Origin of the sequence: Pseudomonas sp. HS-18 (assembly GCF_020401845.1) — a bacterium.
Lineage (GTDB): Bacteria > Pseudomonadota > Gammaproteobacteria > Pseudomonadales > Pseudomonadaceae > Pseudomonas > Pseudomonas nitroreducens.
In genome coordinates this window covers 5,084,609-5,142,104 of sequence record NZ_CP084413.1, presented here as the reverse complement: position 1 = coordinate 5,142,104, position 57,496 = coordinate 5,084,609, and the positions used below count along the sequence as shown (strand labels likewise).

Here is a 57,496-nt window from a genome sequence, read left to right as displayed (position 1 = left end):
CCATAGCCGCGACGAGCTGCTGGGCTTCGCCCGCGACGACCTCGAAGCCCTCGACGGCATGCTTGGCGACCTGCCTTACTTCGGCGGCGCCCAGCCCTGCAGCGCCGATGCCGCCACCTACGGGGTGCTGGCCAACCTGATCCTTAGCACCCTGGAAACGCCGCTCAACGACATGGCGCGCAGCTATGAACGCCTGGTCGGCTACTGCGACCGCATGCAGGCGCGGGTCTGGGCGTCGTGACCGCGGCCGAACCCAAACCCTGGTTCGTCTACCTGGTGCGCGCCGAGAATGGCGCGCTTTACTGTGGCATCAGCGACGACGCCCAGCGCCGATTCGAAACCCATCGCACCGGCAAGGGCGCGCGCTTTTTCCACTCCAGCCCGGCCCAGGCGCTGGTCTACGTCGAGGCCTGCCCCGGCAAGGGGGACGCCCTGCGCCGTGAGCGCGCGATCAAGGCGCTGACCAAGAAAGCCAAGGAGCGCCTGGTACTGGCCAATCCGTTCGTCATCAACGCCGTGGATGTCGTCCCATCCGAGGGATGAGGTAGGACTCGCGCGAAGCACGGGTTAAGCTGCCGGACCACTTTCCGGCCGCTGGAGCCCACCATGTCCGAGCTGATCCTGCACCACTACCCGACTTCGCCGTTCGCCGAAAAGGCGCGCCTGATGCTGGGCTTCAAGCAGCTGCCCTGGCGCTCGGTAACCATCCCGCCGCTGATGCCCAAGCCGGACCTGATGCCGCTCACCGGCGGCTACCGCAAGACGCCCGTGTTGCAGGTCGGCGCCGATATCTACTGCGACACTGCGCTGATCGCCCGCCGCCTGGACCAGGAAAAGGCCGTGCCCGCCCTGTTCCCGGAAGGCCACGAATTCACCGTTGCAAGCTTCTCGCTGTGGGTCGACTCGGTGGTGTTCCAGCATGCGGTCAGCCTGGTGTTCCAGCCCGAATCCATTGCCATGCGCTTCGGCAAGCTGCCGCCGGAGTTCCTCAAGGCCTTCGTCGCCGATCGCAGCCAGCTGTTCAGTGGCGGCACGGCCAGCAAACTGTCGGCCGAGCAAGCCAAGCACCAGTGGCCGACCTTCATGGCGCGGGTCGAGGAGCAACTGGCCCGCGAAGACGGCGATTTCCTGTTCGGCGAACCTTCGGTAGCCGATCTGTCCCTCGCCCACTGCCTGTGGTTCGTCAAGGCCACGCCGGTCACCTCACCGCTGGTGGACGCCTATCCGGCGGTCAGTGCCTGGCTCGCTCGTGTGCTGGGCTTTGGCCATGGTGCGCCGAGTGAAATGAGCAGCGAAGAAGCCATCGCCGTGGCGCGCGACAGCCAGCCAGTTGCACTGCCCCAGGAGGACTTCGTCGATCCCAACGGCTTCACACCCGGCCAGCGCGTGGTGATCGCCGCCACCGACTACGGCTGCGATCCGGTGGAAGGCGAGTTGGTGCACGCCGGGCTGGAAAGCCTGATCCTGCGCCGCGAGGACCCGCGCGCCGGTACGGTGCATGTGCACTTCCCTCGCGTCGGCTTCAGCATCCGCCCGGCCTGAGCCCGGCCGGGCCGGGGCACTGCCGCGTCACCGGGGTGCGCAGGCGTGGCAGGTTCTCGGCCATTTCGCGGAAGTGCTGCAGGCGCTCGTAGCAGAGCGCCATTTCCCCGCTGTTGCTGTTGTACCAGGCATCCGGCGCGCCGCAGCTGACCAGCTGGATCGTCAGCGGACGCGGCGGGCGGAACAGCCGGAACACCTCGTCCACCATGCGTTGCAGATGATCGCCGTCACGTAGCAGGGCGATCAGCGGCAGCGTGCTATCGCGGTCCACCGCCGGCGTGTCGTAGTTCAGACGCAGCGCCGCGCGGTGCTGGATCGACGGGTGCCGCCGCGCGTGGCGAATCCACTCGAACGCCTTGCTGGCCTGCAGGAACTCCTGGTCGCAGTAGACGGCACGTTCGTAGGGCAGCCCGGTCAGGGGCGGCAGCCAGTCCAGGCGCGCCATGTCGCTGCCGTAGAGCAGGCAGGCGATGTTGTAGTAGCGCTGTTCGTCCAGCGGATGGCTGTCCCAGGCCAGCACCTGGTCCGGCGGCGGCTTGGGTGTCTGCCATTCCAGGCGCCAGTAATCGGCGATGTCCAGCAGGCGCGCGTCCACCTCGTCGCGCGGCAGCTTCGCGTAGAGGCGGAACAGCAGGATGAAGCCGAGCTGGTCCGCCGCGTCCTCCTCGCGTCCGAGCACCGGAAGGTCGTACTCGGCGATCAGCATGTGCCCCATCTCGTGCATCACGCTGAATTCGGCGTTGGCCAGCACGAAGCGCGCGACGTTGGGTGTGAGCGGCTGCGGCGTCGGGGCAGCGAAAAGGAGGTTGACGCAGAGCAGCAACAGCAACGCGAGGTACGAGCAGTGCATCCGGGGATGCCCGGAGAGCGGGGACGCTACGACAGTGAAGGCGTGCAAGGCGGGCATGGCGGCCACCGCGAGCGAGAGGCGCCTGATTTGACTCTAGCAGCCGCACCGCGCGGGCTGCGGGGCGTTTTGTCGGAAGTCCGTGCCGCGCTCGCTTGAGTCCTCTGTCCTGCAGGCTCATGAGCAAGAACTGGGCGCCCCCCTCGCTCCTGCAGTTCGCCGGAATGCCCGGTGGGCTTTTTTAGAGGAGCGAGCTTGCTCGCGAACCGCCCTGCGCCCAATCGCCACGCACAAAAAAGCCCATCGCGAGATGGGCTTTCTCATGGGTGAAAAATCGTCAGTCCTTGCGGCGCTTGAGCTGGTCCTGCAACTGCGTCGGCAGACCGCGGATGATCAGCATGTCGCGCTCCTCGTCGTACTCCACCTTGCTGCCCAGCAGATGCGCTTCGAAGCTGATCGACAGCCCTTCGGCGCGACCGGTGAAGCGGCGGAACTGGTTGAGGGTGCGCTTGTCCGCCGGAATTTCCGGCGACAGGCCGTAATCCTTGTTGCGGATGTAGTCGTAGAAGGCGCGCGGTGCCTGGTCGTCCATCAGCTCGGAGAGCGCGTCGAGGGCCATCGGCTCGCCGATCTTCGCCTGGCTGGTGGCGTAGTCCACCAGCACGTCGGTCTTCTCGCGGGCCTGCTCTTCGGGCAGGTCTTCGCTTTCCACGAAGTCGCTGAAGGCCTTGAGCAGGGTGCGGGTCTCGCTCGGCCCGTCGACGCCCTCGGTGCAGCCGATGAAGTCGCGGAAGTAGTCCGAGACCTTCTTGCCGCCCTTGCCCTTGATGAACGAGATGTACTGCTTGGACGTCTTGTTGTTGCGCCATTCGGAGATATTGATCCGCGCAGCCATGTGCAACTGGCCCAGGTCCAGATGGCGCGACGGGGTGACTTCCAGCGCCTCGGTGACCGCCACGCCTTCGCTGTGGTGCAGCAGGGCGATGGACAGGTAATCGGTCATGCCCTGCTGGTAATGGCAGAACAGCACGTGGCCGCCGGTGGAGAGGTTGGACTCTTCCATCAGCGTCTTCAGGTGTTCCACCGCCTGCTTGGAGAAGGCGACGAAGTCCTTGCCGTTGTCCAGGTACTCGCCCAGCCAACCACTGAACGGGTAGGCGCCGGACTCGCCCTGGAACAGGCCCCAGGCCTTGTTCGGCTTGGCGTTGTAGCTCTCGTTGAGGTCGGCCATCAGGTTCTCGATGGCCTGGGAGTCGCCCAGCTCGGCATCGCGCGCATGCAGCGTCGCGGGGTTGCCGTCGGGCTTCTTGTCGATCAGGTGGACGATGGCGTGGCGAATCGGCATGGCGGACCCGGATGTTCAGTGCCGGCGGCGCCGCGCGCATCGAAGCGGCGGCGGGGCGGGCGGATTGGAAAACGCCAGAGTTTACCCGACAAGGCGCCGGGATGCGCGACGCCGATCAGTCCGCCGCCGGTGCCAGCCCCTCGTCGCGCTCGCGCCGATTGCGGCGCAGCTGGCGCAGGCGGCGAATCACGTAGTTCAGGTGCAGGTGCAGTTCGTACAGCTCGTTGTAGTAGGACAGCGGCACCTCGACCTTGGCCAGCTCGGCTTCCAGCTGTTCCAGGCGCTCGATTTCGGTGCTCAGCTCGGCGCTGCCGGTACGTTCGTCCAGGCGCCGGTCGATTTCGCGCAGGTAGCGGTACCAGCGGTAGATGCGCGCGCGGATGCGCCAGCGGTACAGCGGGCCGATGGACTTGAGCAGCGGAATGAGGATGGCGATGAAGGGGATCAGCAGGATGATGTAGCGATCCGCCAGCGAGGCGATGCGGAATGGCAGGAAGCGCTGCAGCAGCGGCGGGCCACTCTTGTAGTAGCGCTCGGCATCTTCCTGCAGGGCCAGGGTGCGCGGCTCGGCGCTGGGGAAGGCGCCGGCCGGGTCGAGCAGGGTGCCGCTCTTCATCACGGCTCGCGCGGCCTCCAGGATCAGCGGGGTGAGCGCCGGGTGGAAGTCGCCATTGACCACCAGGGTGGCAACCGGTGAAAGCGTAGCGAGGTCCTGGTCGGGCACGTTCTGCGCGAGGTTCAGCAGGCCCTCGCTGACATCGACGCGCTTGAGAAAGGGAATCCGCGCCTCGTACGCGTGGGCACGGCGAAAGCCGGTGAGCGTGAGCTCGGGGCTGGCCGCCAGGCGCTGCACCAGCGGGTTCTCCGCCGGGCCGACGAAGAAGGCCGCGTCCAGCTGGCCGGCCAACAGTTCGTTGGCCACCGCATTGCCGCCGCGCGCCTGCCAGCCTGCCGGCAGGGGCGCGGTGGGAATCTCATTGGCCTTGAGGATGGCCTGGGTCACCGCTTCGGTGCCGCTGCCTTCGCCGCCGATGGCGACGCGCAGAGCGAGCAGGTCGGCCAGGCGATCGATCTTCGCCTCGCGGCGCTGGAACAGCCACAGCGGCTCCTGGAACATCGCGCCGAGGGTTTGCAGGTGCTCGCGCTGCTTGGGTTCAAGCTGCTGCTCCTGGCCGCTCTGCACCAGTGCCAGGTCCACACCGCTCTTGCCGTCCAGCAGCTTGCCCAGGTTTTCCCGCGAGCCGGCGGTGCGTACCAGTTGCAGATCGAAGCCCTGCTTGGCCAGCTCCTCCTTCAGTCGCTGGCCGAATACCGCGTAACCGCCGCCCGGCGCACCGGTGGCCAGGGTCGCGCTCATCGGCGGCGGCGGGGCGACGAAGTAGAAGACGGCGGCGACCAGTGCAGCCAGCACCGGCACCAGCCAGAGGTTGGCGCGGACCAGGATGGCGAGGTCCTTGAGCATGTTCAGAAGGCGTTGCATGGGAAGTCCTTGTGACGACGTGCTGTCCTGAAAAGATAGCCAGCCTGTGCGGCGGCGGCCGGCGAATACGCCCTTGATGGAGCTTGAACCGCTATCATCCCCAGCTTCGAAATACGGCTGCGGACTTCACGGCATGCGCATTCTCCACACCTCCGACTGGCACCTGGGCCAGCATTTCATGGGCAAGAGCCGCGAGGCCGAGCACCAGGCGTTCTGCGCCTGGCTGATCGAACAGGTGCGCGAGCAGGCCGTGGATGCGGTGATCATCGCCGGGGACATTTTCGACACCGGCGCGCCGCCCAGTTATGCCCGCGAACAGTACAACCGCTTCATCGTCGAGCTGCGGGATACCGGCGCTCGCCTGGTGGTATTGGGTGGAAACCACGACTCGGTGGCGATGCTGGAAGAGTCCCGCGACCTGCTCGCCTGCCTCGATACGCAGGTGATCGCCGCGGTCGGCACCGACCTCGAGCGCCAGTTGCTGGTGCTGCCGCAACGTGACGGCCAGCCCGGCGCGATTCTCTGCGCGATCCCCTTCATTCGCCCACGCGACGTGCTCACCAGCCAGGCCGGACAGAGTGCGCAGGACAAGCAACTGGCGCTGCAGCAGGCGATCCAGGCGCACTACCGCGAGCTGTTCGAGCGCGCCGAGGCGCAGCGCGAGGCCCTCGGCCGGCACCTGCCGATCATCGCCACCGGCCATCTCACCACCGTGGGCGCGAGCGCCAGCGAGTCGGTGCGGGAAATCTACGTCGGGACCCTGGAAGCCTTTCCCACCAGCGCCTTCCCGGCGGCGGACTACATCGCCCTGGGCCACATCCACCGGCCGCAGAAGGTCGGCGGCCTGGAACACATCCGCTACTGCGGCTCGCCCATTGCGCTGAGCTTCGACGAGGCGACCCAGGGCAAGGAAGTGCTGCTGGTGGACCTGGATGACAGTGGCCTGCGCAGCGTCACCGCGCTGCCGGTGCCGCGCTTCCAGCCGCTGAAATCGGTGTCCGGCAGCCTCGCCGAACTGCCCGCCGAACTGGCCCGCGTCGCCCGCGAAAGCAGTGCGGAGCAACCCGTCTGGCTGGAAGTCATGGTGCACACCGATGACTACCTGACTGATATCCAGCTACGCGTCGAGAAGCTTTGCGAAGAACTGCCGGTGATCGTCCTGCGCACCCGCCGCGAGCGCGGCACCGCGCAGGCGGCGCTGTTCAGCGAAGCGAAGGAAACCCTCGACGAGCTGAGCCCCGAGGATGTGTTTCGCCAGCGGCTGGACGCCGAGGAACTGGACGCAGCGCTGCGCGAACGACTGACCGGACTATACCGACAGGTCGTCGCCGACCTGCAGGAGGAACGCTCGTGAGAATCCTCAGCCTGCGCCTGAAGAACCTCAATTCGCTGAAGGGCGAATGGAAGATCGATTTCACTGCCGAACCTTTCGCCGGCAACGGCCTGTTCGCCATCACCGGGCCGACCGGAGCGGGCAAGACCACCTTGCTCGATGCCATCTGCCTGGCGCTGTACCACCGTACGCCACGCATGAGCGTGCTGTCGCAGAGCGGCAATGAGCTGATGACCCGGCATACTGCCGACTGTCTCGCCGAAGTCGAGTTCGAGGTGAAGGGGCAGCCCTATCGCGCCTTCTGGAGCCAGCGTCGCGCCCGCGACAAGGCCGAAGGCGCGTTGCAGGCGCCAAAGGTGGAGCTGGTGCGTATCGACCGCGCCTCCGGCGAAGGGCAGATCCTCACCGACAAGATCAACGACAAGCTCAAGCAGACCGAGACCCTCACCGGCCTTGATTTCGAGCGTTTCACCAAATCCATGCTACTGGCCCAGGGCGGGTTCGCCGCCTTCCTCGAGGCCAACGCCAACCAGCGCGCGGAACTGCTGGAGGAGCTCACCGGCACGGAGATCTACGGCCTGATTTCCCAGCGCGTCTTCGAGCGCACCCGTGAAGTTCGCGGCGCGCTGGACCAACTGCGCGCCCGCGCCGACGGCGTTGAACTGCTCAGCGCCGAGCAGCGCGGCGAGCTGGAGCAGCAAGGGCGCGATGCTGCGGTGCAGGAAGCGGCTTTGCAGGCGCAGCAGTCGGCCCTCCAGGCGCAGCGTCGCTGGTGCGAAGACCTCAGCCGTGCTCAGCAGCAGGTCGAGCAGGCCGGCGCGAAGGAATCCGCTGCCCGCGAGGCGCTGGAGCAGGCACGACCCGATCTGCAGCGCTTGGCGGACAGCGAGCCCGCTGCTCGTCTGCAGCCCTTGCACCAGGCCTGGCGAAGCACCCGGGAGAATGTCGAACAGGGCCGCACGGCGCTGGAGGACAATCTCGCTCAGCAGACGCTCCGGCGAGAAGAGATCGCCCAGGCGCTGTGGGCGGCGAACCAATATGCTCAGCAATCGCAGGATGCATGCGAGGGCGAGCGCAAGGCCCTTGGCGAGCAGCGCCAGGAGCTGCAGGCGCGCCTGGCGCAGTACCCGCAGCGAGCGAAGCTGGGTGAGCTGCTCGGCGGCTGGCGGGCACAGTTCGCCCAGCGTTCGCGCCTGGCCCAGGCCATCGCCGACGTGCAGCGGCAGGCGCAGACGGCCGACCAGGCATTGCAGAGCGCGACGACACAACGGCAGACCCTGCAAGGCAACGTCGCTTTCATGCAACAGCAGGTCGAGTCGGCAGGCGCACAGGAAGGCCAGCATCAGCAGCAGCTCTCGGCGTTGCTGGGTGGAGCTACCGACGGTGAGCTGCGTGAGCGGCTGCAGCACGGGCAATTGCACAGCCGTGGGCTGGACCGCCTGGAGCAACTGGCCCGGGCCCGCGCCGAGGCCGCCGCGCAACTGGCGCGCTGCCAGCCGGAGCTGGATGCGCTGCACCAGCGCAAAGCCGAGCGCGACAGCGTTATCGTCGCGTTGCGCGAGCGTTATCAGACGACCAAGCAGCAGGTTGCCGACAAGGAAAAGCTCCTGCAGCAGGAGCAGCGCATCCACCAGCTGGAGCATTTGCGTGCGCAGTTGCAGCCCGGCGAGGCGTGCCCACTGTGCGGTTCTCAGGAACACCCGGCGGTAGCGGCCTACCAGGCGCTGGATGTGTCCTCGACACAGGCGGCGCTGGAGCAGGCGCGCCAGCAATTGGCCGAGCTGGAAAGCGAGGGCATTGCCCTGCGTGGCGAGCTGGCCGGGCTGGAGGCGCAATTGCAGCAGGGGCAGCGCCAGCTGGACGAAGCGCGGGCCGCGTTGGTGCAGTATCAGCAAGCTTGGCAGCAACTCTGCGCGGAACAAGGGGTAGCGCTGGACGACGACCAGCAGCTCCACGCAGAACGCGAGCGCCACGAGGCTTCGCTGACGGCATTGTTGCAGCAGCTGAAAACCCTGGAAGAGCACCGGCACCAGCTCCAGCAGGCACAACAGCAACGCCAGCGCGCCGAGCGCGATCACGCCGAGGCCGTACAGCAACTGGCGCTGTTCGACCAGCAGCAAACCCATGAACGCCAGCGCCAGGAAGAGCGCGCGCAGCAGCTCGCGGCCCAGCGCGCGGAGCTGTTACAGCAGGACCAGGCGTTGGCCGCCGCACTCGGCGAGCTGGGCTACAGCGTGCCGGAAGACGGCGAGCATTGGCTGGCCGAGCGCTCGGCAGAATGGCAGCAATGGCAGCAGGATCAGCAGCGCAGCCAGGAGCTGGCAGCCGCTGAGCGGGATGCCGAACAGGCTGCCCGCACGGCGCAACAGCTCGCCGCGCAATGGCAGCAGCGCTGGCAGGCCGCCGGCTTCGATGCGCGCCTGCCTCTGGTGATTCACGTGGCGCCGCAACAGGCACTGGTGCAGGCCGAGGAGCAACTGGCGGCCGCCCAGCGCCAGGCCGATGCCTTGCGAGGCCGTGAGCAGTCGCTGAGCGAGCGGCAGGAGCAGGAGCAGGCACGTCTCGCCGAACACCTGGCGAGCTGGCAGCAGGCGCTGGCGGCGAGCCCCTTTGTCGACGAGTCGACCTATCTTGCCGCGCTGCTGGACGATGCCCAGCGCAGCGAACTCAGCCAACTGCGCCAGCGCCTGGAAACGGCAATTACCGAAGCCGTCACCCTGCGTGCCGCTGCTGCGCAGGATGTCGAGCGCTTGCAGGCAGAACCCCACGGCGAACTGCCGCTGGAGGAACTCGACCTGCAATTGCAGGCGCTCGCTGCGCAGTTGCGCGAGCTGGGTCAGCGCCAGGGCGAAATCCGCGCCCAGTTGCAGGGCGACGACAACCGTCGCGCCAGCCAGCAGAGCCTGTTCGCGGATATCGCCAAGCAGGAGCAAGAGCACGATCTCTGGCAGCGCCTCAACAGCCTGATCGGCGCCTCCGACGGCGCGCGTTACCGGCGCTTCGCCCAGGGCCTGACCCTCGATCACCTGGTGCACCTTGCCAACCGCCAGTTGCAGCGCCTGCATGGACGCTACCAGCTGGCGCGGCGCAGCGATGGCGAGCTGGAGCTGGAGGTGGTGGATACCTGGCAGGGCGACACGGCGCGCGACTGCAAGACGCTGTCCGGGGGCGAGAGCTTCCTGGTCAGCCTCGCGCTGGCGCTGGCGCTGTCCGACCTGGTCAGCCACAAGACCAGCATCGACTCGCTGTTCCTCGACGAAGGTTTCGGCACCCTCGATGGCGAGACCCTGGAAGTCGCGCTGGATGCCCTCGACAGCCTCAACGCCACGGGCAAGACGATTGGCGTGATCAGCCACGTCGAGGCACTGAAGGAGCGCATTCCGGTGCAGCTCAAGGTGCACAAGGGCGTTGGCATGGGCTACAGCCAGCTCGACCAGCAGTTCCGATTCGACCCGGAGAAAGCCTGATGGGCCTCTCCGTGCACCGCTGCGAAGAACGGGATCTGCCCGACTGGATCGAGCTGCGTCTGCAACTCTGGCCGGGCGATCATGCAGACGCGTTCGTTGCGGAGGCGCGGGACATCCTCGCGCAGCCGCAACGCCACGGCGCCTGGCTGGCCCGCGACGAAAAGGGCAGGGCGCTGGGGCTGGCGGAGGCCTCTGTGCGCAGCGATTACGTGAACGGCACGGAAGGCTCGCCGGTGTTGTTTCTGGAGGGCATCTACGTCCGCGAAGACGCCCGCCGGCAAGGCGTGGCGCGGGCTCTGGTGGGCGTGGTGCAGGCTTGGGGCGGCGCGCTCGGCTGCCTGGATTTCGCTTCCGATGCGGCGCTCGACAATACCGACAGCCATGCTCTTCATCGTGCCCTGGGCTTCATCGAAACCGAGCGTGTCGTGTACTTCAGAAAGCCGCTGCGGGGTTGATCCACATCAGGAGGAACGCGAGCGCGGCACTGCGGTCAACTTGCAATCGACGTCAGGCGAGATAGGCTCAAGACCGCGTAAGTCAGCCGCTCCCGCCTGGGTCGGCATCCACAGGTATCGTGATCTTTCGTAGAGGTGATTGGTGATGAAGAAATCCGCATCGGCTCCGAAGAAACCCGCAGCGGCCAAACCCGCCGCGAAGCCGGCTGCGAAAGCGGCCAGCAAACCTGCCGCAAAACCGGCCGCTGCCAAGCCGGCCGCCAAGGCCGCTGCCAGCAAACCCGCTGCTGCGAAGACGGCTGCTGCCAAGGCCGTCCCACGCCGTGCACCCGCGCTGGCCACGCCGTCTGACCTGAGCAAGAACGCCACCCGCGATCTGTCTGCGGCGCTCAATCGCCTGCTGGCGGATGTCTTCGCGCTCTACCTGAAGACCAAGAACTTCCACTGGCACGTGAGCGGTCCGCACTTCCGCGACTACCACCTGCTGCTGGATGACCACGCCACCGAGATCTTCGCGATGACCGACGCGATTGCCGAGCGCAACCGCAAGATCGGCGGCAACACCATCCGCTCCATCGGCCACATCGCGCGCCTCAAGCGCATCCTCGACAACGATGCCGAGTTCGTGCAGCCGCTGGACATGCTGGCCGAGTTGCAGGAGGACAACAAATCGCTGACCTCCTACATGCGCGAGGTCCATGGCCTGTGCGACGAGTACCACGACATCGCCACTGCCAGCCTGATCGAGAACTGGATCGACGAGACCGAGCAGCGCACCTGGTTCCTCTTCGAGACCAGCCGCCGTGGTGATAACACCGGACACTGATCGGTACGACAAGAAATACCAAGGCCGCCTTCGGGCGGCCTTGGTATTTGTAGGAGCGCGCTTGCTCCTACAGTGCCGGCTGGCTCTGCCAGAAGGTGGAAAATTCCTCGAACGGATAGCGCTCGCCGTCGAAGCTGACGGTCTTGCGCACAACTCTTGAGGCGCCGACATTCTCACCCGCCGATTCGCGCTGCACCTTCGAGGTGACGATCAGGTCGGCATAGCCGTGATGGACTTCCTGGCCCATCGACAGGGTGAGTTGCGAGCGTTCGATGACCGTGCGCTGATCACTGCAAGTCTGGCCCTCCAACGTCGTCCACTGCCGCAGGTAGGTGCGGAAGACTTCCTTGAGCTTGGCGCCCTGCGGCGCGTAGAGGCTGAAGTCGTCGTAGGACCAGGCGTCCGGGCAGCTCGCGCCGCGCGCCACGCTGCCAATGACCAGGCCGAAACCGCGCACATCCGGCGCCAGGCGATAGCGGGCGGTGTCGAGCCACAGGCTGGAGCTGTCGATCTCCACCATGGCGTCCTCGCCGATGCTGTCGTCGACGCGCGTCACCAGCTTGCCGCTGGCCGTGTCGAACTGGCCGACCAGCAGGTTCAGGTTGCGCTCGCCGGGCTCGGTCTTGTCGTCCGCCGTGCTGTAGGCGACTGCGACCACCTCGAGCTTCGGATCATCCGGCCAGGCCTTGCAGGCGGCAGCGACCACCGGCGTTGCCGCAGCGGACTCCGGTGCCTGCCAGCCCTGCTGGCCGAGCAGCCCGGCCAGGGTCTGCAGGGTGGCGTCGTCGCAGGGCTGTGCGGTGCGCTCCGCTGCGCCAACGCTACCGGCAAGTACCAGCAGCGCGGCGCAGATCCATTTCCCTATGGGGTACATCAGTGGCTCCTTGTGCGAGCGGAGGATCAGCGACCGTCGCTGTCCTTCCACTTGTTCATCAGGGTGTTGGAAACCAGGCTCTCGTCGAGCAGCTTCTTCGCCGTCTCCACGCCGGCCACCGGCAGGCCGGCAGGGTCGAGCAGGCCGATCTGCACCAGCACGCTGGCCTGGTCCCAGTAGATGTGTTCGTGGCACAGCTTGTCGCCGCGGAAGCGGATCACGCCGAGCATGGGGATCTCCACGTACTTGCCGGTGGGCGGCACGCCGGGAAGCATCCAGTCGATCTCGGTGGAGTGGGTGAAGCACATGACGAATTCGTCCACCACCTGCAGCGCGCCGACGGTGCGGGAGATCGGCACCAGTTTCATGTCCGGCGGATTGCCGTGGACGAAGTGGTTGCGGTAGAAGCGCGCCAGTTCGTCCTGGCCGACGCCGCCAGTCATGGTGGGGATATGGTTGACGTAAGGCTGGGCGACCATGGTTGCCATGGTCGCGGGCACGTCGCGGGCCGCGAATTCGTGGTGGATGTGGTCTTCCCAGAGTTTCGACAGGTCGAAGTCCGGGCCGATCTCGCGCTTGAGCGCGCCGATGCTGCGCTCGTGGGCCATCAGCGCGGCGGGCTTGTCGAAGTGCATGCCGTTGGGGCGGGCGAAGGCGTGGTCGACGCCGGGGTAGCTGTAGATCTCCGCCTTCGGCAGTTTGCCCAGCACCTCGCCGATGGCTGCGCGGGCGTTGGCGTCGCAATACACGTCCTGCTCGGCGAAGTGCAGCACGAGGCGACCCCGGATATTCTGCGCCTCGTCCAGCAGGTGCTCGATGCCCATGCCGTAGTAGCCCACCGAGCAGGCCGCGTCGGTGCGCGCGGCGGTGAGGTAGGCGAGCTTGCCGCCCAGGCAGAAGCCGACGTAGCCGATGCCGCGATCTTCGACTTCCGGCAGTGCGCGCAGGGCGTCCATGGCGGCCGCGATGTCGTCCACGCCCTTGTCCACGTCGAAGCGTTGGAACAGGTCGATGGCCTGGCCGAACTCGGCCTCGCTGTAGCCCAGCTCGAGGTTGGGCTGCAGGCGCCAGAACAGGTCGGGTACCAGGGCGACGTAGCCTTCCTCGGCGTAGCTGTCGGCGATGCTGCGCATGTTGGCGTTGACGCCGAAGATCTCCTGGCCGATCACCACGCCGGGGCCACGCCCGCTGGCCGGTACCGCGAGATAACCGCTGAAGCTGCCGCTGCCGTCACGCGCGGCGATGCTGATGCTCTTGCCCATGGTCCACTCCTGTCTGGCTCGTTGTTGTTCTGTCGGACGGGATTATTCCGGTATTCACCGGCATCGGAAAGACCGGTGCTCCCGCATCAAAGGTGTCTCAAAAATACGACACTTGCCGTATGTGCCGCCGCCACCGCCCTCCCTAAGCTGATCCCACCCAAAGGACGCAGTTCGAAGGATCATGGAGAGACCCAGGGCATGGTCGAGTCGTCGTGCCCGCTGATGGCAGCCGTCGTGGCTGTCTCCCTTTCGATCTCCTGAGCGCCGTTGCCACGGCAGCCTTCTCCTCGTCCCCCAGCCCCCCGTCGTACCGGGCATCTGTCTGCTCGGCGTCTTGCGGTGGGCGTTCCCAAACCGAGGAGAGGTTCGACGATGTCCCTGCCAGGATGTGCATCCATGATCGGTAGCGCGCTGCGCACGATCGGCCGCTGTTCCCTTCTGCTGTTCGCCGCATTGTGGCCCGGCGCTGGCAATGCCGCCGGACCGGGTGCGGTAATCGAGAACGCGGTGCGCCAGGCCGACCGCCTGCAACGCGACTCGATCGAACGCCTGCAGCAGCAACAGCAACAGGACCGCAGTTCCGCAGAGCCACCCACGCACCTGCAGGTTCCGGCCGGCAAGGCGCGGGAGCTGCCCGAAGGCCCCTGCCGGGATATCCGCTCTATCGAGGTACGCGGTGCGAAGCTGATCCGCCCCTCTAGCGTCGACCTGCTGGTGCAGCCCTACCAAGGCAAGTGTCTGGGCGTGCGGGAGATCGAGCAGGTGCTGTCGGCCATTACCGCGGCGTATATCGCCAAGGGCTATGTGGCGGCGCGGGCTTACCTGCCGGCGCAGGATCTTTCCGGCGGTACGCTGACGGTGGACGTGGAGGAGGGCCGGGTCGAGACGATCCGCGTGGAGGACGGCGGCGCCGGCTCCATCTCAGTGCCCAACGTCGCGCCCGGGGTGGTCGGCAAGCCGCTGAACCTGCGCGATCTCGAACAGGCGCTGGACCAGATCAACCGTCTGCCTTCCAACGACGCGGTGATGGACATCGCGCCGGGCAGTGCGCCGGGTGACAGTGTGGTGCTGTTCAGCAACCATCCCATGCGACCGGCACGACTGAACCTCACCTACGACAACTATGGCCAGGATTCCACCGGGCAGAACCAGGCCGGCGCCAACCTGGCATTGGACAACCCGCTGGGCTTCAACGACTTCCTCAGCCTCACCCATCGGCGTGCCGTGCCCTATGACGCTGGCAGCCGCGCGTCGTACCTGAGCAACCTGAGCTACGTGGTGCCTTTCGGCTACGCCACGGTCAGTTTCAATGCCTCCGACACCCATTACGCCAGCCACATCCGTACGGCCGGCGGCACTCGGTTGCGCACCAGCGGCGATTCCAGTTTCTACTCGCTGCGGACCGACTACGTGGCCTGGCGTGGCCGGCAATCACTGTGGAACCTGTCGGCGACGCTGACCCGCAAGGACTTCAAGAACTACCTGGAAGACATCTACCTGGACGTCAGCAGTCGCAAGCTGACCGTGCTGGACCTGGATTCGTCCTTCACCACCCAGTTGCTCGGCGGCTCGTTCACCGTAAACGCTGGGGTTTCCCGTGGCCTGAAACTGTTCGATGCGCTGGATGACCCGTCCGGCCTGCCGGACTACGCGCCGCGCGCGCAGTACACCGCGTTCAAGTACGGCGCCAACTGGTACCGGCCGTTCCTGATGCTCGGTCAGTCGTGGAGCTTCACCTCGCAGTTCGCCGGGCAGAAGGCGCAGGACGTGCTCTACGGCTCCGAGCAGATGCTCGTCGGCAGCCTCTACAGCGTGCGTGGCTTCGAGGAGCAGAGCCTGTCGGGCGACAACGGCTGGTTCCTGCGCAACCAACTCAACCTGCACCGCATCTTCGCCCTGCGTCAGGGCCTGGCCGGGCAGATCCGGCCGTATGTCGCACTGGACCACGGCAAGGTGTGGAACCGCGAGCCCGGCCTGCCGCAAGGCAAGCTGACCGGCGCGGCGCTGGGCGTCAGCACCACCCTGGGGGTGTTCAACCTCGACGTCTTCCATGCCTGGCCTCTCGAGAAGCCGGACTTTCTCGAGCGCCCCAGCGATTCCACCTACTTCAGCGCCAGCCTGAGTTTCTGAGGGAACAGCCGTCATGAACCACGTCTATCGAGTGATCTGGAGTGTGTGCCGCAATGCCTTCGTCGTCGCCTCGGAACACGCCTGTTCCCAGGGCAAGCGCGGCGCTACCGGTGCGGGGAGCACAGGGGCGGGCGGGAAGATCGGAGTGTTCGTGCTGGGCAGCCTGTCCGCCGCGCTCTACGCGCAGTCGGCGCTGGCCGGCGGGGTGCAGACCGCCGATGGCAATACCCAGGCCTACCGCGCCGGCAACGGCGTGCAGGTCATCGACATCGCCGCCGGCAATGCCGCCGGTGTCTCGCACAACCGCTACATCCAGTACAACATCGACCCCAGCGGCCAGGTGCTCAACAACAACTCGGCGAAGACGGGCACGGGAGCCCTGCAGTCGCAGCTGGCAGGCCAGGTGATGCCGAACCTCAACCTGAACGATCAGGCGCGGGTCATCCTCAACGAGGTGGTGGCGAATAATCGTTCGAGCCTGCAAGGCTACGCCGAAGTGCTCGGCGGCAAGGCCGACGTGATCATTGCCAACCCATACGGCATCACCTGCGCCGGCTGTGGTTTCATCAACAGTGACCGCGCGACTCTCACCACTGGCCAGCCGGTGCTGGGCGCGGACGGTTCGGTGAGCGGCTTCCAGGTCAACCGTGGCGATATCCTGGTCACCGGCAAGGGCCTGGATAGCCAGCGCCAGGACGTGCTCGACCTGGTGGCGCGCAACGTGCTGATCGATGGCCAGGTGAACGGCAAGGATGTCGGCATCGTCGCCGGCAGCAACCGCTTCAACTATGCCGATCGCTCCGTCAACGCCCTGGCGGCGGACGGCGACAAGCCGGCCTACGCCATCGACTCCACGGCGCTGGGCGGCATGTACGCCAACCGCATCCGCCTGCTCGCGACCGAAGATGGCGTTGGCGTGCGCATGCGCGGCGAGGCGGCCAGCTCCAGTGACTTCACCCTGAGCGCTTCCGGGCGGATCGAGCTGAACGGGCGGGTTGGCGCCGTGCAGAACCTGGCGGTGAAGTACACCGGCAGCCAGGTCGATGGCGGCGCTCTGCAACTCAATGGCAGCAACGCCGAACTCAGCGCCAAGGGCGATATCGGACTCGATGCGGGCGTCGGTGGTGTCAGCCTGAACGCTGGCAAGCTGACCGCCGAGCGCGACCTTGGCGTGAGCGCTGCCAGCCTGCTGGACAGCTCCGCGGGCCAGAGTCGCTTCGCCGCCCGTAACCTGCGCCTGAGTATCAGCGGCAATGCGGCGGTGGACGGTTCCGCCTGGGGGGCTGGCGGCGCATCGACCCTGCGTTTCGGCAGCCTGCAGGTGGGGGCCAGCGGCGCGAGCCTGTATGCCGGCAGCGGTCTTGATCTGCGCGGCCGCGGTGATGTGAACCTGGGCACGGCGACACTGAGCGCCGGGACCCGTGCACAATTGGCATCGGAAACCGGCAGCCTGCGCAGCGCCGGCCAGGTGAAGGCGCAGAGTGGCCTGAGCCTGGAAGCGGCCGGGCAGTTGGAGAACGCCGGGCAACTGCTCAGCGGCGGCGATCTCGATGTACAGGGCGCCGGTTTGAGCAACAGCGGCACCGTGCAGGCGGCGGGTGCGCTGCGGTTGGGTGCTGCCGGGCGCGAGTTGAAGCTGGACAACCAGGCGAGCGGCCAACTGCTGGGCGATACCCTGGCGATCCAGGCCGGCGTACTGACCAATGCCGGCACGCTGCAGGCGACGCACGGCAGCCAGATCAACGCGCGAAGCCTGGACAATCGTGGGCAGATCCTCGGCTCAACGGTGGCTGGCAAGGACACGCAGATTCGCCTGAGTGGCGCGCTGGCCAACCAGGGGACTGTGCAGTCGGCCGGCGTGTTGCGCATCGACGCCGATGGGGTGCTCGGCAACCGCGGCAAACTGCTGGCGCTCGATAGCGCGCATGGTGGTAGCAATGGCGCGCTGGACGTGAGCGCACAGCGAATCGACAACAGCGGTGTGCTGGATGGAGGCGGTGACTTGCGAGCTACCGCTCGCTCGGCTGCGGCCGACAGCTTCGTCAACAATGGCACGCTGCAAAGCGCCGCCGACCTGCGCCTGGACGTGGGGGGTGCATTGAGCAACGGCGCCGGCGCCCAGGTCATCGCGGATGGCGCGCTGAGCGTGACCTCGGCCCTGGGCGATTTCAGCCTGGGCAACCTGGGGCTGCTGCAAGGACGCACGGGGCTGGCGCTGGGCGAGCTGAATCGCCGCGTTGCCCTGGTCAACAACGGCCAGGTGCTGACCGGCGGGCGTCTCGTGCTCGCGGGCTCAACGCTGGAGAACCGTGGCGCGATCCAGGCGGGGACCGGTACGCAAATCACGGTGGGCAGCCTGCTCAATGCGGCAGCGGGCAAGCTGCTGGCGTCCACCGTGGCGGGCAGCCAGGACAACTTCAACCTGGGCAGCTTCGACAACCAGGGCCAACTGCAATCGGCCGGCAGCCTGAGCATCACCAGCAGCGACGCGCTGAAGAACAGCGGTACGCTGTGGGCCCAGTACGCCTCGGGCAGCCTGCTGTTGCAGGGCGGTGCGCTGAACAACAGCGGCAACATCGAAGGCGCAGGCGCCACGTCATTGCTCAGCAGGGGGCTGCTGAGCAACAGCGGGCAGGTGCACAGTGCAGGCGACTTGGCGCTGAGCACTCAGGGCGATGTGAGCAATACCGGCAAGTTGTTGGGGGACCGTAACCTCAGCCTCGATACCACCACGACGGCCAACCTCACCAACACCGGGCGTATCCAGGCGACCGGCAGCCTGCGCATCGGCGACAACGCCGCACGGTTTGCCGCGCTGAACAACAGCCTTTCCGGCGTATTGCTGGCCGGCAATGCGCTGAACCTGTACGGCCGCTCGTTGGACAACCAGGGCAAGGTCAGCACGGCGGGTACGATTGCCGCGCAGCTGGACTGGTTGACCAACGGAGCGGTGAGCAACTACAACGCGGCCATCGTCGCCGGCGGCTCCACCGGCGACAGCCAGTTCACGATAGGCACCCTGCTGAACAACTACGGTGTCATTCACGCCAACGCCAACCTCAATCTGAACGCCGGCACTATCAACAACTACAACACGGGTGGGCTGTCGTCCCTGGGCGAGCTTGACGTGAGAGCTTCCAGCGGCGCGATCGACAACTACGGGGCGCTGTATGCCAGACAGTGGTTGTGGTTGAACGCCACCGAGAACGGTGTATACAACCGCGTCGGCGCGACTATCGACAGTAGTGGCGGGATGACCAGCAACAGCTACGACTTCGTCAACAACAGCTCGGTGGTGGCGCTGGGCAACATCACCATCAATACCCTCCGTAGCTTCACGAACGAAACCACGCTGGCCAGCGGGCAATCCATCAGCAAGGCGCTGGGTGGCGCAGAGGAGATTCGTAACCGCAACTCCTGGCAGATTGCCAACGAGGGCAGTCTCGACAAGGGGATAAACGCCTGGGTCTACGAAGAAGACTTCACCCGGCGTGAGTATCTGGTGGGCATCACCGAGAGCGCGCTTCGGGCATTGCCCAAGGCGGGCATCATTGCCACCGGTTCCGGATCCCGGCTGAGCGTCAACTACGGTGGTTCCGGCCTCAACAAGATCGCTGTGCTCTCGGCAAGCAACGTCTCGATTGGCGGCACGGGGACGTTCACCAACGAGGACTTGACCCTCTATTCATTCGACTACACCCGTCGCTGGATTCGGGTTGACGATGAGAAGTCGTCGGCGGATGACCACTTCGTCACCTGGGCCAGGATCAACCCCAATCGCGATGGCTGGGACGGTGACCCGGATGACGATGACAACGACATGTGGGATTGGAACCCCGGTTGGGGGTGGGCTCGCAGCGAGGAGATGTCCGGTGGCAGCTTCCCTGCGGAGCTGGAACGCTGGGCCCAGCAGGCATCCATCGCCGGGGCCGTGCGCAAAGGAACTCCGACCAACCTGGGTGGCTTCGGTGCCGGGATCTTTGCAAGCGATTTTCGCTTCACCTCGGGCACATTGAACAACGCCGGTTCTCCCTATGCTGGCGACCCTACCTGGGCTGCCCAGAGCGGTCTGATCTCTGGTTCCGTCAAGACTCGCAGCAGCGCGGGGGAGGGCAGTACAGTTGCCAGCGGTGTCAGTTCGCTGGGCGCCATCGATGCAGCCGGGCGCGTGGGTATCGTCGCCGGAGGCCCGTTGTCCTTCGCCTCCCTGGACCTGCGCCTGCCCAGCAATCCCAACGGCTACTTTGTGATCAGCCGCGAGCCAGGCGCGGGCTTCCTGATCGAAACCAACCCGCTATTCGCCGTTGGCTCCGCTTACCTGGGCTCGGATTACCTGGCGCGACTTTACGGATACGACACCGACACCCTGCAGAAACGCCTGGGCGATGCCGACTACGAGGCCTACCTGATCCGCCAGCAGCTGATCCAGCAGATCGGCAGCAACGTGATCCACGGCTACGCCAACGAAGCTGAGCAGATGAAGCAGATGATGGATCAGGCCTATGCCCAGAGCGGGGCGCTGGGTCTGGAATTCGGCAAACCGTTGACAACCGAGCAGGCCGCTTCGCTGACCCAGGACATCGTCTGGATGGAGGAAGTCCAGGTGGGTGGCCAGAAGGTGCTGGCGCCGCGTGTCTATCTTGCCGCGAACACCATCGCGTCGGTCGCCACGGGGGCCGTGATTGCCGCCAATGACATCACTATCGGTGGCTCCGGTCTGAACAACACCGGCGGCACCATTGCTGGTAGCAACCGCCTGACGGTGAATACCAGCGGCGATATCAGCAACACCAGCGGCACCCTGCGCGGCGGCGACGTAAGCCTGGCGTCCAGTCAGGGCAGCATTCGCAATCAGACTCTGGCCGAGCAGAATGGCGATAGCCATACCGCATCGACGAGCATCGGCAACACGGCAAGCATCGAGTCGACCGGCGACCTGGCGATGAATGCCGGCAAGGACCTCACCGTTATCGGCGGCAACGTGGCCGCCCAGGGCAATGCGACACTCACCGCCGGCGAGAATGTCACCTTCGACACCATCGTCAGCCATACGACCACCACCACTGGCTACGTCGCGCCGGAGCACAGCGGCGGCAACGCCTGGGGATCGCAGACCACTACCGGCGATCAACACATCGGCTCTACGCTGAGCAGCGGCGGCAACCTGGCGATCAGCAGCGGCGGGGATACCACCATTGCCGGCTCGACGGTCGGCGCGGGCGGTGATCTGGCCGTGAAGACCGGCGGTGACTTCAGCCTCGAGGCACGCCAGGATACGCGTTCCACCCAGACCAGCAGTCACGTATCCGGACTGGGTGTCGGCGGTGGGCTCGCGGGCAGCGAAACTATTACCACTGACGACTTCAAAGGCACCAACGCCGGCTCCGGCATCACCGTCGGCGGCAATGCCAGCGTGGACTCCAAGGGCAGCATGGCCCTGCAGGGTTCGTCGATGAAGGTCGCAGGTGATGCCGACATCGATGCCAGCAAGGGCATCAATGTACTCGATGGGTTGGACGAGGAGCGCCACAGCAAGACGACCGAGACTACGACCTTCCTCAAGGTTGGCGGCGCCGGCAACGCTTCGTCCAGCTCAGGCAGCGGCGCTCACGCTGGAGCCGAAGGTCGCAAGGCGTCGGCTGGTGCCGAGGCGACGGCCGACGCGCAGGCCTCCGGCAACGGCGACCTGAAGTTCTCCGAGCGCACCACCACCACCAGCAACTCCGGCTCGCGGACCAGCGTCGGTTCGACGCTGCAGGTAGGCGGCGACCTGCGTGCCAACACCGACGGTACGCTCAAGGTGCAAGGCTCGACGGTGCAGTCCGGTGGCGACATGACCCTGAATGCCGGAAACACCGAAGTGCTTGCTGGCCGTAACGAAACCTGGAGCAACACCAGCACCTCCCGCGAGTCAACCGGCATCTTCAGCGACGGCAGCGCGCAGGCGGGCGCCCAGGCCAGCGCCGAAGCCCAGGCCGGCGTACCCGCTGGCGCCAAGACCGGCGCACAGGCCGCAGCGTCGGCCAGCGCCGAGGGTACGGCAACCATCGGTGTGCGTACCGAGCACGACAGCAGTTCGGATTATTCCCTGCGCAACAGCGGCTCGACGCTCAAGGCCGGCGGCGACCTGAACCTGAGCAGCCAGGGCAACGCCACCTTCGTCGGGGCGAATGTGGCGTCCGGCGGCGATATCAACATCGCTGCGAAGAACATCGACAACCGCGCTGCACAGGACATCGACGAACATTCCAGCGACCATTCCTCGCAAACGGCTGGCGTCTACTTTGGTGGTGATGCCAGCGCCCAGGCCTCCGCTGGCGCCCATGGCAAGGTGGGTAGCACCGGCGCCGGCGCCAAGGCCGAAGCCAGCGTTGGCGGTGAAGCCAACGGCAGCGCCGGGCTGCGTTACCAGCGCGAAGACAGCAGCGAAACCAGCGGTTCGGTGAGGCAGGTGACCTCCAGCTTCAAGGCCGGCGGCACGCTCACCCGCACCGCCACGGGCACCCTTACCGACCAGGGAACCCAGCTGGAGGCCGGCGGTGACATCCACCAATCGGCGCGGGAAGTCCGTGATGTGGCGGTGAGCGACAGCCAGTACAGTAGCAACGACGGCAGCCACCACGAGGCGCGGGTTGGTGTCGGTGCGAGCGCCGGAGCAGAAGCCGCCGCCGGTGCCAATCACAAGGGCGAAACTCAAGCCGGTGCGGGTGCCAGCGCAGGGGTGGGTATACGCGCCAGCTATGACGGTGGCAGCGAAAGCGCCGAACAGCGCGATACCCAGGCGGTGACGACTCGCTACAAGGCCGGCGGCAACATCAACTCCAGCTCCAGCGGCACCACCCGACTGATTGGTGCGCAGATGCAGGCCGGGGGCGACGTCAACCTGCAGGCCGGCACGCTGGACTACCAGGCTGCCCGTGACACCAGCAGCAGCGAGAGCCATTCGCAGAGCACCAATGCCGAGCTCAAGGTGGATGTGGTGGGCAAGGCCGGCGGCGAGATGACCGCCGGGCACAGCCAGTCGCAGTCCAGCTCAAGCAGCAGCACGGCGCAGGTCGGTGGTATCAGCGCGGGAGGCAACCTAAACATCCGCACCCGGGGCGATACCACCCTGGAGGGCACCCAACTGGCGGCCGGCAACGGCGCAAGCATCGATGCCGGCGGCAACGTCAACTTCAAGGCGGCCCACGACACCGCCGAGAGCCAGTCCAGCTCCACCAGCGTCGAGGTCGGCGGCAGCACGGAGCGGGCGGGCAGTTCCTCGGTCAGCGGTGGCTTCACCCACGATGAGTCCAACGACCGGAGCGATCTGGCACGCGGCGGCAGCATCCAGGCCGGTAATGGCGGAATCAGTATCCGCAGCGGCGGCGACAGCAATTTCGAGGGCGCTCGCCTGAGCACCGGCGGGGATACCGAAATCGCTGCGGGCGGCAACGTTCGTCTGGGGGCCACCAGCGGCACCGAGACCGGCGAGGGTAAGCGCCTGGAGGTGTCCGGAGGCCTGCAAACCAACGCGGCCGGCAGCAAGAAGAAGGGCAGCCTGGGCGCCGGCGAGTCGACTACCGACCGCGCGGCGTCCAGCGGTACTCTGATCCAGTCGGGCGGCAGCACACGAGTCGCCGGCGGCACCGTGGTGGACCAGCAGGCGAGCATAGAGTCCGGCCAGGGCACGCAGATCAGCGGGACGCTGGTGAAGGTCGGTGCCGACAGCCATGACAACAGCGACGAGCGTCAGCTCAACCTGAAGATGAACCAGGACCCGAAGGACAAACCGGCCTCGGGCGCTTCGGCTCAACCCCAGGCTGCCGCGCGACTTCAGGCCCCCGGTGGCACCACCACCGCTGACGCGGCGATGCTCAAGTCGCTGGCCCAGAGCGCGCCCGCGCAGGTTGCCGGCGCTGGGACGGACGCGGCGAGGGTGACGCCGGTGGACATCAATGCGCTGCTTGAGCAAGCCCCGCCGCAATTGATTGAGGACCTCGTGAAGGCCAAGCAGCAGATCGAGGCGGAGAATGCTGCCTTCATCGCGCAGAAGCAGCAAATGACCGGTACAGGAGAGTCTGAGGCCGCTAGTCCCGCCAAGCTCGCGGCGCTGGAACAGCACATGAACGACTTGATTGGGCAGTTGGAGGGGCCTGCCAAGGGCAAGCTGGATACCGCACAGCTGAATACGCTCATCGAGCAGGCAAAGCAGAAACAGAGTGGCACGCCGGACCTGACCCAAAGTCGCCCGCTGGAGCAGCCGGGCGATGCGGGCGCGCGCGAACAGGCGCAGCAGGCGCAGCAGGCGCAGCAGGCGAAGGAGGCTGCCTTGAAAGCACAGGCCAGTGCTGCCGCTGATGCGAAGAGCGAGCAACTGAAGAAACTTCAGGCGCAGAAGGAGGCGGCGCTCAAGGCAGCACAGCAGACCGCCGGCAAGCCCGCCGAGAGTGCGGCTTCCGCATCGCCAGCTGCACCCGCCAGCGGGGCGCAGACCGGTCCGGGAACGGTGGCGGGACTGCCAGCCCGCACCAGCACTGCGGTCAGTGACGCCCAGCAGCAGTACCAGGACGCCATGAATGAGGCCAACGGCCTCGTCCAGCAGATCAAAAACGGGGCGAACCCTCAGCAGACCCAGGCTGTCGAGCAGATACAGCAGCTCATCGCTCGCTTGTCGAGCTCCGCCAGTCAGCCGGACAACGCGGCGCAATTCGCGCAGATACAGGCGCAGATTGATTCGCTGATCAAGAGCCTGGGCGCCGCTTCGGCCAACGACGGTGCGGGCGTGCGAGATGTGGGGGGCATAGGGGCGACCGCAGGGAAGACACTCTCCCCCGCTGCGCTGGATCAACTGCCACTGTTACTGCAGACATTGGGGGCTCAGCTTAATGCCGAACGTGTCGCTCGCGCACAATCGAAGCAGGAATCGACGGAGCAAACCATGCAGCAGGGCATGAGTGCGGCTACAGCCGTTCAGGAAAAAATGGCACAGCAGATGCAACGGGCCATCGGGGCTGGCGCTGCGCAGGTTGCCGCAGGCGCCGCAGCATCCGGAGCGGCCACCAAGGCGGCGGGCAGCGCGAAGCCGGCAGTACTCAAGCCTTGAGTTGACACCCGCGCGCGCCTGGTCGACAAAGGGATTTTCGAGAGGATTGCCCATGTTGATTCAGGCGCGTACGTCGACCCTGCTGATCATCGACATCCAGGAACGCCTGTTCCCGGCCATCCACGCCAACGCATCGGTGCTGGAACACAGCGCCTGGTTGCTGGCCATTGCGCGGCGGCTGGGCGTGCCGGTGCTGGCCACCGAGCAGTATCCGAAAGGGCTCGGGCCGACGCTGCCGGCGCTGCGCGACGAGCTGGACGAGGGCGAGCTGCTGGAGAAGGTCGCCTTCTCCGCCGTTAACGATCCCGGCCTGTTGCAGATGCCCGGCGGCGATCGCCGGCAGTTCGTGGTGTGCGGCACCGAGGCGCATGTCTGTGTGCTGCAGACGGTCCTCGGCCTGTTGGCCGCAGATCGCGAAGTGTTCGTGGTGGAGGAGGCGCTCGGTTCGCGTCGTCCGCAGGACAAGGCGCTGGCGCTGGAGCGCATGCGTCAGGCCGGCGCGGTGGTCGTCTCGCGGGAGATGGTCGCCTTCGAGTGGCTGGAGCGTGCTGGGACAGAGGTCTTCCGCGAGATCAGCAGGCAGTTCATCCGCTGACCTGCTTCATCGGCTGACGAACAGGCGGTCGCCAAGGAAGTCGAGGAACACCCGCAGCTTGAGCGGCATGCGCCGGCCTGCCGGCCACAGCGCGTGGAAGCTGCCCTGGTGCGCGGTGTGCTCGGCGAGCACCTGCACCAGCCTGCCGTCGTTCAGCGCACCGCGCACGGCGAAGTCGGGCAGGCAGGCGATGCCCATGCCCTGGCAGGCGACGTTGATCAGCATGTCGGCGGTATTGCAGATCAGGCCGCCCTCCAGGCGCGGCTCCGACTCACCCGGCGCAAGGTTCAGTGGCCAGCGTTGCACCAGCCCGCTGCTGGGGTAGCGGTAGTGCAGGCACAGGTGCTGGTTCAGGTCGGCCGGCCGGCGAGGCGTACCGTATTGGCGCAGATAGGCCGGCGCGGCTACCAGCAGCAGGCTGAAATCGCCCAGCTTGCGCGCCTTGAGCCGTGAGTCGCGCAGTTCGCCGCCGCGTACTACCAGGTCGAAACCTTCCTCGATGACGTCGACCAGGCGGTCGGTGAAGTCGATGTCCAGCTGGATGCGCGGATAGCAGCGCAGGAACTCCGGTAGCACCTGGGGCAGCAGGCCGGCCACCAGCGGCATGCTGATCTTCAGCCGGCCGCGGGCCTGCTGGGTGGACAGCGCCAGTTCCTGCTCTGCCGCCTCCAGCTCGTCGAGGATGCGTCGGCAGCGTTCGAGGAACAGCTGCCCCTCGTTGCTCAGGCTGAGGCTGCGCGTACTGCGATGGAACAGGCGCACGCCCAGGCGATCCTCCAGGCGCGCAATGCTCTTGCCCACTGCCGAGGCGGAGAGGCCGAGCAGTCGCGCGGCCTGGGCGAAGCTCAGGGTGTCGGCGACCTGGAGGAAGACCCGGAGCCCGTTGAGGCTGTCCATGTGAATGTATCCGTGTAGGCGGGCGGCCATTGTGCCGCTTGGCAGGGTATGAATTGCGGACAATGGTGTCCGTTATGTTCGGAATCCTAGCCTGTTTTTCCGCAATGCCGGGTTGATTAGGGTGCAGCGGGTCTTCTTCGGATCATCACGGACCCACCATGAATCCCTCCCACGACACACGACAAGACGGCAATGACGTTTCGCGCTGGTTACTGTTGCTCGCCGCCAGCCTGACGGCGGTGCTGATTCCCCTGTGCTTCACCGGCCCGGCCGTGGTGTTGCCGGCCATTGCCCATGAACTGGGCGGTTCGGCGGTGGCGCTGAACTGGATCGTCAACGGCTACGTGCTCGCCTACGGCGCGGCGATGATGGCGGCGGGCAGCCTGGCCGACGTCTATGGGCGCAAGCGCATCTGGCTGGTCGGCCTGGCGCTGTTCTGCGCGACTACCCTGGCAATTCCCCTGGCACCTTCGGTGGTGGCCATCGATGGGTTGCGCCTGCTGCAGGGCGCCGGTGGTTCGGCAGCTTTTGCCGCCGCCATGGCGGCGCTCGCGCAGGAGTTCGACGGGCCGATCCGCACGCGGGTATTCAGCCTGCTGGGGACGACCTTCGGCGTTGGCCTGGCCTTCGGCCCATTGCTGGCCGGCTGGCTCACCGATGGGCCGGGCTGGCGCTGGGTGTTTCTGGTGCCGGCAGTCTGTGCGCTGGCTTCGGTGCCGGTGGTCGTGTACTTCTGCCGCGAGACCCGCGACCCACAGGCGCGTGGCCTGGACTGGCCCGGTGCGCTGAGCTTCACCGCCGCGCTCAGCCTGTTCACCTACGGTCTGTTGCTGGCACCGGAACAGGGTTGGAGCAGCGTTGCGGTCATCGTCACGCTGGCGGCGAGTGCCGTGCTCCTGGCGGCGTTCATCGCCATCGAGCGTCGTGTCCAGCGGCCGCTGCTGGACCTCTCGCTGTTCAACCACTGGCGTTTCGTCGGCGTGCAACTGTTGGGTGCGTCGCCGGCCTTTGCCTACGTGGTGCTGATCGTGCTGTTGCCGGGACGCTTCATCGGCGTTGAGGGGCAGGGCGCGCTGCAGGCCGGCTGGACCATGCTGGCACTGTCGGCGCCGCTGTTGGTGGTGCCCTTTGTCGCAGCGCTTCTGGCAAAGCACTTCAGCGCTGGCAGCCTGTCGGCAATCGGCCTGCTGATCGTCGCGGGCGGGTTGCTCTGGCTGGCGCGCAACCTGGCGGAAGGCGTCGCGCCGGATGCGCCGCTGCTGATGATCGGCATCGGTATCGGCCTGCCCTGGGGGTTGATGGACGGGTTGGCGGTGAGTGTCGTGGAGCGCGAGCGCGCTGGCATGGCGACCGGCATCTTCAACACGGTGCGGGTGTCCGCCGATGCAGTGGCGATCGCGGTGGTCGGTGCCTTGCTGGCAACCTTGATCGCCGCGCAGTTGGAGCCGCTGGGAATGGCCCCGGCGGAGCGCCTGATGAGCGCCAACCAGTTGGCCATCGGCAACCTGACGGCGGTGGTCGAGCAGCTGCCGCAAGTGCCGGTGGAGCAACTGCGCAGCGATTACACCGCAGTGTTCAGCCGCGTGCTGGAGTTGCTCGCCGGGATCACGTTCATTGTGGCGGGGCTGGTGTTCGTGCTGCTGGGCCGCGAGCGCATACCGGCCATCGCGGCCGAGGCCTGACGGACCATGCCGTGCGCTGGCTGACGGCGGATAACGCGTGCCGCGTTATGCGCCCTACGGCGAAGTTCGACGGTGCTCCGGCTCCAGGAAGGTCCAGGCGACAAAGCGGCTCTGCTTCTGGCCCTGGGCCATGTCCACGGTGCGAATCGTGATGGCCCCGGCCTTCTTCAAGGCGCGGTGGAAGTCGTCGAGGTTGCCGGCCTTGGACACCAGGGAGCTGAACCAACGCACCTGCTGGCCGACTGTCGCGCTTTCCGTCGCCAGCTTGCGCAAAAAGGCGATTTCGCCGCCTTCGCACCACAGCTCGTTGCTCTGCCCGCCGAAGTTCAGCTTGGGCAGTTGGCGCGAGGGGTCGAGCTTGCCGAGGTTCTTCCATTTGCGCCGGCTGCCGCTGCTGGCCTCTTCCGGTGAGGAGTGGAAGGGCGGGTTGCAGAGGGTCGCGGCAAAGCGCTCATCGGCGGCCAGCAGCCCCTGGAAAATGTGCTTCGGATCGTGCTGCTGGCGCAGTTCGATGGCCTCGCCCAGGCCGGGATTGCCATTGACGATGGCGCGGGCCGAGGCCAATGCGGCCGGCTCGATGTCCGAGCCGAGGAAGCTCCAGCCGTAGTCGCGGTGGCCGATCAGCGGGTAGATGCAGTTGGCGCCGACGCCGATATCCAGCATGCGCACGTTCGGCCCGCGCGGCACATTGCCCGCGTTGTCCTCGGCGAGCAGGTCGGCGAGGTAGTGCACATAGTCCGCGCGGCCGGGAATCGGCGGGCAGAGGAAGCCGGCGGGAATATCCCACTGGCCGATGCCGTACTGCGCCTTGAGCAGCGCGCGGTTGAACATGCGCACGGCCTCGGGGTTGGCGAAGTCGATGCTCGGCTTGCCGTAGGGGTTGGTGATGACGAAACGGCCCAGTTCCGGGCAATCCTCGATCAGCGCCGGGAAGTCGTAGTGCCCCTGGTGGCGGTTGCGCGGGTGCAGCAGGTTCGGCCGCTTCGCGGCAGGGTCGCGCAGGGGCTCGGGTTTGGCGGCAGGGCGTTTCGGCGGTTTCGGCATGGCGGGCGTGGGGCTGGAAAGCGGAGGGCGATTTTCCCACAGATGCGCTTGCCGCGCCTCAGCCGATCAGCAGGCTGCCCAGGCGGTCGAACAGCAGGCAGCACAGCAGCAGCGGAATCGGCAGGCCGAGCGCCGTACCGAGCATGTAGGGCCCGAAGCCGATGCCGGAGAGGGCCAGGCTGTAGTTCAGCGTCGGCGAGGTGATGAAGGCGTGGCGCAGGAGAAACACGCTGGTCGCCGGGCGCTGGTCGAGGTGGCTGAAGATGGCGCGGGTCATCTTGTTGTTCAGCAGCCGCAGGCCATTGCCGCCCACGGCGCGCACGATGAGGAAGGTGAATCCGCAGGAAAACAGCGCGGCGGCGTAGGTAGTCAACCCGCCCCAGAGCTTGCCCATGGCCAGCACGGCGGCGGCGAGGAACAGCAGGCCGGGGATGTGCAACAGGTTGCCCAGGGCGAACAGGCCGACGAACAGCAACAGGCCGCGCAGGCGGTTGTCAGCCAGTTCGTCGCGCAGGTAATCGAGGCTGAATTCCTCGTGCAGGCCGCTGGCGCGGTAGAGCAGGACCAGCACCACGGCGAAGGCCAGCAGCAGGATCAGTCGGCGAAAGCGCCAGAGGGCGGGCGGGACGGCAAGCATGATGGCGGCTCAGGGGTACTGCAGGATGTCCTTGATCTTCGGCAGGTGCGCGGCAATCCAGCGCGGATCGATGGCGCCCCAGTCGCGGATGCGGTAGTGGCCGGCATTGTTGCGCTCGCCGTCGTGCTGCTCGAAGGCGCAGTCGATGTCCAGGTCGGCCAGCGCGGCCAGGGTGTCCTGGGCGGTGCGCCGGGGCATGCCGGTGGCTTCCATCAGCGCCGGGACGCTGGTGGCGGTGCCGCTGTCGATCAGCCAGGCGACGTACAGGCGGCGGTAGAAACTGCTCTTGGTCTTGCTCACTTCCATCGTGACGTTTCCTTGGTGATCTTGTGACGATCTTGCAGTGGCCGGCTACAGCGGCAGCAGCCAGGGTACCAGCACAACGCTGACGATCATCACCAGAATCGTGAAGGGTACGCCAACCTTGACGAAATCTCCGAAGCGATAGCGGCCTGGGCCGAGCACCAGCGTATTGACCGGCGAAGAGATCGGCGTCATGAAGGCGGCTGAAGCGGCCAGCGCGACGATCATCGCGAATGACTCGGGCGAGGCGCCCAGCGCCTTGGCCGTGGCGATGGCGACCGGGGCCATGAGCACGGCGGTGGCGGTGTTGGAGATGAACAGGCCGATCATCGCGGTAAGCGCGAACAGGCTGGCGAGGATCGCGTAGGGGCCTGCGCCGCCCAGCGCACCCACCAGCCCATTGACCGCGAGGGTGATGCCGCCGGTCTTCTGCAGCGCCAGGGCGAAGGGCAGCATGCCGACGATCAGCAGCAGGCTCTGCCAGTGAATGGCGCGGTAGGCGCTGTCCATGTCGATGCAGCGGAAGGCGCCCATCAGCAGGCAGGCGATCAGCGCGGCCATGACGTTGGGCACCAGGCCGCTGACCATCAGGATCACCATCACCGCCAGGCTGAACAGCGCGTGGGGCGCCTGGCTGGCGGCGGGGGCCGCCTCGTCGACTTCGGCCGGCAGGCTGAGCACCAGGAAGTCGCGGCTGCGCGCCTGCAGCTGGCGGATTTCCTTCCAGTCGCCGATCACCAGCAGGGTGTCGCCGACCTTCAGCTTGGCCTCCAGCAGTCCCTCCACCAGCGCCTCGCGGTTGCGCCGCAGGCCGACCACGTTGAGGCCGAACTGGCTGCGGAACTCCAGGTCGCGCACGCTCCTGCCCAGCAACCCGGACTCCGGCGGCAGGGTGACTTCGGCCATACCCACCTCGTGGGCACGCTCGGTGAAATAGTCGCCCTGCAGGCTCAGCGGCTCCAGGCCGTATTCGTGGTACATGCCGAGCAGGTCATTGCGTTCGCCGGAGATATCCACCAGCAACACGTCACCGGCGTGCAGCACGATGTTGGCGCTGGGCGTCAGGATCTTCAGGCGGAAGTGCACCATGCGCTCGATGGCTACCACGTTGGTCCCCGCGCGGGCGCGCAGCTCCACGTCGGCCAGGCTCATGCCCACCAGTTGCGAGTCGGCGCGGATGCGCAGGCGGCGTTCGCGGCCGGCCAACTGGTAGTCGCGGATCAGGTCGCTGAGGGTGCGGCGCCTGACGCTCTGCTTGTCGTCGCCGGCGTCATCGCCCAGCCAGCGCCGCGCCACCAGCATGTAGCCGACGCCGAGCACCAGCACGACCAGGCCGAACGGGGTAAAGCTGAAGAAGCTGAAACCTTTCGAGCCTTCACGCACCAGTTCGCTGTGCACCACGACGTTGGGTGCGGTGGCGACCAGCGTGAGCATGCCGCTGATCAGCCCGGCGAAGCTCAACGGCATCATCAGCCGGCGCGGCGACACGTGCAGGCGCGCGGCGATGCTCAGCACCACGGGAATGAAGATGGCGACCACGCCGGTCGAACTCATCACCGAACCGAGGCCGGCAACGGCGAGCATCAGCAGTACCAGCAGGCGCGTCTCGCTGGAGCCGGCGCGGCGGGTCAGCCATTCGCCGATGCGGTAGGCCACGCCGGTGCGCACCAGGCCCTCGCCGATGACGAACAGCGCGGCGATCAGGATGACATTGGGATCGGCGAAGCCGGCCAGCGACTCCTGTACGCTGAGCACACCGGACAACGGCAGGGCGACCATCACCAGCAGGGCGACCACGTCCATCCGCGGGCGGTTGGCGACGAACAGCCCGACCGCGGTGGCGAGGAGGGCGAGGACCCAGATCAGTTGCAGACTCATGCGCTTCCCTAGCTTTATTTCGGCGCGCCATTGTGCCCGTTGTGGCAGGCACGTTGCGTTGATCCGATGCAGCTTAGCGAAGCGTGACGCCCCGCGCGCGGGGCGTTCGCCGGGTCATGGCAGGCGCGAAACCGGGGTGATCTGCTGCGGATCGGTGCGCAACTCGATCAGCGCCGGCTTGCCGCTGGCCTGGGCACGCTCGAAGGCGGCGGCGAAGTCCTCGGTACGTTCGACCAGCTCACCGTGGGCGCCGAAAGCGCGGGCGAGGGCGACGAAGTCCGGGTTGCGCAGCTGCGTGGCACTGATGCGGCCGGGGTATTCGCGTTCCTGGTGCATGCGGATGGTGCCAAGCATGCCGTTGTTGACCACGATGACGGTCAGCGCCGCGCCGTACTGCACGGCGGTGGCCAGCTCCTGCGGGTACATCATGAAACAGCCGTCACCGGCGAAGCACACCACGCTGCGCTGCGGGTCGCGCAGCTTGGCAGCGATGGCGGCGGGGAAGCCGTAGCCCATGGCGCCGTTGGTGGGGGCGAGCTGGCTGCGTGGCGTGCGATAGCGGTAGAAACGATGCACCCAGACGGCGTAATTGCCGGCGCCGTTGCTGATCACCGCATCGTCCGGGAGCGCTTCGTTGAGGTAATTGATGACTTGCGTGAGGTCCACGCCTTGCGGTGGTTCGGCGTGCTTGGGTGGGGTGACGTAGCTGAGATAGTCGGCGCGGGCCGCGGCGGTCCACTCCGCCCAGGATGTTTCGCTCAGGGGAGCGAGCCCGGCCAGGGCAGTGGCGATCTCCGGCATGCCGGCCTCGACCATCTGGTCGACCTGGTAGACGCGGCCCAGCTCGCTGGCATCGGCGTACACGTGGATCATGCTCTGCTGAGGGCGCGGGCTCTGGATCAGGGTGTAGCCGGCGCTGGGCGTTTCGCTCAGGCGCGAGCCGAGCACCAGCAGCAGGTCTGCTTCCTGCACCCGCGCGGTGAGCCTGGGCGAGGCGCCGAAGCCGAGTTGGCCGGCGTACTGCTCGTCGCGGTTGTCGATCAGGTCCTGGCGGCGGAACGAGGCCACCAGCGGCAGGCGGTTGGCGCGGGCGAAGGCGCGTACCTGCTCGCAGGCCTCGGTGGTCCAGCCGGTGCCGCCGACGATCAGCAGCGGGCGCCGGGCCTGGCTCAGCCGTTCATGCAGTTCGGCCAGCGCGCTGGACGTCGGCGCGGCGCGGGTGATGGGCGACGGCGCCACATCGGCGACCTGTGCCGAGCCGAACAGCACCTCCTCCGGCAGCCCGATCACCACCGGACCGGGCCGCCCTGACTGGGCGACGCGGAAGGCGCGGGCGACGATCTCGGGAATGCGGTGGATGTCGTCGACTTCGGTGGCCCATTTGGCCAGGCCGCCGAACATCTGCCGATAGTCCACTTCCTGGAAGGCTTCGCGGCCCTTGAAGGCGCTTTCCACCTGGCCGATGAACAGGATCATCGGCGTCGAGTCCTGCATCGCCGTGTGCACGCCGTTGGCCGCATGGGTCGCGCCCGGCCCGCGGGTGACGAAGCAGATACCGGGGCGGCCGGTGAGCTTGCCGTAGGCATCGGCCATGTTCGAGGCGGCGCCCTCATGGCGGGTGACGATGGTCTGGATGCTGCTGGCATCGTGCAGGGCATCGAGCACCGGCAGGTAGCTTTCGCCGGGGATGCAGTAGACGGTATCCACCGCGTGGCGCAGCAGGGCTTCGACGAGGACCTGGCCGCCGTTGCGGGCCGGAAGATCGGACATGGGCATGGGGTTCCTGGAAGGGGCAGGGTGGGCTGATATTCGGGCAACTGCCTCGGCGATCCAAGCGAGCATTCTTCGCAAGGTCATTCCTCCGAGGAATGCATGGGCCGCCGTAGAGCGGGCGCGACGACGAACCGCGCTGGCATTTCCCCAGGGTTGACTATGGTTGATGCACGGACGCACCTGCGCCCGCAGGACGTTTTGCTGCAGAAGGAGAACCTCCCATGTACCACCTCTCGTCCCGAGCGCTGCTCGCCGGCCTCTTCGCCACCTCCAGCCTGCCCCTCTACGCCGCCCTGCCTTCGGCGCCGGGGTATGTCGATGACAGCGGCTACAGCGCCGCGGCCAAGACCCGCATCCTGCCGGCGATGTTCGAGCAGAAGCTCGCCAGTACGAAGTACATCGCCAAGTCTGACAATCCGCTGGTCACCCTGGCCGAATCCAGCGGCTTCAAGGAAACCTCCGACTATCACCAGACCCGCGCCTGGCTGCAGAAGCTGGCGGATGCTTCCGGCGGTGCCATCACTCTGAGCGATCTGCCGGAGAACAGCGCCACCGGCGAGCCGATGCTGCTGGTCACGGCCAGCCGCGAGGCAGACAAGTCGGCGGAGGGGCTGAACAAGTCCGGCAAACCGACCCTCTTCGTCGAGGCGGAAATCCATCCCGGCGAGGCCAACGGCAAGGACGCGATGTTCATGCTGCTGCGCGACATGACCACCGGCGACAAGCCACTGGCGGGGCTGCTGGACAAGGTCAACATCCTCTTCATCCCCACCGTGAACATCGACGGCGACCTGCGCCGCAGCCCCTACGGGCGGATCAACCAGAACGGCCCGGAAGTCACCGGCTGGCGCGTCAACGGCCTGAACTACAACCTCAACCGCGACTTCACCAAGCTCGACAGCGCGGAAATCCGCAACGTCGCCTCAGTGTTCAACCAGTACGACCTGAGCTTCTTCGTCGATACCCATTCCACCGACGGCGCCATGTACCCCTACGACAGCTCCTATTGCCACAACGGCAACGGCTGGTCGCCGGCCTCCAGCGAGTGGATGGACAAGGTCATGCGGCCGCCGGTCTACAAGGAGCTGGAAGGCGACGGCCATGTGGTCCACGAATGCATCAGCTTCAACGACAACCAGGATCCGACCAAGGGTTACTACCCCTATCGCACCGACCTGGCGCGGTTCTCCAACCAGTACGGCGACATCCGCAACGTGCCGTCGATCCTCATCGAGCAGCACGCACTGCATCCCTACGAAACCCAGGTGCTGGGCAACTACGTGATGCTCAAGGCGATGTTCCAGGTGATCGGCGATAACGCCGATTCGCTCAAGCAGGCCATCACCAAGGACCGCGAGCGCCTGGCCGCGCAGAAGGACGTGATCCTCACCTGGAAGCCCGGAAAAGAGCAGCACACGCCGTTCACCGTCGGCGACTACCGCTACGAGGAATCGCCGATCACCGGCAAGAAGACCATCGTCTGGAGCAACAAGCCCAAGCAACTCGATGTGCCGATCAGCGATAACTCGGTGCCGGACCTGGTGGTGAAACGACCGAAGCAGTTCGTCGTGCCGGTGCAGTGGGGCGAGGTGATTGCGCGCCTGAAGTCCCACGGCATCCAGATGAAGACCCTGGACAAGGCCACGCCCATCGAGGTGACCCTGAACCGCATGGACGACATCAAGCTGGCCGGCGGCTTCGAGCCGGACCGTGCCGCCACCAACGAGATTCCTGGCTACGAGGGACATCTGCTGGTGAGCGGCACCGGCAAACCGTTCCAACGCCTGCAGACCTACCCGGCGGGCTCCGTGGTGATCGACACGGACCAGCCGCTGGGCGTGCTGGCGATCAACCTGCTGACGGCGGAGAGCCCGGATTCGTTCTGGTCCTGGGGCTTCTTCAACTCGACGCTGGTGGTCGCCGAGGAGCCGGAGGAGTACGTGATGGAACCGATGGCGCGCAAGATGCTCGCCCAGGACCCGAAGCTCAAGGCCGAGTTCGAGAAGAAGCTCAAGGACGACAAGGCCTTCGCCAAGGACGCCCAGGCGCGCCTGCAGTGGTTTTACCAGCGCACGCCGTTCTATGACGTGAATGCCTACGTGTATCCGGTGGGGACGGTGTACTGAAGCCAGACCCGCAGAAATGACAACGGCGCCCGAGGGCGCCGTTGTTCTTACCTTTCCAGAACTTACAGGCTGGCGATCTTCTCGCGCTGCTGGATCAGGTTGGTCACCGCCTGTTCCGCTTCAGCCAGTTTGGCGCGTTCTTTCTCGATCACTTCCGGCGGTGCCTTGGCGACGAAGCCTTCGTTGGACAGCTTGCCGCCGACGCGTTTGACTTCGCCTTCCAGGCGCTGGATTTCCTTGTCCAGGCGCGCCATTTCCGCGGCCTTGTCGATCAGCCCGGCCATCGGTACCAGCACCTGCAGGTCGCCGACCAGCGCGGTGGCGGACATCGGCGGTTCTTCGCCTTCGTCCAGCACGCGGATGGTCTCGAGCTTGGCCAGCTTCATCAGCAGCGGCTCGTTGTCGGCCAGGCGGCGGTGGTCTTCGGGCGAGGCGTTGTTCAGCACCAGGTCGATGCGCTTGGCCATGGAGATGTTCATCTCGCCACGGATCTGGCGGATGCCCAGCATCAGCGCCTTGACCCACTCGATGTCGCCTTCGGCGGCGGCGTCGATCTTCGCCTCGTCGGCGACCGGCCAGGGTTGCAGCATCAGCGTTTCACCATCCTTGCCGGCGGACGCCTTGATGCGCTGCCAGATTTCCTCGGTGATGAACGGCATGAACGGGTGCGCCAGGCGCAGTGCGGTTTCCAGCACGCGCGCCAGGGTGCGACGGGTGCCGCGCTGGCGTTCGATCGGCGCGTTCTCGTCCCACAGCACCGGCTTGACCAGTTCCAGGTACCAGGCGCAGTACTCGTCCCAGATGAACTCGTAGAGGGCCTGGGTGGCCAGGTCGAAGCGGAAGGCGTCGAGCTGACGGGCGACTTCGATCTCGGTGCGCTGCAGGGCGGAGATGATCCAGCGGTCCACCGAGGACAGCTCGACCGGCTCGCCATTCACGCCGGTGTCCTTGCCATCGGTGTTCTCGATGACGAAGTTGGCTGCGTTCCACAGCTTGTTGCAGAAGTTGCGGTAGCCCTCGACGCGGCCCATGTCGAACTTGATGTCACGACCGGTGGACGCCAATGAGCAGAAGGTGAAGCGCAGGGCGTCGGTGCCGTAGCTGGCGATGCCTTCGGGGAACTCGGCGCGGGTCTGCTTGGCGATCTTCTCGGCGAGCTTGGGCTGCATCATGCCGCTGGTGCGCTTTTCCAGCAGTTCGTCCAAGGTAATGCCATCGACTATGTCCAGCGGGTCGAGGACGTTGCCCTTGGACTTGGACATCTTCTGGCCCTGGCCATCGCGCACTAGACCGTGGACGTAGACGGTCTTGAACGGGATCTGCGCGCTGCCATCGCCGTTCTTGATCAGGTGCATGGTCAGCATGATCATGCGCGCCACCCAGAAGAAGATGATGTCGAAGCCGGTCACCAGCACGTCGGTGGGGTGGAAGGTCTTCAGGTATTCGGTCTGTTCCGGCCAGCCGAGGGTGGAGAAGGTCCACAGGCCCGAGCTGAACCAGGTGTCCAGTACGTCTTCGTCCTGGCGCAGGTTGGCGTCGCCCAGGTTGTGCTTGGCGCGGACTTCGGCTTCGTTGCGGCCGACGTAGACGTTGCCGGCGTCGTCGTACCAGGCCGGGATGCGGTGGCCCCACCACAGCTGACGGCTGATGCACCAGTCCTGGATGTCGCGCATCCAGCTGAAGTACATGTTCTCGTACTGCTTGGGCACGAACTGGATGCGGCCGTCTTCCACGGCGGCGATGGCGGGTTCGGCCAGCGGCTTGGTGGATACGTACCACTGGTCGGTCAGCCACGGCTCGATAACGGTGCCGGAGCGGTCGCCCTTGGGCACTTTCAGCGCGTGGTCGTCGATCTTCTCGAGCAGGCCGGCGGCTTCGAAATCGGCGACGATCTGCTTGCGGGCGACGAAGCGGTCGAGGCCGGCATAGGCGGCGGGCAGGCCGGCGTCGAACTCGGCGTTGACGCTGCCGTCGAGCTGGAACACCTGGGCGAAGCCGAGCACGGCGGCGTTCTTGTCGAAGATGTTGATCAGCGGCAGGTTGTGGCGCTTGCCGACTTCATAGTCGTTGAAGTCGTGGGCCGGGGTGATCTTCACGCAGCCGGTGCCGAACTCGCGGTCGACGTAGTCGTCGGCGATGATCGGGATGCGCCGGCCCACCAGCGGCAGGTCGATGAAGGTGCCGATCAGGGCGGCGTAACGCTCGTCTTCCGGGTGCACGGCGACCGCGCTGTCACCCAGCATGGTTTCCGGACGGGTGGTGGCGACGATCAGGTGGTCCTTGCCGTCGGCGGTCTTGTTGCCGTCGGCCAGCGGGTAGCGCAGGTGCCAGAGGTGGCCCTTCTCGTCGTGGTTCTCCACTTCCAGGTCGGAAATGGCGGTGTGGAACTTGGTGTCCCAGTTGACCAGGCGCTTGCCGCGGTAGATCAGGCCGTCCTCGTGCAGGCGCACGAAGGCTTCCTTGACTGCTTCGGAGAGGCCGTCGTCCATGGTGAAGCGCTCGCGCGACCAGTCCACGGAGGAGCCCAGGCGACGAATCTGGCGGGTGATGGTGCCGCCGGACTGGTCCTTCCACTCCCAGACCTTCTCGAGGAACTTCTCGCGGCCCAGGTCATGACGGGCGATGCCCTGCGCGGCCAACTGGCGCTCCACCACCATCTGGGTGGCGATGCCGGCGTGGTCGGTACCCGGCTGCCACAGGGTGTTGCGGCCCTGCATGCGGCGGTAGCGGATCAGCGCGTCCATGATGGCGTTGTTGAAGCCGTGACCCATGTGCAGGCTGCCGGTGACGTTCGGCGGCGGGATCATGATGGTGTACGGCTCGCCGGAACCTTGCGGGGCGAAGTAGTTCTCTTTCTCCCACAGGGGATACCAGTGGGATTCGATGGCGTGTGGCTGGTAGGTCTTGTCCATGAGCGCGGCGGGACCCTGATAAGGCTAGACGGAAAACCGCTGAGTATAACGGGAGGCGGGGCGCTCAGGCCACCGGCGCGGATGGCCGTGTGCCCGCAAAAGGGGCATGCAGGAGCAAGCCTGCTCGCCAACGCTCTTCTGCAAGCTCGCAGTGGCGATGGTTCGCGAGCAAGGGCTAGGCACACCCTCGCTCCTCCAAAAGCGGAATGGCGCGGGATGTCAGGGCTTGCGCTGGGCCAGCAGGCGCTGCATCCGCGCTTCCAGGCGGCGCTGCAGTTCGGCTTCGATCTGCGGGGCGAAGTCGTCGATCACATCCTGCAGGATCAGTTGAGCGGCTGCGCGCAGCTCCAGGTCCAGGCGATTCAGCTCGCTAGCCTGGGCAACGGCGTTCGGCTCGACCGGTTGGATGGCAGGCGGCGCCGGGGCCTGGGGCGCGGGCGTGACGACGTCGGAGAGCAACGGGATGTTGTCCGGCTCGAAGGATTCGGTGAGCAGGGGCGGCTCGGCCGCCGATTCGTCCAGCAGATCCTGGATCTTCTTCAGGTCTTCCAGCAGGTGGTCGGGGTCGTGCGGGGGCTTGCGGTTGTCCATGGTCTTGGCGGTGACGCTCTCAAGGGCGCGGCAGGCGATGGTCCTGCAAAGGATAGCCCTGCTCGCGGTAGCGACGGAAATTCTCCCGCGCGGCCTGACGAATCGCCGGTTCCTCGATCACCAGCTCGGCGACTCGGTTGAAGCGGTCGACGAACGCAGGAATGGCCAGGGTCAGGTTGATCAGCAGGTCCCGGTGGCTCTCCGGCGGCTCGCCCAGGGCCAGCACAATGGGCGAGTCGGCGTCTTCTTCCACCGCGTTGTGTGGGATGAAGGTTTCTCCACGGAAGTTCCACAGCCGGGCATCCAGCGCGTCGCGCTGGGCCTCATCGCTGCACAGCACGAAGATGCGCATGCCTTGCCGCCAGGCCTTTTCGGCCAGGCGACAGGCGATGGTCAGGCGTGCGTCGGGATCGGTGCTGGGAATGACGTAGAAATCCACACGCGTCATGCGTTCGATCCCATCGGCAGATTGCACTGTGCCATTACTTGGCGCGGTCCAGCAGGTACTGGGTCAGCAGTGGAACCGGGCGGCCCGTGGCGCCCTTGTCCTTGCCGCCGCTGATCCAGGCGGTGCCGGCGATGTCCAGGTGCGCCCAGTGGAACTTCTTCGCGAAGCGCGACAGGAAGCAGCCGGCGGTGATGGTGCCAGCCTTCGGCCCGCCGATGTTGGCGATGTCGGCGAAGGGACTGTCCAGCTGCTCCTGGTACTCGTCGAACAGCGGCAGTTGCCAGGCGCGGTCGTCGGCGACTTCACCGGCCTTGAGCAGTTGCTTGATCAGCGCGTCGTTGTTGCCCATCAGGCCCGAGGTGTTGGAGCCCAGGGCGACGATGCAGGCGCCGGTCAGGGTGGCGATGTCCACTACGGACTGCGGCTTGAAACGCTCGACGTAGGTCAGCGCGTCGCACAGCACCAGGCGGCCTTCGGCGTCGGTGTTGAGGATCTCGACGGTCTGGCCGCTCATGGTGGTGACGATGTCGCCCGGACGGGTGGCTCCGCCGCTGGGCATGTTCTCGGCGCAGGCCATCACGCCGACCAGGTTGATCGGCAGCTGCAACTCCAGCACGGCGCGGAAGGTGCCGAACACGGAGGCGGCGCCGCACATGTCGAACTTCATCTCGTCCATGCCCAGGCCGGGCTTGAGGCTGATACCGCCGGTGTCGAAGGTGATGCCCTTGCCGACCAGGACGTGCGGGGCTTCGTCCTTCTTCTTCGCGCCGTTGTACTGCAGCACGATCAGGCGCGGCGGCTGGTCGCTGCCCTGGGCGACGGCGAGGAACGAGCCCATGCCCAGCTCGCGGAGTTTCTTCTCGTCGAGGACCTCGACTTTGAGACCTTTGTATTCCTTGCCCAGCGCCTTGGCCTGTTCGCCGAGGAAGGTCGGGTGGCAGAGGTTCGGCGGCAGGTTGCCCAGGTCGCGGGTCAGCGCCATGCCGTTGGCGATGGCCTGGGCTTCCTTGGCGCCCTGTTCGACAGCGGCGGCGTCGGCCTTGTCGGCGAGCAGGGCGATCTTCTTCAGCTTCGGCGCTTCGGCCTTCTGGCTCTTGAAGCGGTCGAAGACGTAGGTGCCGTCGGCCAGGGTTTCCACCTGCAGGCGAGCCTTGCCGTGGGCATTGCGGCCTTTTACGGCTAGGTCGCCCAGGGCCAGCACGGCGTCGGCGCCGCCCAGGTTCTTCAGATTACCGAGGACGGCGGAAACCAGTTTGCGGTAGGCGCGGTCGGAGAGTTCGCGCTCTTTGCCGGCGCCGACCAGCAGCACGCGCTCGGCCTTAAGGTTGGGTAAATCTTGCAACAGTAGAGTCTGGCCCACCTTGCCTGCCAGGTCGCCGCGCTTGAGCAGGTTGGCAATGGCACCGCCGGTGGCTTCGTCGACGGCCTTGGCGCTGGCGCCGAGCTTGCGGCCTTCGCCCACGGCGATGACCAGGGTGGCGGTCTTCAGGGTTTCCGGACGTACGCTTTTTACAAGGAATTCCATGGCTGAGTGTCCCCGGGACAAAGAGCAGAAGGGTCTGCGAATGAAGATGGACTGCGCAGTGACAGGCCTGGCGAATCGCAGGATAATGCCGGCTATTTGCGCTGGGTCGCGTCCGCGCGCACCCGGCAATGCTTCACGGCGGCTAGTTTGAGCGTAGCCGCCCGAGCGTGACAACCCTGGAGTGTCCGGTTTGATTGTCTTCCGTTACCTGTCCCGTGAAGTGCTGATCACCATGAGCGCGGTGAGCGCCGTGCTGCTGGTCATCATCATGAGCGGCCGTTTCATCAAGTACCTGGCGCAGGCGGCCCAAGGCCTGCTCGATCCGGGTTCGCTGTTCATGATCATGGGCGTGCGCCTGCCGGGCTTCCTGCAGCTGATCCTGCCGCTGGGCCTGTTCCTCGGCATCCTGCTGGCCTATGGCCGCCTGTACCTGGACAGCGAGATGACCGTGCTCACCGCCACCGGCATGAGCCAGCAGCGCCTGCTCGCCATCACCCTGGCACCGGCACTGTTCATCGCCCTGCTGGTGGCATGGCTGAGCCTGTGGCTGGCGCCGCAGGGCATCACCCAGATGCAGCTGCTGCTGAACAAGCAGGACGCGATGACCGAATTCGACACCCTGGCGCCGGGGCGCTTCCAGTCGATGCGCGACGGCACGCGGGTGACCTATACCGAAACCCTGGCCAACGAACGCACCGAGCTGGGCGGGGTCTTCATCTCGGACAAGAACCGCCCGCGCAACGGCAAGGACGGCGGCACTTCGGTGCTGGTCGGTGCCACTGGCGTGCAGGAAATCCATGCCGACGGCAGCCGCTACCTGATCCTCAAGGACGGCTACCGCTACGACGGCACGCCTGGCCAGGCTGATTACCGCGAGATCAAGTACGACACCTATGCTGCCTTGCTGCCCAAGCCGGAAGTGAGCAGCGAGATCGACGACCGCGACGCCATCCCCACCTCCGACCTGCTGGGCAGCGACGACCCGCGCATGAAGTCCGAGCTGCAGTGGCGCCTGTCCATCCCGCTGCTGGTGTTCGTGGTGACTGTGCTGGCGGTGCCGCTGTCGCGCGTGAACCCGCGCCAGGGGCGCTTCCTCAAGCTGCTGCCGGCGGTGCTGCTGTACATGGCCTACCTGGCGCTGCTGATCGCCGGGCGCGGCATGCTCGACAAGGGCAAGATCCCCATGGCCCTCGGCCTGTGGTGGATCCACGGGATATTCCTGGCCATCGGCCTGCTGTTGTTGTACTGGGAGCCGCTGCGTCTGAAGCTGGCCGCCAAGCGAGCGAAGTCGGGCGGGGAGCTGAAGCATGCGTAAGCTGGATCGTTACATCGGCACGACCGTCTTCGTTTCCATTCTCGCGGTACTCGGGGTGATCCTCGGCCTGGCCGAGCTGTTCGCCTTCGTTGACCAACTGGGGCAGATCGACGAAAGCTACACCCTGACCGAAGCCCTCAAGTTCGTCCTGCTGACCGCGCCGAGCCGTGGCTACGACATGCTGCCCATGGCGGCGCTGATCGGCTGCCTGGTGGGGCTGGGTACCCTGGCCAGCAACAGCGAGCTGACCATCATGCGCGCCGCCGGCGTGTCGCTGCAGCGCATCGTCTGGGCGGTGATGAAGCCGATGCTGGTGCTGATGTTCGCCGGCATCCTGGTCGGCGAGTACGTGATTCCCTATACCGAAACCGCCGCCCAGAGCGGGCGCGCCCTGGCGCAGAGCGGCAACGGCTCGCAGAGCTCCAAGTCTGGCTTGTGGCACCGCCAGGGGCATGAATTCATCCACATCAACGTGGTGCGCCCGGACGGCGTGCTGCTGGGCGTGACGCGTTACGACTTCGACGAGAACCGTCGCCTGCAGACCGCGAGTTTCGCCCGCCAGGCGGTCTTCGAGAACAACCAGTGGCAGTTGCAGGGCGTGACCACCACGGTGCTGCATGCTGCGGAAAAACGTAGTGAGGTCGTGAGCAAGCCCAGCGAGGCCTGGAATATCCAGCTCAGCCCGCAACTGCTCAATACGGTGGTGATGGAGCCCGAAGCGCTGTCGATCACCGGACTGTGGGATTACATCCATTACCTGCAAGAGCAGGGCTTGAACTCCAACCGCTACTGGCTGGCGTTCTGGACCAAGATCCTGCAGCCGCTGGTGACGGCCGCCCTGGTATTGATGGCGATCTCCTTCATCTTCGGTCCGCTGCGTAGCGTGACCCTCGGCCAGCGGGTGTTCACCGGCGTGCTGGTGGGCTTCACCTTCCGTATCGCCCAGGACCTGCTTGGTCCGTCCAGCCAGGTGTTCAACTTCCCGCCGCTGCTGGCGGTGCTGGTGCCGGCGGCCATCTGCGCTTTCCTTGGCACATTGCTGCTGAAAAGGGCGGGTTGATCCATCGCAAATGAAAAAGCCGGCAATCGCCGGCTTTTTTGTCTGCCGGGGTCAGCCCCGGCCTTGCGTTGCCTTGCGCACCGCCTTGGGAATCTGGATCACCACGCTTTCCGAGTAGCGGTCCTGCCAGGTGCGCTTGTCCTTGTCCCAGAGCATCCAGAGGAAGCCCAGACCGACGCAACCCCAGGAAACGATGGCAATGACGAAGCGCAGCAGCGCCTGCATCAGGCTGATGCGCGTCCCGTCCGCGTTCTGCACGCGCACGCCCCAGACCTGCATGCCCAGGGTCTGGCCGCTATGGGTCCAGAATTTCGCGAAGAAGGCGAACACGCTGATGAACAGCAGGCTGGACAGCAGCGGATCGCCGGTCAGCGCGCCCTGGTCGGCCAGCATGCGGAGTTTCTCGCTGCCATAGATCAGGCGCAGGAAGCCTTGCTGGTAGATGAGCGTCACCACCATCAGCAAGGCCACACAGAGCAGGAAGTCGTAGAACATCGCGGCAAAGCGACGGACGAGCGTGGCGGGCGGGAAGTCTCCCGCGGGCTGGAGCTGCTGCTTGGGCATGAGCGTCTTCTATGGAGGCTGGGATCGATGGGGCCGGGATTATACGGATTCCTGCGCACGGCGCCCTGCGGCGGAGGCTGTTCTAAGCTCAAACCACGTCCGCTGCCCACGGGGAGTGGCAATGCGCCGCAGGTCGCGACGCCGTCGAGCAAGGATCAAGGATGCCGCTACGCAGTTATACCCGGCGCAGGCTGCTGCCCCGCCTGGTCTTTTCACTTTCCATGGCACTGCTGCCGCTGCTGCTGGGCAGCGCCATTATCTATTGGCAGGCCTTGCGCAGCCTGACCGTCGAGGCCAGTACCGCTGCGAACGAAGCCGTGCGCCTGTTCGATGTGATGCTCGGCAATGCCACCGGCGCGGCCCGCGTGGCGCTGCTGCACGCCGATGAGTCCTGCGACGAGGCGACCCTGGTGCTCAGGGAGCAGGTCGCCGTAGTGCCGTTCGTCCGCTCGGTCAACCTGGCCCGTGACGACGACATCTACTGTACGTCGCTGTTCGGCGAGTTCGATGAGCTGCTGGACCCTTCTCTCTATGCGCAGGGGCAGTTGCGGATGATGGCCGGGAACCGGGTGACGCCGGACTCTGCCCTGCTGATCCTGCGTCGGCAGCAGGGAATCTACGCGGCGCTTGCCACTGTTGACGGACGCTACCTGAGCAACACCCTGCAATTGGTCGATCAGCGCAGTGACCTGCAGCTGCAGGTCGGACGGCAGTGGATGGACGAGGAGGGCGCGGTGCGCGACGGCGAGCCGTTGCCGTTGCCGCTGGGGCACGTCGAGCGGCGCTCTGAGCTGTTTCCGTACGCGGTGATCGGTGGCTTCCCTGCCGGGGCGCAATGGCGGCACATCCGCGAAGACTCGCTGCCGCTGGTGGCACTGATGCTCATGTTGGGCGGCGTCTCAGGCCTTGCCTGTTTCTGGCTCTGGGGCCGCTCCGCGACCCCGAGTCTGGAGCTGGAGAGAGCCCTGCTGGCGGGGGAGTTCGTCCCTTACCTGCAGCCGCTGGTGGACGCACGGGACGGCCGCTGGATCGGCGCCGAGGTGCTGATGCGCTGGATTCACCCGCGCGAAGGGATGGTCGGGCCGGATCTGTTCATTCCCATGGCCGAACGTTCCGGGCTCATTGTGCCGATGACCCGCGACCTGATGCACCAGGTCGCCGATGGCCTGGCGCCACACGGCGAGTTGCTGGGCGATGGCTTCCACCTGGGCTTCAACATCAGCGCCCGGCACCTCACCGAGCCGGGGCTGTTCGAGGATTGCCAGGAGTTCCAGGCGCGGTTCCTGCCGCATCGTCCCGAGTTGACCCTGGAACTGACCGAGCGTGAGCTGATCGTCTCCAGTGCGGCCATCGACGAGTTGTTCGACAATCTCCATGCCCAGGGCGTCTACCTGGCGATCGACGACTTCGGCACTGGTAACTCCAGCCTGGCGTACCTGCACCGTTTCAAGGTCGACGCGCTGAAGATCGACCGCAGTTTCGTCGCGATGATCGGAGTGGACGCGCTGTCCTCGCACATCCTCGACAGCATCGTCGAACTGTGCGGCAAGCTGAATCTGCGGATCGTTGCCGAAGGCGTGGAGACCGAGGAACAGTGGCGCTACCTGGCGCAATGCGAGGTGGACGTGCTGCAGGGCTATCTGTTCGGCAAGCCGATGGCGCTGGCGGCCTTCATCGAAGCGCTGAAGGCCAGAAACGAAAAAGCCCGCTGAATGAGCGGGCTTTCAAGTGTTCCCTCCACTGAGGAGAGGGAGGATGGTGCCCCGGGAGAGACTCGAACTCTCACTCTGTCGCCAGAAACGGATTTTGAATCCGCCGCGTCTACCATTCCGCCACCGAGGCAATGGGCGCGCAGTATAGGGAGCCGCTCTGCGCCGGTCAATCGGCTCGAATGGTCAGAATTTGGCATTTCCAGTAAGATACGCGCCCCTTCGAGATAGCTCTTCCCATGCGCGTCGCTGACTTTCATTTCGACCTGCCCGAGGCGTTGATCGCCCGCCATCCGCTTCCCGAGCGCCGCTCCAGCCGTCTGCTGGTGCTGGACGGTCCGAGCGGCGAGCTCAGCCATCGGCAATTCGCTGACATTCTCGGCTTCCTCAAGCCGGGTGACCTGATGGTGTTCAACAACACCCGGGTGATTCCTGCCCGCCTGTTCGGCCAGAAAGCTTCCGGCGGCAAGCTGGAGATCCTCGTAGAGCGTGTGCTCGACAGCCACCGTGTGCTGGCCCACGTGCGTTCCAGCAAATCGCCCAAGCCGGGCTCCAAGATCCTTATCGACGGCGGTGGCGAAGCTGAAATGCTGCAGCGCCATGATGCGCTGTTCGAGCTGGGTTTCAGTGAGGACGTGCTGCCGCTGCTGGAGCGCGTCGGTCACATGCCGTTGCCGCCCTATATCGACCGCCCCGACGAGGACGCCGACCGCGAGCGTTACCAGACCGTCTACGCCGAGCGCGCGGGCGCTGTTGCGGCGCCGACTGCCGGCCTGCACTTCGATGAGGCGCTGCTGGAGTCTATCCGCGCCAAAGGTGTGGAAACTGCGTTCGTGACCCTGCACGTCGGCGCCGGTACCTTCCAGCCGGTACGTGTAGAGCGCATCGAAGACCACCACATGCACAACGAATGGCTGGAAGTCAGCCAGGAGGTGGTCGATGCCGTGGCCGCCTGCAAGGCGCGTGGCGGTCGTGTGGTCGCCGTCGGCACCACCAGCGTGCGCTCGCTGGAAAGCGCCGCCCGTGATGGCGTGCTCAAGCCGTTCAGCGGTGACACAGACATCTTCATCTTCCCGGGCCGGCCGTTCCACGTGGTTGACGCCCTGGTGACCAATTTCCACCTGCCCGAATCCACCCTGCTGATGCTGGTCTCCGCTTTCGCCGGCTACCCCGAGACCATGGCTGCCTACGCGGCGGCAGTGGAGCAGGGCTATCGCTTCTTCAGCTACGGCGATGCCATGTTCATTACCCGCAACCTGGCACCGCGCGGCCCCGAGGACTGATCCATGAGCTTCATGAAATTCGAACTGCTGGCCACCGAGGGCAAGGCCCGTCGCGGCCGCCTGACCTTCCCGCGCGGCGTGGTGGAAACCCCGGCCTTCATGCCGGTGGGCACCTACGGCACCGTGAAGGGCATGCTCCCGCACGACATCGAGGGCATCGGCGCGCAGATCATCCTCGGCAATACCTTCCACCTGTGGCTGCGCCCGGGCACCGAGGTGATCCAGAAGCACGGCGACCTGCATGACTTCATGCAGTGGAAGGGGCCGATCCTCACCGACTCGGGCGGTTTCCAGGTGTTCAGCCTGGGCGCGCTGCGCAAGATCAAGGAAGAGGGCGTGTACTTCGCCTCGCCGGTAGATGGCGCCAAGGTCTTCATGGGCCCGGAAGAGTCCATGGCCGTGCAGCGTGCGCTTGGCTCGGACATCGTGATGATCTTCGACGAGTGCACCCCGTACCCGGCCGAGTTCGACGTGGCCAAACGCTCCATGGAGCTGTCGCTGCGCTGGGCCAAGCGTTCTAAAGCTGCTCACGGCGACAGCCCGTCGGCGCTGTTCGGCATCGTCCAGGGCGGCATGCACGAAGAGCTGCGCATGCGCTCGCTCGAGGGCCTGCAGGAAATCGGCTTCGACGGCCTGGCCATCGGCGGCCTGTCGGTGGGCGAGCCCAAGGAAGAGATGATCCGCGTGCTGGACTTCCTGCCCCGGCACATGCCGGCTGACAAACCTCGTTACCTGATGGGTGTGGGCAAACCCGAGGACCTCGTGGAAGGTGTGCGCCGGGGCGTCGACATGTTCGACTGCGTCATGCCCACCCGCAATGCGCGCAATGGCCACCTTTTCGTTGACACCGGGGTGATCAAGATCCGCAACGCGGTGCACAAGCACGACGAATCTCCGCTGGACCCGACCTGCGATTGCTACACCTGCAAGCACTTCTCCCGCGCCTACCTCTACCACCTGGACAAGTGCGGCGAAATGCTCGGCAGCATGCTCAATACCATCCACAACTTGCGGCATTATCAGCGGCTTATGGCTGGTTTGCGCGAGGCAATCCAACAGGGTACATTGGCGAACTTTGTCGACGCCTTCTACGCCAAGCGCGGCCTACCCGTGCCGCCGCTGGCGGACTGACCTTATTCATCGAAAAAGCTTTGAGACAGGAGTTTCCAATGAGTTTTCTGATCCCCGCTGCCTACGCTGACGCCGCAGCCCCGGCCGCTGCTGCTGGCCCGGCCGGTACCGGCTTCGAGTGGATTTTCCTGGTCGGTTTCCTGGTCATCTTCTATCTGATGATCTGGCGTCCCCAGGCCAAGCGCTCCAAGGAGCACAAGAACCTGCTGTCCGGCCTGCAGAAGGGCGATGAAGTCGTCACTTCCGCCGGTATCGCCGGCAAGGTGACCAAGGTGGCCGATGACTTCGTCGTCGTCGAGGTTTCCGACAACGTCGAGCTGAAGTTCCAGAAGGCCGCGATCGCCGCGACCCTGCCGAAAGGCACCCTGAAGGCGATCTGATCCACCTCTTAGAAACCCAACCGACGGGGCGCAAGATGCGCCCCGCGTCATAACGGGCGGTGTCATGCTCAACAAGTATCCCCTGTGGAAGTATCTGCTGATCCTGGCGGTCCTGGCCGTCGGTTTCATCTATTCCGCACCCAACCTCTATCCTGACGATCCGGCCGTCCAGATCAGCGGCGCGAGCACTGCGCTGCAGGTCACCCAGGCCGACGTGGATAAGGCCAGCAAGGCGCTCGCCGACGCCGGTATCGCCGTGAAGGCGGGCTCGCTGGGCAAGAACAGCGGCCTGATCCGCCTGGTCAAGCAGGAAGACCAGTTGCCGGCCAAGGACATCGTCCGCCGTGCGCTGGGTGACGACTACGTAGTCGCCCTGAACCTGGCCCAGACCACGCCGAACTGGCTGCGCAACATCGCCGCCCACCCGATGAAGCTGGGTCTGGACCTGTCCGGTGGTGTGCACTTCCTGCTGGAAGTGGACATGGACAAGGCTGTCGACGCTCGTATGAAGGTCTACGAGAACGAGGTCAAGAGCGCCCTGCGTAAAGAACGCGTGCGCTACCGCAGCCTGCCGGTACAGGACGGCGGCATCCAGCTGGGCTTCACTGAAGAGGCCGACCTGGACAAGGCCAAGTCGATCATCGCCAAGGATTTCCGCGATTTCGAAACCGCCCAGAGCGAGCGCAATGGCATGCAGGTCCTGCGCCTGGCCATGACCGCCACCAAGCTGGCCGAAATCCGCGAATACTCGATCAAGCAGAACCTCACCACCGTCCGCAACCGTGTGAACGAGCTGGGCGTGTCCGAGCCGCTGGTACAGCGCCAGGGCGCCAACCGCATCGTCGTCGAGCTGCCGGGCGTACAGGACACCGCCGAAGCCAAGCGTATCCTCGGCAAGACCGCGAACCTTGAGTTCCGCCTGGCCGCCGAGCCGGATGCGATCAAGTCCTCCACCGAAACCTTCGATTTCCGCGAGCCGCGTCGTCCGCCGGCGACCCTGGAGCGTGGCGTGATCATCACCGGTGACCAGGTCACCGACGCCAGCGCCAGCTTCGACGAGAACGGCCGTCCGCAGGTGAACATCCGTCTGGATGGCCACGGCGGCGAGCTGATGAACCGCGCGACCCGCAACAACGTCGGCCGCAGCATGGCGGTGGTGTTCATCGAGCAGAAGCCGATCACCCGCTATACCAAGCAGGTCGTCGACGGCGTCGAGCAGGAAGTCGCCGTACAGGCGTTCAAGGAAGAGAAACAGATCATCAGCCTGGCGACCATCCAGTCGCCGCTGGGCAACCAGTTCCGCATCACCGGCCTGGACGCTCCGGGCGAGTCCTCGGAACTGGCCCTGCTGCTGCGCGCCGGTGGCCTGGCTGCGCCGATGTACTTCGCTGAAGAGCGCACCATCGGCCCGAGCCTGGGTGCCGACAACATCGCCAAGGGTATCGATGCATCCCTGTGGGGCATGGTCTTCGTTTCCCTGTTCATCATCGTCATCTACCGCTTCTTCGGCGTGATCGCCACCGTCGCCCTGGCCTTCAACATGGTCATGCTGGTGGCGTTGATGTCGATCCTCGGTGCGACCCTGACCCTACCGGGTATCGCGGGTATCGTGCTGACCATGGGTATGGCGGTGGACGCCAACGTGCTGATCTTCTCGCGGATACGCGAGGAGCTGGCGGCGGGCATGTCGACGCAGCGGGCGATTCACGAGGGCTTCAACCGTGCCTTCACCGCGATCATCGACGCCAACCTGACCTCGCTGCTGGTCGGCGGCATCCTCTACGCCATGGGCACCGGCCCGGTGAAGGGCTTCGCCGTGACCATGTCCCTGGGTATTCTCACCTCGATGTTCACTGCCATTCTGGTCACCCGCGCAATGGTGAACCTGATCTACGGCGGCCGCGACGTTAAAAAGCTGTGGATCTAAGGGGCCAGAGATGAATATCAAGATCGGTACTATCAACTTCATGGGCGTGCGCAACATTGCGTTCGCCGCGACCCTGATCCTGACCCTGATCGCCCTCGGCAGCTGGGTCTTCAAAGGCATCAACTTCGGCCTGGACTTCACCGGCGGTACGTCGATCAAGCTGAGCTACGAGCAGCCTGCCGACCTCTCCAAGGTCCGCGAGCAACTGGTCGCCGCCGGTTACAGCGAGGCCGTGGTGCAGAGCTTCGGTGACACCCGCGACGTGCTGGTGCGCATGCCCAGCGAGGACCCGGAGCTGGGCAAGAAGGTCGCCACTGCGCTGCAGAAGGCCGACGCTTCCAATCCGGCCAAGGTCAACGGCGTCGAGTACGTCGGCCCGCAGGTGGGTGAAGAGCTGCGCGACCAGGGCGGCCTCGGCATGCTCCTGGCGCTGGGTGGCATCCTCTTGTACGTGGGCTTCCGCTTCCAGTGGAAGTTCGCCCTGGGGGCGATCCTCTCGCTGATCCACGATGCCATCATCGTGATGGGCGTCCTGTCGTTCTTCCAGATCACCTTCGATCTGACCGTGCTGGCCGCGGTGCTGGCGGTGGTGGGCTACTCGCTGAACGACACCATCGTGATCTTCGACCGGGTGCGCGAGAACTTCCGCGTGCTGCGCAAGGCCAGCCTGATCGAGAACATCAACATCTCGACCAGCCAGACCCTGCTGCGGACCATCGCCACCTCGGTGTCGACCCTGCTGGCCATCGCCGCCCTGCTGTTCTTCGGTGGCGACAACCTGTTCGGCTTCTCCATCGCCCTGTTCGTCGGTGTGATGGCGGGTACCTACTCGTCGATCTACATCGCCAACGTGGTGCTGATCTGGCTGAACCTGTCCAGCGAGGACCTGATTCCTCCGCCGAGCAAGGAAGTCGACGAGCGCCCGTAATAGAGCGCTCCGGGCTTTCGACAAAACTCCCGCTTCGGCGGGAGTTCTTGTTTGTGGGCAGTAGCTCACGGGTTTGTTGGAACTTTCTTACAAATCCTTTGCTCCAAGGCAGGGTAAAGGGCAAGGCCCGAATGAGAAGAAAGACCAGGAGAACCCTATGAACAAGTCGTTGCTAATCGGTACCGTGCTGGGCGCTGTAGGCGTGACTGCCGGTGGCGCCGTGGCTACCTACAGTCTGGTGGACCGTGCGCCGCAATACGCCGAGGTGCTCGCCGTTCAGCCGGTCAAGGAAACCATCAAGAATCCGCGCCAGGTCTGCAAGGACGTGGCAGTGACCCATCAGCGCCCGGTCAAGGACCAGCATCAGATCGCCGGTACCGCCATCGGCGCCATTGCCGGCGGCCTGCTCGGCAACCAGATCGGCGGCGGCAACGGCAAGAAGATCGCCACCGTGGCAGGCGCCATCGGCGGCGGCTACGCGGGTAACAAGGTGCAGGAAGGCATGCAGGAGCGTGATACCTACACCACCACCGAAACCCGCTGCAGCACCGTCAACGATACCAGCGAGAAGGTCGTCGGCTATGACGTGAAGTACCTGCTCGATGGCAAGGCTGGTCAGGTCCGCATGGATCGTGATCCGGGCTCGCAGATTCCGGTCGACAAGAGCGGTCGACTGGTCCTGGGGCAGCAATAAGCCGTCGCCAGGTGTAAGTGGAAAAGGCGCCCAATGGGCGCCTTTTTCTTTTCCAACCTTGTGTAGGAAGTGCGTTCTCGCAGGCACAAAAAAGCCCGGCATCGCCGGGCTTTTTCTGGTGCCGCTCAGGCTTAGCGCTTGAGCGAGGCCGGCAGGTGCGGCTGGATGCTGGTCAGCAGTGCCTTGAAGCACTTGGTGTTGCCGGCGACGATCTGGCCCTTCTCGAGGAACTCATGACCGCCGGTGAAATCGCTCACCAGGCCGCCTGCTTCCTGGATCAGCAGGGCGCCGGCTGCCATGTCCCACTCGGACAGGCCGAATTCCCAGAAGGCGTCGTAGCGGCCGGCGGCGACGTAGGCCAGGTCCAGGCTGGCGGCGCCAGCGCGGCGGATGCCGGCGGTCTGGCCGACCAGGCTGCGGAACATGCCCAGGTAGGCGTCGAGGTTGTCCATCTGGCTGTCGCGGAACGGGAAGCCGGTGCCGAGCAGTGCGCCTTCCAGGCTCTTGCGGTTGCTCACGCGCAGGCGGCGACCGTTCAGTGCGGCGCCGCGGCCACGGCTGGCGGTGAATTCTTCCTGACGGACCGGGTCGAGGACCACGGCGTGCTCGAGGCGGCCGCGGTATTTGCAGGCGATGCTGACGGCGTAGTGCGGAACACCGTGGATGAAGTTGGTGGTGCCGTCCAGCGGGTCGATGATCCACAGGTAGTCGGCGCCTTCGCCGCTGCCTTCGAGCATGCCGCCTTCCTCGCCCATGATCCCGTGGTTCGGGTAGGCCTTGCGCAGGGCGGTGACGATGGAGAGTTCGGCTGCGCGATCGACTTCGGTGACGTAGTCCTTGGCTTCTTTCTCGTTGACCGACAGGGTATCCAGGCGTTCGATGGAGCGGAAGATCAGTTCACCGGCGCTGCGAGCGGCGCGCAGGGCGATATTCAGCATAGGCTGCATGGAGAGGTCACCTGGGTCGTTAAAGAAAGCCGGACATTCTAGCAGAAAGCGCCGGCGTTCATAGAGCGACCTGTCGCCTGCGTGGCGCAAGACCCACCGCTGCGGTAGGATTCCCTCCCTTTTTCGCTTTATGTGTGGAGTCGCGCGTTGCTCGACAAAATTCGCGTGGTGCTGGTCAACACCAGCCATCCCGGCAATATCGGCGGTACGGCCCGTGCGATGAAGAACATGGGCCTTTCGCGCCTCGTGCTGGTCGATCCGATGGATTTCCCCAGCGGTGAAGCGCGCGCGCGTGCTTCCGGTGCCGATGACATTCTCGACGCGGCCGTGGTGGTTCCGACCCTGGAAGATGCCCTGGTGGGCTGCAGCCTGGTACTGGGCACCAGTGCGCGCGATCGCCGTATTCCCTGGCCGCTGCTGGATCCCCGCGAGTGCGCCACCACCAGCCTGGAGCACGTCCAGCAGGGTGGTGAGGTCGCGCTGGTGTTCGGCCGCGAATACGCCGGCCTGACCAACGAGGAGCTGCAGCGATGTCAGTTCCATGTGCACATCCCGGCCAATCCCGACTTCAGCTCGCTGAACCTGGCGACGGCGGTGCAGGTGCTGGTCTACGAGGTGCGCATGGCCTGGCTGGCTGTTCAGGGGCAGCCGACCAAGCAGGAGAAGGTCGAGTCCACCGCGATGCTCAACAGCGTTCCGGTGACATCGGACGAGCTGGAGCGTTTCTACGCGCACCTGGAGTCGACCCTGGTGGATATCCAGTTCCTCGATCCGCAGAAGCCGCGCCACCTGATGTCGCGCCTGCGCCGCCTGTATGGCCGTAGCGGGGTCAGCAAGCTGGAGATGAATATCCTGCGGGGTATTCTCACCGAGACACAGAAGGCTGCCCGCGGGGAGCTTTCCAAGCGGAGTGATGAAGATGTTTGAGCGTGTACGCGAGGATATCCAGAGCGTATTCCATCGTGACCCGGCGGCGCGCAACGCCTTCGAGGTGCTGACCTGCTACCCGGGGCTGCATGCCGTCTGGCTGCATCGCCTGGCCCATGGCTTGTGGACTTCCGGCTGGAAGTGGCTGGCGCGCATGGTGTCGAACTTCGGTCGCTGGATGACCGGCATCGAGATTCATCCGGGGGCGAAGATCGGTCGCCGGTTCTTCATTGACCACGGCCTGGGCATTGTCATCGGCGAAACCGCCGAAATTGGCGATGACGTGACCATTTATCAGGGTGTGACCCTGGGTGGCACCAGCTGGAACAAGGGCAAGCGCCATCCGACCCTGGCCGATGGCGTGGTGGTGGGAGCGGGTGCCAAGGTGCTCGGTCCTTTCACGGTGGGTGCTGGCGCCAAGGTCGGTTCCAATGCTGTGGTGACCAAGGAGGTACCGCCTGGGGCAACCGTCGTGGGTATTCCGGGTCGCATCATCGTCAAGGATGATGCGGATGCGGATCAGGCCGCCAAGCGCCAGGCCATGGCAGAAAAGCTCGGGTTCGATGCCTATGGCGTCAGCCAGGACATGCCCGACCCGGTGGCGCGCGCCATCGGTCAGTTGCTCGATCACCTGCAGGCGGTCGACGGCCGTCTGGAGGGCATGTGCAAGGCCCTGACGGCCCTGGGCAGTGACTACTGCGCGAAGGATCTTCCGGTTCTGCGGGAAGAGGACTTCGCCGGGGTCAAGGACCAGGAGAGCAGCCAGTCGGCGCAGTGATGTGCCGACGCCGCCATTACTGTTAGAATACGGCGCCGTTCGCTGGCTAAATCCGACTAAAGTAATAGGTCTTATAGTTGACTTAAATAGTCGGAAAAGAGCATACTTCCGCCATACCAGCGATTCTTCCGGATTTCCCCATGCGATTGACCACCAAAGGCCGCTATGCCGTTACCGCCATGCTCGACCTGGCGTTGCACGCCCAGCGTGGCCCGGTTTCTCTCGCCGATATCTCCGAACGCCAGGGTATCTCCCTGTCCTACCTGGAACAGCTGTTCGCCAAGTTGCGCCGTGGCAACCTGGTGGTCAGCGTGCGCGGTCCGGGCGGCGGCTACCAGTTGTCCCGTGACATGACCGGTATCCACGTCGCCCAGGTGATCGATGCAGTCAATGAATCGGTCGACGCCACCCGCTGTCAGGGTCAGGGTGACTGCCACTCCGGCGATACCTGCCTGACCCATCACCTGTGGTGCGACCTCAGTCAGCAGATTCACGAGTTTCTCAGCGGCATCAGCCTGGCCGACCTGGTCGAGCGCCGCGAAGTTCAAGAGGTCGCCCAGCGCCAGGACGAGCGTCGCTGCTCCGGCAGCAAGTCGCTGCGCCTCGACAAGATTGAAGCGTCCGCCATCGATTGAGCGAACGCCCGCCTGTAGGAGTTACCTGATGAAATTGCCGATTTACCTCGACTACTCCGCCACCACCCCGGTGGATCCGCGTGTCGCTCAGAAAATGGCCGACTGCCTGCTGGTTGACGGCAATTTCGGCAACCCGGCCTCGCGCTCCCACGTCTTCGGCTGGAAGGCCGAGGAAGCGGCTGAGAATGCCCGTCGCCAGGTCGCCGAGCTGGTCAATGCCGACCCCCGCGAGATCGTCTGGACGTCCGGTGCCACCGAGTCCGACAACCTCGCCATCAAGGGTGTCGCGCACTTCTACGCGACCAAGGGCAAGCACATCATCACCTCGAAGATCGAGCACAAGGCGGTCCTGGATACCTGCCGCCAGCTGGAGCGCGAAGGCTTCGAAGTGACCTACCTGGAGCCGACTCCCGAGGGCGTCATCACCCCGGCGATGGTCGAGGCCGCCCTGCGTGACGACACCATCCTGGTTTCGGTCATGCACGTGAACAACGAAGTCGGCAGCATCAACGACATCGCCGCCATCGGCGAGCTGACCCGCGCCCGTGGCATTCTGCTGCACGTCGATGCCGCCCAGTCCGCCGGTAAAGTCGACATCGACCTGGAGAAACTCAAGGTCGACCTGATGTCCTTCTCCGCCCACAAGGTCTACGGCCCCAAAGGCATGGGCGCTCTGTACGTGCGTCGCAAGCCGCGTGTGCGCCTGGAAGCCCAGATGCACGGTGGCGGCCACGAGCGCGGCATGCGTTCGGGCACCCTGGCGACCCACCAGATCGTCGGCATGGGCGAAGCCTTCCGCATCGCCAAGGAAGAAATGCACCAGGAAATGGCCCGCATCGAAGGCTTGCGCAAGCGCTTCTTCGATCAGGTGCAGGACCTGGAAGAGCTGTACCTCAATGGCAGCCCGGTTTCCTACGCGCCGAACATCCTCAACGTCAGCTTCAACTACGTCGAGGGCGAGTCGCTGATGATGTCGCTCAAGGACCTGGCCGTTTCGTCCGGTTCCGCCTGCACCTCGGCCTCGCTGGAGCCGTCTTACGTGCTCCGCGCCCTGGGTCGCAACGACGAGCTGGCGCACAGCTCCATCCGTTTCAGCTTCGGCCGCTTCACCACCGAAGAAGAGGTCGATTACGCCGCCAAGAAGGTGGTGGAAGCCGTTTCCAAGCTGCGTGAGCTCTCGCCGCTGTGGGATATGTTCAAAGAGGGTGTCGACCTGTCCAAGGTCGAATGGCAGGCCCACTGACCCGCCCCGTAGAAGTGAGGATTAGCCATGGCTTACAGTGACAAGGTCATCGACCACTACGAAAACCCGCGCAACGTCGGCAAGCTCAACGCCGAAGATCCGGATGTCGGCACCGGCATGGTCGGTGCTCCCGCTTGCGGCGACGTGATGCGCCTGCAGATCAAGGTCAACGAGCAGGGCGTCATCGAAGACGCCAAGTTCAAGACCTACGGCTGCGGTTCGGCCATCGCCTCCAGCTCCCTCGCCACCGAGTGGATGAAGGGCAAGACCCTGGACGAAGCCGAATCGATCAAGAACACCACCATCGCCGAAGAACTGGCCCTGCCGCCGGTGAAGATCCACTGCTCGGTACTCGCCGAGGACGCCATCAAGGCGGCCGTGCGCGACTACAAGCAGAAGAAAGGTCTGCTCTGAAGCGATTCGTTGAGTAAGGAGTTCCCATGGCCATCAGCATGACCGAAGCCGCCGCCAACCACGTTCGCCGCTCCCTCGAAGGGCGCGGCAAGGGCGAGGGCATTCGTCTTGGCGTGCGTACCACCGGCTGTTCGGGTCTCGCCTACGTGCTGGAGTTCGTCGACGAACTGGCAGCCGAGGACGAGGTGTTCGAGAGCCACGGCGTGAAGGTCATCATCGACCCGAAAAGCCTGGTCTACCTCGACGGCACGGAGTTGGACTTCACCAAGGAAGGCCTCAACGAGGGCTTCAAGTTCAACAACCCGAACGTGCGCGGTGAGTGTGGCTGCGGCGAAAGCTTCAACGTCTGAGGCTGGGCGTGGGTAGTCCCTGTCACTTCGCGCTGTTCGACCTGCAGCCGGGCTTCCGGATCGATCTGGAAGCCCTTGGCAATCGCTATCGGGAGTTGGTGCGTACCGTCCATCCGGATCGTTTCGCCGATGCTTCCGAGCGCGAGCAACGACT

Annotated in this window: 45 protein-coding genes and 1 tRNA gene (2 of these 46 cut by a window edge); 28 read left to right on the top strand and 18 right to left on the bottom strand. The window is 65.5% G+C overall.

Going from position 1 to position 57,496, the window contains the following annotated elements; all coding sequences use genetic code 11:
• From LDJ84_RS23985 to LDJ84_RS23975, 3 genes are all read left to right on the top strand, one after another.
• Window positions 1-241: the end of a glutathione S-transferase C-terminal domain-containing protein gene (locus LDJ84_RS23985; protein WP_024762862.1), read on the top strand. 461 nt of this gene lie to the left of the window's left edge; 241 of the gene's 702 nt are visible here — the last part of the coding sequence; the start codon falls outside the window, past its left edge; it ends in the stop codon at window positions 239-241.
• Complete coding sequence (locus LDJ84_RS23980; protein WP_024762863.1) at window positions 238-543, top strand: GIY-YIG nuclease family protein; 306 nt, start codon at window positions 238-240, stop codon at window positions 541-543. The genes LDJ84_RS23985 and LDJ84_RS23980 overlap by 4 nt, the downstream gene beginning before the upstream one ends.
• A gap of 63 nt (window positions 544-606) precedes the next feature.
• Complete coding sequence (locus LDJ84_RS23975; RefSeq protein ID WP_024762864.1) at window positions 607-1,542, top strand: glutathione S-transferase family protein; 936 nt, start codon at window positions 607-609, stop codon at window positions 1,540-1,542.
• On the opposite strand, the gene LDJ84_RS23970 is transcribed toward LDJ84_RS23975, so the two are convergent.
• From LDJ84_RS23970 to LDJ84_RS23960, 3 genes are all read right to left on the bottom strand, one after another.
• Window positions 1,523-2,449, bottom strand: coding sequence for a DUF4344 domain-containing metallopeptidase (locus LDJ84_RS23970; protein WP_226045521.1), 927 nt, complete (start codon window positions 2,447-2,449; stop codon window positions 1,523-1,525). The genes LDJ84_RS23975 and LDJ84_RS23970 overlap by 20 nt on opposite strands.
• A gap of 277 nt (window positions 2,450-2,726) precedes the next feature.
• Complete coding sequence (yejK, locus tag LDJ84_RS23965) at window positions 2,727-3,734, bottom strand: nucleoid-associated protein YejK (RefSeq protein ID WP_084359451.1); 1,008 nt, start codon at window positions 3,732-3,734, stop codon at window positions 2,727-2,729.
• Between the two features lie 115 nt (window positions 3,735-3,849).
• Entirely contained in the window at window positions 3,850-5,214 is a 1,365-nt protein-coding gene (locus LDJ84_RS23960; RefSeq protein ID WP_170860117.1) for a TAXI family TRAP transporter solute-binding subunit, read from the bottom strand.
• A gap of 133 nt (window positions 5,215-5,347) precedes the next feature.
• On the opposite strand from LDJ84_RS23960, the gene sbcD reads away from it, so the two are divergent.
• The 4 genes from sbcD (at window position 5,348) to LDJ84_RS23940 (ending at window position 11,295) form a co-directional block, all read left to right on the top strand.
• Entirely contained in the window at window positions 5,348-6,568 is a 1,221-nt protein-coding gene (gene sbcD, locus LDJ84_RS23955) for an exonuclease subunit SbcD (protein WP_226045520.1), read from the top strand.
• Entirely contained in the window at window positions 6,565-10,014 is a 3,450-nt protein-coding gene (locus LDJ84_RS23950) for an AAA family ATPase (RefSeq protein WP_226045519.1), read from the top strand. The genes sbcD and LDJ84_RS23950 overlap by 4 nt, the downstream gene beginning before the upstream one ends.
• Window positions 10,014-10,469, top strand: coding sequence for an aminoglycoside 6'-N-acetyltransferase (aac(6'), locus tag LDJ84_RS23945; RefSeq protein ID WP_084359459.1), 456 nt, complete (start codon window positions 10,014-10,016; stop codon window positions 10,467-10,469). The genes LDJ84_RS23950 and aac(6') overlap by 1 nt, the downstream gene beginning before the upstream one ends.
• A 145-nt stretch (window positions 10,470-10,614) precedes the next feature.
• A complete protein-coding gene (locus LDJ84_RS23940; RefSeq protein WP_226045518.1) occupies window positions 10,615-11,295 on the top strand; it encodes a Dps family protein in 681 nt (226 codons plus the stop codon).
• 67 nt (window positions 11,296-11,362) lie between these two features.
• On the opposite strand, the gene LDJ84_RS23935 is transcribed toward LDJ84_RS23940, so the two are convergent.
• Window positions 11,363-12,169, bottom strand: a complete 807-nt coding sequence (locus LDJ84_RS23935; RefSeq protein WP_226045517.1) for a hypothetical protein — start codon at window positions 12,167-12,169, stop codon at window positions 11,363-11,365.
• 26 nt (window positions 12,170-12,195) lie between these two features.
• A complete protein-coding gene (locus LDJ84_RS23930) occupies window positions 12,196-13,431 on the bottom strand; it encodes a dienelactone hydrolase family protein (protein WP_024762871.1) in 1,236 nt (411 codons plus the stop codon).
• Between the two features lie 372 nt (window positions 13,432-13,803).
• Between LDJ84_RS23930 and LDJ84_RS23925 the strand changes: the two genes are divergently transcribed.
• From LDJ84_RS23925 to LDJ84_RS23915, 3 genes are read left to right on the top strand one after another with little or no spacing between them, the layout of a single operon-like run.
• The gene (locus LDJ84_RS23925; protein WP_226045516.1) at window positions 13,804-15,561 is read left to right on the top strand and encodes a ShlB/FhaC/HecB family hemolysin secretion/activation protein; all 1,758 of its coding nucleotides are present in this window, start codon (window positions 13,804-13,806) and stop codon (window positions 15,559-15,561) included.
• Window positions 15,562-15,574: 13 nt separating this feature from the next.
• A complete protein-coding gene (locus tag LDJ84_RS23920) occupies window positions 15,575-24,646 on the top strand; it encodes a hemagglutinin repeat-containing protein (protein WP_226045515.1) in 9,072 nt (3,023 codons plus the stop codon).
• Between the two features lie 52 nt (window positions 24,647-24,698).
• Window positions 24,699-25,241 (top strand): hydrolase, encoded by a 543-nt coding sequence (locus LDJ84_RS23915; protein ID WP_226045514.1) that lies wholly within the window; start codon window positions 24,699-24,701, stop codon window positions 25,239-25,241.
• 6 nt (window positions 25,242-25,247) lie between these two features.
• Here LDJ84_RS23915 and LDJ84_RS23910 read toward each other — a convergent pair whose 3' ends face one another.
• Window positions 25,248-26,138: a LysR family transcriptional regulator gene (locus tag LDJ84_RS23910; protein WP_170859367.1), complete on the bottom strand. Its 891-nt coding sequence runs from the start codon at window positions 26,136-26,138 to the stop codon at window positions 25,248-25,250.
• A 158-nt stretch (window positions 26,139-26,296) separates the two neighbouring features.
• Between LDJ84_RS23910 and LDJ84_RS23905 the strand changes: the two genes are divergently transcribed.
• The gene (locus tag LDJ84_RS23905; protein WP_226045513.1) at window positions 26,297-27,820 is read left to right on the top strand and encodes an MFS transporter; all 1,524 of its coding nucleotides are present in this window, start codon (window positions 26,297-26,299) and stop codon (window positions 27,818-27,820) included.
• A gap of 54 nt (window positions 27,821-27,874) precedes the next feature.
• Here the strand turns inward: LDJ84_RS23905 and rlmF are convergent, their stop codons facing one another.
• The 5 genes from rlmF to LDJ84_RS23880 all read right to left on the bottom strand — a co-directional run bounded on the left by rlmF (window position 27,875) and on the right by LDJ84_RS23880 (window position 33,452).
• Window positions 27,875-28,864: a 23S rRNA (adenine(1618)-N(6))-methyltransferase RlmF gene (rlmF, locus tag LDJ84_RS23900; protein ID WP_170859365.1), complete on the bottom strand. Its 990-nt coding sequence runs from the start codon at window positions 28,862-28,864 to the stop codon at window positions 27,875-27,877.
• 58 nt (window positions 28,865-28,922) lie between these two features.
• The gene (locus tag LDJ84_RS23895) at window positions 28,923-29,501 is read right to left on the bottom strand and encodes a VTT domain-containing protein (protein ID WP_024762880.1); all 579 of its coding nucleotides are present in this window, start codon (window positions 29,499-29,501) and stop codon (window positions 28,923-28,925) included.
• A gap of 9 nt (window positions 29,502-29,510) precedes the next feature.
• Window positions 29,511-29,807 (bottom strand): winged helix-turn-helix domain-containing protein, encoded by a 297-nt coding sequence (locus LDJ84_RS23890; RefSeq protein WP_024762881.1) that lies wholly within the window; start codon window positions 29,805-29,807, stop codon window positions 29,511-29,513.
• A gap of 45 nt (window positions 29,808-29,852) precedes the next feature.
• A complete protein-coding gene (locus tag LDJ84_RS23885) occupies window positions 29,853-31,682 on the bottom strand; it encodes an SLC13 family permease (protein ID WP_226045512.1) in 1,830 nt (609 codons plus the stop codon).
• 114 nt (window positions 31,683-31,796) lie between these two features.
• Entirely contained in the window at window positions 31,797-33,452 is a 1,656-nt protein-coding gene (locus tag LDJ84_RS23880; RefSeq protein ID WP_226045511.1) for a thiamine pyrophosphate-binding protein, read from the bottom strand.
• A gap of 224 nt (window positions 33,453-33,676) precedes the next feature.
• Between LDJ84_RS23880 and LDJ84_RS23875 the strand changes: the two genes are divergently transcribed.
• Window positions 33,677-35,581 (top strand): M14 family metallopeptidase, encoded by a 1,905-nt coding sequence (locus LDJ84_RS23875; RefSeq protein ID WP_226045510.1) that lies wholly within the window; start codon window positions 33,677-33,679, stop codon window positions 35,579-35,581.
• A 62-nt stretch (window positions 35,582-35,643) separates the two neighbouring features.
• Here the strand turns inward: LDJ84_RS23875 and LDJ84_RS23870 are convergent, their stop codons facing one another.
• From LDJ84_RS23870 to LDJ84_RS23855, 4 genes are all read right to left on the bottom strand, one after another.
• On the bottom strand, window positions 35,644-38,493 hold the full coding sequence (locus LDJ84_RS23870; protein ID WP_226045509.1) for a valine--tRNA ligase: 2,850 nt from the start codon (window positions 38,491-38,493) through the stop codon (window positions 35,644-35,646).
• Between the two features lie 219 nt (window positions 38,494-38,712).
• The gene (locus tag LDJ84_RS23865) at window positions 38,713-39,084 is read right to left on the bottom strand and encodes a hypothetical protein (RefSeq protein ID WP_024762885.1); all 372 of its coding nucleotides are present in this window, start codon (window positions 39,082-39,084) and stop codon (window positions 38,713-38,715) included.
• A gap of 19 nt (window positions 39,085-39,103) precedes the next feature.
• Entirely contained in the window at window positions 39,104-39,532 is a 429-nt protein-coding gene (locus tag LDJ84_RS23860; RefSeq protein WP_226045508.1) for a DNA polymerase III subunit chi, read from the bottom strand.
• Between the two features lie 34 nt (window positions 39,533-39,566).
• The gene (locus LDJ84_RS23855; RefSeq protein ID WP_226045507.1) at window positions 39,567-41,057 is read right to left on the bottom strand and encodes a leucyl aminopeptidase; all 1,491 of its coding nucleotides are present in this window, start codon (window positions 41,055-41,057) and stop codon (window positions 39,567-39,569) included.
• Between the two features lie 190 nt (window positions 41,058-41,247).
• On the opposite strand from LDJ84_RS23855, the gene lptF reads away from it, so the two are divergent.
• Window positions 41,248-42,372 (top strand): LPS export ABC transporter permease LptF, encoded by a 1,125-nt coding sequence (lptF, locus tag LDJ84_RS23850; protein ID WP_024762888.1) that lies wholly within the window; start codon window positions 41,248-41,250, stop codon window positions 42,370-42,372.
• Window positions 42,365-43,432 carry an LPS export ABC transporter permease LptG gene (lptG, locus tag LDJ84_RS23845; protein WP_024762889.1) on the top strand — a complete coding sequence of 356 codons (1,068 nt, stop codon included), beginning with the start codon at window positions 42,365-42,367 and terminating at the stop codon, window positions 43,430-43,432. The genes lptF and lptG overlap by 8 nt, the downstream gene beginning before the upstream one ends.
• A gap of 51 nt (window positions 43,433-43,483) precedes the next feature.
• Here lptG and LDJ84_RS23840 read toward each other — a convergent pair whose 3' ends face one another.
• Window positions 43,484-43,996, bottom strand: coding sequence for an RDD family protein (locus tag LDJ84_RS23840; protein WP_024762890.1), 513 nt, complete (start codon window positions 43,994-43,996; stop codon window positions 43,484-43,486).
• Window positions 43,997-44,157: 161 nt separating this feature from the next.
• Between LDJ84_RS23840 and LDJ84_RS23835 the strand changes: the two genes are divergently transcribed.
• On the top strand, window positions 44,158-45,708 hold the full coding sequence (locus tag LDJ84_RS23835) for a cyclic diguanylate phosphodiesterase (RefSeq protein WP_024762891.1): 1,551 nt from the start codon (window positions 44,158-44,160) through the stop codon (window positions 45,706-45,708).
• A 44-nt stretch (window positions 45,709-45,752) separates the two neighbouring features.
• On the opposite strand, the gene LDJ84_RS23830 is transcribed toward LDJ84_RS23835, so the two are convergent.
• Window positions 45,753-45,838 (bottom strand) — tRNA-Leu (locus LDJ84_RS23830).
• 106 nt (window positions 45,839-45,944) lie between these two features.
• On the opposite strand from LDJ84_RS23830, the gene queA reads away from it, so the two are divergent.
• The 6 genes from queA (at window position 45,945) to LDJ84_RS23800 (ending at window position 52,048) form a co-directional block, all read left to right on the top strand.
• Window positions 45,945-46,988, top strand: a complete 1,044-nt coding sequence (gene queA, locus LDJ84_RS23825; protein WP_024762945.1) for a tRNA preQ1(34) S-adenosylmethionine ribosyltransferase-isomerase QueA — start codon at window positions 45,945-45,947, stop codon at window positions 46,986-46,988.
• A gap of 12 nt (window positions 46,989-47,000) precedes the next feature.
• The gene (gene tgt, locus LDJ84_RS23820; protein ID WP_089285745.1) at window positions 47,001-48,119 is read left to right on the top strand and encodes a tRNA guanosine(34) transglycosylase Tgt; all 1,119 of its coding nucleotides are present in this window, start codon (window positions 47,001-47,003) and stop codon (window positions 48,117-48,119) included.
• Between the two features lie 38 nt (window positions 48,120-48,157).
• Window positions 48,158-48,499, top strand: coding sequence for a preprotein translocase subunit YajC (gene yajC / locus LDJ84_RS23815; protein ID WP_024762947.1), 342 nt, complete (start codon window positions 48,158-48,160; stop codon window positions 48,497-48,499).
• A gap of 64 nt (window positions 48,500-48,563) precedes the next feature.
• The gene (secD, locus tag LDJ84_RS23810; RefSeq protein ID WP_024762948.1) at window positions 48,564-50,426 is read left to right on the top strand and encodes a protein translocase subunit SecD; all 1,863 of its coding nucleotides are present in this window, start codon (window positions 48,564-48,566) and stop codon (window positions 50,424-50,426) included.
• A 10-nt stretch (window positions 50,427-50,436) separates the two neighbouring features.
• Window positions 50,437-51,354: a protein translocase subunit SecF gene (gene secF, locus LDJ84_RS23805; RefSeq protein WP_024762949.1), complete on the top strand. Its 918-nt coding sequence runs from the start codon at window positions 50,437-50,439 to the stop codon at window positions 51,352-51,354.
• A 157-nt stretch (window positions 51,355-51,511) separates the two neighbouring features.
• Window positions 51,512-52,048, top strand: coding sequence for a glycine zipper 2TM domain-containing protein (locus tag LDJ84_RS23800; RefSeq protein ID WP_037010115.1), 537 nt, complete (start codon window positions 51,512-51,514; stop codon window positions 52,046-52,048).
• A gap of 131 nt (window positions 52,049-52,179) precedes the next feature.
• On the opposite strand, the gene suhB is transcribed toward LDJ84_RS23800, so the two are convergent.
• Complete coding sequence (gene suhB / locus LDJ84_RS23795) at window positions 52,180-52,995, bottom strand: inositol-phosphate phosphatase (RefSeq protein WP_024762950.1); 816 nt, start codon at window positions 52,993-52,995, stop codon at window positions 52,180-52,182.
• 147 nt (window positions 52,996-53,142) lie between these two features.
• Between suhB and trmJ the strand changes: the two genes are divergently transcribed.
• The 7 genes from trmJ to hscB all read left to right on the top strand — a co-directional run.
• Window positions 53,143-53,922, top strand: a complete 780-nt coding sequence (gene trmJ, locus LDJ84_RS23790) for a tRNA (cytosine(32)/uridine(32)-2'-O)-methyltransferase TrmJ (RefSeq protein ID WP_024762951.1) — start codon at window positions 53,143-53,145, stop codon at window positions 53,920-53,922.
• Window positions 53,915-54,700 (top strand): serine O-acetyltransferase, encoded by a 786-nt coding sequence (gene cysE, locus LDJ84_RS23785; protein ID WP_024762952.1) that lies wholly within the window; start codon window positions 53,915-53,917, stop codon window positions 54,698-54,700. The genes trmJ and cysE overlap by 8 nt, the downstream gene beginning before the upstream one ends.
• Window positions 54,701-54,840: 140 nt before the next feature.
• Complete coding sequence (iscR, locus tag LDJ84_RS23780) at window positions 54,841-55,335, top strand: Fe-S cluster assembly transcriptional regulator IscR (protein ID WP_024762953.1); 495 nt, start codon at window positions 54,841-54,843, stop codon at window positions 55,333-55,335.
• Window positions 55,336-55,363: 28 nt separating this feature from the next.
• Window positions 55,364-56,578: an IscS subfamily cysteine desulfurase gene (locus LDJ84_RS23775; RefSeq protein ID WP_024762954.1), complete on the top strand. Its 1,215-nt coding sequence runs from the start codon at window positions 55,364-55,366 to the stop codon at window positions 56,576-56,578.
• 27 nt (window positions 56,579-56,605) lie between these two features.
• Window positions 56,606-56,992, top strand: coding sequence for a Fe-S cluster assembly scaffold IscU (iscU, locus tag LDJ84_RS23770; RefSeq protein WP_015478505.1), 387 nt, complete (start codon window positions 56,606-56,608; stop codon window positions 56,990-56,992).
• Between the two features lie 26 nt (window positions 56,993-57,018).
• Window positions 57,019-57,342, top strand: coding sequence for an iron-sulfur cluster assembly protein IscA (iscA, locus tag LDJ84_RS23765; protein WP_024762955.1), 324 nt, complete (start codon window positions 57,019-57,021; stop codon window positions 57,340-57,342).
• An 8-nt stretch (window positions 57,343-57,350) separates the two neighbouring features.
• On the top strand, window positions 57,351-57,496 hold the 5' end (the start) of the coding sequence (hscB, locus tag LDJ84_RS23760; protein WP_024762956.1) for a co-chaperone HscB. It continues 376 nt past the right edge of the window; the window shows 146 of its 522 coding nt (coding positions 1-146); its start codon is at window positions 57,351-57,353; the stop codon falls past the right edge of the window.

Bases quoted from the DNA above. Each gene is read 5' to 3' on its own strand.
- LDJ84_RS23860 (WP_226045508.1), bottom strand. From the start codon at position 39,532: ATGACGCGTGTGGATTTCTACGTCATTCCCAGCACCGATCCCGACGCA.
- cysE (WP_024762952.1), top strand. From the start codon at position 53,915: ATGTTTGAGCGTGTACGCGAGGATATCCAGAGCGTATTCCATCGTGAC.
- LDJ84_RS23855 (WP_226045507.1), bottom strand. From the start codon at position 41,057: ATGGAATTCCTTGTAAAAAGCGTACGTCCGGAAACCCTGAAGACCGCC.
- iscU (WP_015478505.1), top strand. From the start codon at position 56,606: ATGGCTTACAGTGACAAGGTCATCGACCACTACGAAAACCCGCGCAAC.
- LDJ84_RS23865 (WP_024762885.1), bottom strand. From the start codon at position 39,084: ATGGACAACCGCAAGCCCCCGCACGACCCCGACCACCTGCTGGAAGAC.
- LDJ84_RS23895 (WP_024762880.1), bottom strand. From the start codon at position 29,501: ATGCTTGCCGTCCCGCCCGCCCTCTGGCGCTTTCGCCGACTGATCCTG.
- LDJ84_RS23935 (WP_226045517.1), bottom strand. From the start codon at position 12,169: ATGTACCCCATAGGGAAATGGATCTGCGCCGCGCTGCTGGTACTTGCC.
- rlmF (WP_170859365.1), bottom strand. From the start codon at position 28,864: ATGCCGAAACCGCCGAAACGCCCTGCCGCCAAACCCGAGCCCCTGCGC.
- LDJ84_RS23890 (WP_024762881.1), bottom strand. From the start codon at position 29,807: ATGGAAGTGAGCAAGACCAAGAGCAGTTTCTACCGCCGCCTGTACGTC.
- sbcD (WP_226045520.1), top strand. From the start codon at position 5,348: ATGCGCATTCTCCACACCTCCGACTGGCACCTGGGCCAGCATTTCATG.
- LDJ84_RS23885 (WP_226045512.1), bottom strand. From the start codon at position 31,682: ATGAGTCTGCAACTGATCTGGGTCCTCGCCCTCCTCGCCACCGCGGTC.
- LDJ84_RS23870 (WP_226045509.1), bottom strand. From the start codon at position 38,493: ATGGACAAGACCTACCAGCCACACGCCATCGAATCCCACTGGTATCCC.
- LDJ84_RS23840 (WP_024762890.1), bottom strand. From the start codon at position 43,996: ATGCCCAAGCAGCAGCTCCAGCCCGCGGGAGACTTCCCGCCCGCCACG.
- LDJ84_RS23835 (WP_024762891.1), top strand. From the start codon at position 44,158: ATGCCGCTACGCAGTTATACCCGGCGCAGGCTGCTGCCCCGCCTGGTC.
- lptG (WP_024762889.1), top strand. From the start codon at position 42,365: ATGCGTAAGCTGGATCGTTACATCGGCACGACCGTCTTCGTTTCCATT.
- yejK (WP_084359451.1), bottom strand. From the start codon at position 3,734: ATGCCGATTCGCCACGCCATCGTCCACCTGATCGACAAGAAGCCCGAC.
- LDJ84_RS23905 (WP_226045513.1), top strand. From the start codon at position 26,297: ATGAATCCCTCCCACGACACACGACAAGACGGCAATGACGTTTCGCGC.
- secD (WP_024762948.1), top strand. From the start codon at position 48,564: ATGCTCAACAAGTATCCCCTGTGGAAGTATCTGCTGATCCTGGCGGTC.
- suhB (WP_024762950.1), bottom strand. From the start codon at position 52,995: ATGCAGCCTATGCTGAATATCGCCCTGCGCGCCGCTCGCAGCGCCGGT.
- tgt (WP_089285745.1), top strand. From the start codon at position 47,001: ATGAAATTCGAACTGCTGGCCACCGAGGGCAAGGCCCGTCGCGGCCGC.
- queA (WP_024762945.1), top strand. From the start codon at position 45,945: ATGCGCGTCGCTGACTTTCATTTCGACCTGCCCGAGGCGTTGATCGCC.
- LDJ84_RS23920 (WP_226045515.1), top strand. From the start codon at position 15,575: ATGAACCACGTCTATCGAGTGATCTGGAGTGTGTGCCGCAATGCCTTC.
- LDJ84_RS23970 (WP_226045521.1), bottom strand. From the start codon at position 2,449: ATGCCCGCCTTGCACGCCTTCACTGTCGTAGCGTCCCCGCTCTCCGGG.
- iscR (WP_024762953.1), top strand. From the start codon at position 54,841: ATGCGATTGACCACCAAAGGCCGCTATGCCGTTACCGCCATGCTCGAC.
- LDJ84_RS23975 (WP_024762864.1), top strand. From the start codon at position 607: ATGTCCGAGCTGATCCTGCACCACTACCCGACTTCGCCGTTCGCCGAA.
- LDJ84_RS23930 (WP_024762871.1), bottom strand. From the start codon at position 13,431: ATGGGCAAGAGCATCAGCATCGCCGCGCGTGACGGCAGCGGCAGCTTC.
- LDJ84_RS23910 (WP_170859367.1), bottom strand. From the start codon at position 26,138: ATGGACAGCCTCAACGGGCTCCGGGTCTTCCTCCAGGTCGCCGACACC.
- LDJ84_RS23875 (WP_226045510.1), top strand. From the start codon at position 33,677: ATGTACCACCTCTCGTCCCGAGCGCTGCTCGCCGGCCTCTTCGCCACC.
- LDJ84_RS23880 (WP_226045511.1), bottom strand. From the start codon at position 33,452: ATGTCCGATCTTCCGGCCCGCAACGGCGGCCAGGTCCTCGTCGAAGCC.
- LDJ84_RS23800 (WP_037010115.1), top strand. From the start codon at position 51,512: ATGAACAAGTCGTTGCTAATCGGTACCGTGCTGGGCGCTGTAGGCGTG.
- LDJ84_RS23960 (WP_170860117.1), bottom strand. From the start codon at position 5,214: ATGCAACGCCTTCTGAACATGCTCAAGGACCTCGCCATCCTGGTCCGC.
- LDJ84_RS23925 (WP_226045516.1), top strand. From the start codon at position 13,804: ATGTCCCTGCCAGGATGTGCATCCATGATCGGTAGCGCGCTGCGCACG.
- LDJ84_RS23940 (WP_226045518.1), top strand. From the start codon at position 10,615: ATGAAGAAATCCGCATCGGCTCCGAAGAAACCCGCAGCGGCCAAACCC.
- LDJ84_RS23915 (WP_226045514.1), top strand. From the start codon at position 24,699: ATGTTGATTCAGGCGCGTACGTCGACCCTGCTGATCATCGACATCCAG.
- yajC (WP_024762947.1), top strand. From the start codon at position 48,158: ATGAGTTTTCTGATCCCCGCTGCCTACGCTGACGCCGCAGCCCCGGCC.
- iscA (WP_024762955.1), top strand. From the start codon at position 57,019: ATGGCCATCAGCATGACCGAAGCCGCCGCCAACCACGTTCGCCGCTCC.
- LDJ84_RS23775 (WP_024762954.1), top strand. From the start codon at position 55,364: ATGAAATTGCCGATTTACCTCGACTACTCCGCCACCACCCCGGTGGAT.
- secF (WP_024762949.1), top strand. From the start codon at position 50,437: ATGAATATCAAGATCGGTACTATCAACTTCATGGGCGTGCGCAACATT.